Origin of the sequence: Bradyrhizobium sp. CB82 (genome assembly GCF_029714405.1) — a bacterium.
Lineage (GTDB): Bacteria > Pseudomonadota > Alphaproteobacteria > Rhizobiales > Xanthobacteraceae > Bradyrhizobium.
Genome location: NZ_CP121650.1, coordinates 4,899,310 through 4,955,312, shown reverse-complemented (window position 1 = coordinate 4,955,312; position 56,003 = coordinate 4,899,310). Strand labels below are relative to the sequence as shown.

The window sequence follows — 56,003 nt, the reverse complement described above, 5'->3', positions numbered from 1 at the left end:
TATTGGTGGCGGTTTTTCCGCGAACGTCCAAGAAACTTTCGATAGGCTCTATAGTCAATTCGTGGCTCGCTACGATCAAAGATCCACACACCGCCGATCGGACGAAGAAATTTGGCGACCAGTTGTTGCGAAGTTAGAGGAACTAAATTTAGCAGACATTCTACAAGAGAAAGTCATTAGCGGCGCTCTTGACGACGTGACCTTCAAGCACGCGTGGAAGAATGGGCAGTGGCATGTCTATGAGCCCGTATCTTTCGATCTTGCCGAAGCAGATAGCATCAAGGGGAAAGCAAGAGAGTGGTTGGGGCATTTGGCGGCGGTCGTCGCAGATGGTCGGAGCGAACCCTTCAAACCGCACTTCTTTGTTGGGGCGCCGACTGATGACCGCCTGAAGGATGCCTATGAAGTGGCAAAGAAGATCCTTCGCCAAGCGCCAAACGAACCGGAAGTATTTGAAGAAGATCAGCTTGACGATTTCGTGCACCGAATCGAAGACGAGGTGAGGGCGCACGGGCACCTCCCAGGGCGCAATACGGTCCAAGTGACTGTTGAATTGAAAAAGCCCGACTAAGGTTGGCGTGCTTGGCAGAGGCCCGCCAGCATGAACCGGCGGGCCTCAGTCGTTCCGATCTGGCGGCCTAGTATGAGGTAAACGGCATCTCCGCGAGCGGCGTATAGGGATTGGCGACGAAGAAGGCTGCGTGGTCGCGGATCAAGCCGGTGGACAAGCTCGGAAGCAACGCCTCGAGTGCTGTGGTGGCCACTGCCATGATGGAGCAATAGCCGTCGCCCCATGCGAACGCGTCTCGGCTACACTCGGAGTCGACCTGGGCCAGCAGCTGCGCCGCAAATTTAGCCGGCGACGGATCGAGACTTTCCAGCGTCTGCTCTATGTCAAAGATGCAATCGCACTCAGCAGTGATTTGCCCATCGAGCGAGTGCAGACCCGACTCGTCGTAGAGCCGATCGCGCTCCCGCAGTCGGGCAACAATCTTTCGGATACGCTTGCGCATCGTGGCGCGCGCCTTGGCGCGAAGAGATTCATAGCCGGCGAACTCGGGCCGGGTGGTTCTGACGAAGCTCTCGAATTGCTCCTTCACCTCGTAAATCGAGGGTCGCACAAGGCGCCACACTCCGGGGTGATCGGGCGGCAAGACTTCCGGATCAAGCGGCCAAGCTGATTCCTCCCCGCATAACCCCTCATGGTCGATCAGGCGCGGGCCGGCCTTGGCCCAATCCGGCAATTTTTTGTCCGCCTCCCGGTAAGCGGCGACGAACCGACGCTGCTTCTCGACGTGGAGCTGACGCTCGTGCCAGAGAGATGACGCCTCACTATCTGACGCCAGCCAGGGCGGGCGCTGACGCGATTGCTGCAAGCCGGGGCGACTGCGGCAAGCCCTGTCAGAACGCGCGCCTGTGAAGGCCTGTGACGGTTGGCGTGCTGGTCTTCTTGTCGAGATCGCGCTGGCGCCGGCTAATCTCGAGGCGCCATGATTTCACGGCACCGTAACGCCCCTCGATCGCATAAATTCCGGCATCGTCGCCGGCTGCGTTCGTCCAGTCGCAGGTATCCGGGACGCGCCGGAAGCCTGCCGCTCGAGCGCCTCCTCGGCCTCGGCCAAGGAAGCGAAACTAGTTTCGGAAACTGCGGACGAGCTTGTGGGTGGCGTGATAAACACGCGATCAGCCTTGGTCATTTGGGGACGTGCACAAACCCAGGGTATCCCCGTCCTAAGTCTAGCAACAACATTTGCGGCAGCCCAGGCTCAATTAGTGGGCATGAGCACCAAAAAGCGCACGCGCCAACTCGCCCGTGCTATGTTTGTTCTGCAAGGTTGTCGAAAGTTCGATTTATTGAAGGTGATGATATGAGAAAGATCAAGCCAGTCGATGTTGCATACCTGAAAGCCCGCGCTGCCCGCGGCAAGCCGCACGTCGCGAAATTCGTGCCGGTCATCCCGGTCATGATCGACGCGATCAAGGCCACGGTGGGCAAGGACAATGTCGACCACCGCAGCAAAAACCAGATCAAGGTCGCCGGCCGCTGGGTGGGCCGGTTCAAGCACGGCAATCGGACGAAGAAAATGATCACATGCCTTGCGATCATGGATGCCGACAAGCCGGTAGTGATGGTTCGGACTATGCGCGAGGCCGAGGTTTTCGCCGCCAGCGTCAAATGGGCGAGGGCCGCGATTGCAGAAACATTGAGTAAGCCATAAGAATTTCCAATCTTCGCGCGGGCTGCTGCAGGGAAACAGCGGCAAAGCGATCGCCCTTTCGAGCTGGGCGATTGCGTACTTCATTCTGCGTCAACTTAGTATGGGCGACCTCACTAGGTTTGTCTGTTCTGGCGCCTTTCCCATCAACCTGTTTGAGCAATTCGAAGGAGCACAGCGACCGCGATTTCGGCTCTGGTAGCTCGGGGCGTCGTGCGGCGGCTTGGGAGGTCATCCCAGTAAAAATATTTGGATGGCCGCCCGTCCGGGAAGCGCACCTCGAACCTTCCGCAGTCGGGGACGGCCTCGTGCTTGATGATGCGGATGCGGTTCACGCGAAGGCTTCCTTGACGCGCACTATGGCGGGATGGCTACGGTTCTTCACCTTGAGCCAATTCTTGGACCGGCCGCCTCGGTAGGGTCGGTCACTACGCTTCGAAACCAATTCCTCGAGCCCCATGCTGCAGGCGGCGCGGAAGAGATCGGGACCAATGGCGCCGGTCTCGAACGGGTTGATGAAGATCCCATCCGGCCTGCCGCGGAGCAACCGTTCCAGGTTGGCCTTGCGCATTGAGAGTGGTAGCGCGCGGAGATCATCGCCGCCAGTCGCGAGCACGTCGAAGGCGCACAACTGCACCTCGGTATTGTGTTTGCCGGAGTGCAGCGCGTCGAAGTCCGAGATCCCATCCACACCTAGAATGACGGCCTCGCCATCGATAACGAAGTGCTGCTCGCGGTTCTTCAGCGCGGCTTCCACGATCCATGGGAAGCGTCGCGTCCAGTCATACCCGCCCTTGGTGATCAGCCGCACGCGGTCGCCATCGCGCTCAACACGAAGGCGATATCCGTCGTATTTTACTTCATGAAACCACTCGGCGCCGGCTGGAACAGCCTTGCCAAGCATCGGTAGGCAAAACTCGAAGCGCATGGGGCAGAAGATAGGCTTCGCCCTTCGGGAATGCGAATCTCGCTTGGCGGCCCAATGAAGAGGCCCCAGCTCAGGGGGGAAAGCTGGGGCCATGTCACGCAGAGATGGTACCTGACGGTTCAAGATCAAGCACCGAACTGGCAACCTGCTTCCGAAGCCTTCGTTCCTAAATGCCGCAAGGGCCGCTTGGAACACCCTGTCCCGATCGTTGTTTCGTCCGTGCTTCGGATGGGCGCTCGCGTACTCGTTCGGAGCTAAGGTAGTGAACTTCACCTGGCTTCGGGCTTCTTCCCCTGCCTGAGGCCGGGTCTTTTTCGATCGCCGATCAGAAAGTCACTATCCAATTTGGATTAGTGAGGCGCGCCTGGGCTGTGGTGGCTGATCAGAAACAAAAAATCCACCGCGCGCCGCTCACCAATCTGACCACCACCCGTGAGACCCTTCGCGCGCGCGGACACCTCGCGTGCTTGCTTGGCGGGTGGTCACCACGGGCGGTGACCGGGCGGGCGATCCATAGCCCCGACCGTCCGCTGGCGGACTTCGTTTCGCTAGGCGTCAAGGCACGGAATGGCGAAGTTTTCGCAGATTGAGGCAAACGTTTGTTTCGCTTCCGCGGTCTCAAAGCAAAACCGCGTCCCACTGTCACCGCGTTCAACCCACCAGTCGATTTGATTTCCTCGTGAAATACGAGATGCCTCTTCGCGCAACCTATCTAGTTGGCTTCCAGCGGCTCGCACAACCAGACAATGGGCCATGGAAAACTCCTTGAAAATCTCGGTGACCGTCAGCGGCCTAATTCTTCAACCGGTTGACTTCAAACACGAGGGCAAGTTGAAAGACCGGACCGGCTTCCGTGCGGACCTCGATGGCGGTGTCATGGCGATCGCCCAAATCAGTCGCATCTCTCGCCATGGCGGCCAAGGTATGCGCGGCCTCGATTTCGGCGGCCCGTTCATTCGGCAGTTCTAGACCTTCTTCGTCCGGGTAAAGCTCGGCACCGTCCCTGATGTCGAAAAAGTAGCGGATCACAGCAACGTCTCCACGCGCCGCGAGCCAACCCAGCACCCCTTCACCTGTTCCTAGTGCCCCCCGAGAGCCGCTTCTAGCCGGCAAGGTCAGGGCGGCTGCCGGAACCAGCCGGCGTAACATGGGTTAATATCCCGTGCTGTAAGCCGGGGGAGTGGCCCAAGTCGTCAGAGGACCGGGAATGGTTGCAGCGCTACGTTGCCGCGCATTTAGAGCGCGCCAGCGCTGCCAACGAACATCATGTGCAGGAAAGGCTACGCCGCTCGTACGAGCAGATTGCCAGATCGGAAGCGCTGCTCAGGATCGAGGTCCCCAAGGTTTGGCGTCCCGAACCACCGGAAGAAAAGGGCCTTTGAACTAATGCGATTTGTGGTAGTTTACTCGTATCACCGGCCAAGGCTGTGTCCGTAGGCGTCGGTGGCTGAGAGGCCGATTGCGCTCCCGCCTACATGGGAAAGGGACATGGACGAACCTTCAATCGACACTTGGTTTGAGAAACTTGCCAAGCAAGCACGCGAGGTGTGCGCGCGCTCTTCCGAACTTCTTAGGACAACTAGGGCTGACATATTCTTGGGTCGAAAGACTCAGGAGCCCTTCCCTAATGAGGTCCAACCAACTGGGGAAATCGCCAGCGATTATCCTAGTTAAGTTCTCGTCCATAGAGCGTCGGCTAAAAAGGGCCTCACTTGAGGGAGGCATCGATGCCACACCGAAAGTACCGCGCATTGGAGCGCGAGTGTCATTTGCAGGCTGCAATTACAGGGCACAAAGAGACCAGAGAAGAACTCGAAAAAATGGAGCGCGAGTACAAGGCCATTGCTGATTGGCTGGAAGCGCGTCAGCAAGCGGACAGACAGCGAGAGTAGGGCCGCCCAACTGAGGCCTCTTTCATTTTCGTTCGCGCTGGCGGGGTCGTTTTTTTTGTGCACGCCGGTTCAGTGCCACTCGCTCTCGGGTAGCATCGCTTGTGGCGATCGGAGCTGGGCTAGCCCTTCCTCGATTATTCGCAGGTCCTTCTGAACCTGCTCCAAGGCCTGACGCGAATCGAAGCCGGACGCGGCCTGCAGATCTTTGAGCAGCCGATGCCGAAGTTCACGCATATCATCCAGCGCTCGCCGGTTCTTCAAACGTACATAAGCAGAAACGATCAATTCAATGGTCGTCGATGGCATGGGGTGGGCTCCGCAGATAAGCTTTTCTGACCCGGCACCGCTCTTTTCTAACTGAGCACTGAAATCTCAGTCGATTTTGATCGTGCAATGCCTATGCCACAGGTTTGTGACAGCCCGCCCCCAGGTAGTGCAGGTAAAGCGTGGCTCGACTTGTCGCCTTGGGGTTTGTTTTGGTAGGTTCCTCCCGGGCTGGGAGGGAAAATGTTTCAAATTGTCCGTAATGCCGTCATGGTGGTCGTCATGCTGACCGGAGCCGCCATCAACATTTACTTTGACTTGCTAAACTCGCCTGCGGATTGGCGCTCGTGGCAGCCTATGTTTCCGGCATGGTTGTCGAACGCCTGTTCATCCGTCGGGCCTACGGCGTGATGACACGTCTCTACGGGGGCGACTGGGCCAAATGACAGGAAGTCGCTACGCTTGCGCGCGGCGGCTTTCCGGTTGGCGAAGGGACGTTCGGCGGTGAACTTCATCGATATCCCATAGCCGGGACGATAGGCTTATTCCAATTGAAGTCGGGCCGGACATCCGCTCCACGCCGGCCGCAGGCGCGGCAGACGAACCTCGGCTCGACGTCGGATAGCCGCACGTCGTCGGACCAGCGATCGGCGCTGAGGGCAACAAGGTGACTGCAACGATAGTCGGCGCAGTAGACAAGGACGCCGCGGACGCCCATATCGCGCATGTCGCCGAAGGTGATCTTGATCGGGCGGTGACCGGCCGGTGTCCGGTTCTCGTGGTTAGGCTTGCGCATGCCACCATCAAAGCAGTCGCCGCGACACCTCGCAAATTTTCGATTCGTGGTGGCCCGAGACGGCGCCGAGCTACCGCCGGTTGTGGTTTGGAAAAGAGGCGGCCAACTGAGGAGGCCTCTTATCTATCCTTCCAGAGGCGAACCTCATTGGGGCGCAGCTTTAATTCGGCAAGCTGTTCTCGCGTCAGAAAACGCTTGGATAACTTTGCTGTCGCACCGGCCGGCAACCGCTTACGCACAGCTTCGACGGCTTCCCACCTATGAGTAGCGGCCGCCCAATACTCCAGCTTTCCATTGTGGTTTACGGCAACGATGTGAACGCCGTACGCAAACCTTTTGGCCATCCCGGCAGTATGGACACGGGCTGGAATGCGATGGTGGCAAACGTGCCACATTCGCAAGGAAACGAACTAGGGCACCGTGGGACGGTACCAGAAGACCAGGCCACCGTGGACGGGAAATATGCGGTACGACAACACCGAGCGACGCCCCGCCGGAGTCTGTGATAGACGGCCGAACCACATGCCTGGGTGGTAACGCTCGATTGGAAACAGCGATGATGCGCTCCGTTTTGGCCCTGGGCCTATTGATTGCTCTGAGTGCTGCGGGGAACGCCGCCACGGTGCATCGCTCAACACCACCATTGCGCACGCGCCAGCATGTATTCGTTCCCCCCACTCAACTCATTGCTCCCGGTCATGGCGTGGCGACCCCCGGCTTTGCCGTCCCGGGCTGGACCGACGAGGTCACCCGGCGATGGATGGACAACAACACCGCCTGTTTCAAGCATCCACTGCGGCGGATAGCCCGCCACGTTGCCGACTCTTGACGGCCGACTCCGTCCGGAGTTCTGATCCGCGGCCATGGGGCGGGATCAGCACATCATCGACGAGCCTCAGGCACTTCGAGCGGCTTTGCCTGGAGTTTCTAGACGCGCTCGAAACTCCTGCGCCTTAGGCCGCCCAAAGCCCTTTGGTGCATCCGCAACCAGGCGTTCTGTGCTCGTGCAATTCCAGCAATAGTTCATCAACAATTGACGGGCATGCTTAAGGGGTCGCGGGTGGATTCCTCGCCTCCCTTCTGACCCGTGACCGGACATGAAAGCCCGTCGGCGCCATGCCGGCGGGTTTTCGTTGTTAGCTGCGCCGGCTCCTATATCCGGAATCGAACAGTCAGAAGTCTATGGTTTTTGAGCGCGGTCACCGCATTGTCACCACGAGTGGTGACCGGGTGGACAAGCGATCTGCGCGTTTGGAATTGTTCGATTTGCGCGCCGGTTTATTTAGAGCGGCCGCTCGCTTCAGCGCTGCGTCGATGGCCTTGAACTTTTTCCTGCGAGAAAATTTGACCCGCGTCTTGTTGGGCATCCTTAGTCTGGTAACGAGCCTTAGATTGCTACTGCAGCCGGCGCACTCATAAACTTTCAGAACGTAGCCCCTGGCTACGGGAATGAGTGCTTTGAGCACCCGAGCTTGACTGCATAGCGTGCATCCGGCTTCGCCGTTCACGACAAGAATTCCTAAAAAAATGCGAATAAAAACTAACTGAGTCTGCACCAGGAGACAATAGCCGAGGCCAGCTCTATAGCTCGCGCTCTCCATTGCCGGGTGACTGCGGTTCTTCACCTTGATCCAAAACTTCTGCCGGCCGCCCGGTAAGGCCGATCTCGATGCTTTGAGAAACCCCTCCAGGCCCATGCGGCACGCGGCGCGGAATTGATCGGGCCCGATCTCGCCGCGCTCGAAAGGCGCCGCGGGGATGCCGTCCGGCCGGCGCGCTAGCAGCTGCTCCAGATTGGCCTTGCGCATGTGCAGGGGGAGGGATCGCAGATCATCGCCGCCCACCACGAGAATGTCGAGCTGGACTTCGTGATCGTGCCTGCGGGAGTGAAGCGCGTTAAAATCGGGGATGCCATCCACGGCCATAAAATCGACCGCGTGAAGGTCTCACGGGTTGGCGGTCAGATCGTCGCCGTGTCCCGGCTGGTCACCGGGCGCGCGGGACTTCGGTCCCGCGCTCACGCCGGCTAACTCCAACTATGAAGCGAATATCATTTTGTCTCCGCCCCGGCTGACGGATCGCACATCGAACCGGACAGGCTTTTTCCAGATCGCAATCCTTTTAGCTTCCTCGATCGCATCATCCTCATTAAGGGCCTTAATCGGCAGGGAATCGCATGCGAGCCCGCCAGGCTTCGTCACGTCGGGGAAATAACAATCCATCATGAAATGAGACATGGAAGCTCGCTAACCGTGCTCGCGGATCACTTGCATGATCGCACGATTTGACGGCCTATAGCGCGACAATCTGGGTGGGAAGCACTGTCACCCTGATTGCCGCGCGGCAACGGCCCGCCTTAAGACGGGAAAGCTACGGATCAACAGCCTTGACGTGCGAATCTGCCCGGAGTTCTGATCCGCGGTCATGGGGCGGGATCAGCACATCATCGACGAGTCTCCGGTTTGTAACTTGGCCCGGCTCGGCCTGTCCTTGCCAGGCTGTTTTTCGCGGCGGCGTCAGGCCTCACGCTCCATCGCGGGATGGCGGCGGTCCCGGTACTTTCTGCTGAGGCTGGGTCGCCGAGGCGCGGTTCTTGAAGTATGCGGAGGATCTGCGGGAGATCATCAGGAAGCTCCGCCGGAAGCTGAACTAGCCCTCCCGCTAGATGCCCATTCTGGCTGCCGCGGGGCTTCGGTCCGGCGCTTTCTTTGATAGGCTCCGCTCAAGGAGTCGCACCCATATGGTCAAGCATGAGCCGGAGATCGCGCGGGCAAAGGCCAAGCTCTACGTGGAGGCATGTAACAGGGCCGTACATGATGCTCCTTGGATCACGGGGAGAACCAACACGATCGATAGCGGCGGAATCTATCGTGCAATGGAGCTCGCCGAACAGGCATATGAAGTCCATGGGCTCCCCTACGAGGGCGGGCTATCAAAAATGTCGAAGTACCCTCCTGGACGCTTCAGATGGGTCTGCGATGACACCGGGAGCGCCTATGATTGTGTGAAGGTGCTCGACACCAAAACAGGCCGCTCGGTGCTCTGGCCCTACTTCTAGGGCTGCATGCGGCGGGCGATTTCGGCCCGGTAGTTGTTCGCCATGATCAGCAAGCCGGCGCGCTCCTCCGGCATCGTGCTGTCGTCGGCTAGCTCCAGGCACTCCATGGCTCGGAGACTCGGCCTCGACGACCTGATCACGCGCGCGAGTCCATGCCCGTATATTGGACAATTGTTGGACACATTGGAGGAGACAACCGGTAAGTGATTGATTTTGTTGATTTTGTTGGCGCTCCCTAGCGGAATCGAACCGCTCTCTCCACCGTGAAAGAGTGTTTTTTGGTTCGCCGAAGTTGGCGTCGGCCAAGCTCTTGAATATCGCGCCCCATGGCCTCGTGCAGGAGATTGAGCAGATCGTGGCTCGAGCGCCGCTGGTGCTTTTTCCGCTTCTCCGCGGTTTTCCAAGGGCGAGTCCGAAGAAGGCGATTTGTGGCTCCGTCCCGTCTCCGTCCCATCTGGCACTCCGTGGGACGGAGGTGACCCTTGGGTGGCGCGCCAACTTCTTGATATACTGTAATTTCTTGGTGAGCGCGCTGGGGCTCGAACCCAGGACCCCGTGATTAAAAGTCACGTGCTCTACCGGCTGAGCTACGCGCTCCCATGGCCGCTTGATGGCTTCGCGTATCGGTCGCCATCGCGTTCGGACATTCGAGAAGCATGTCTTGCCGCAACGTAACGCGCGTTGCGGGGAAAACCGGTGAGTAGTTTCCGGATCATGCTTTCGGCCCGCGCTGTGTAGGGGGAGCGGCCGCGGAGGTCAATAGCGCGCGCAGTTGCCGAAGATCGCGGCAGGGACTGGGATTCGTGCGACGTTTCCGGATTTAGGGCGAAAATTTCATCCAGCCGGCTGTCCATCGTCCACGCCGAACAACGAGCCGGTTCGCAACGAGCCGGTTCGCGACGGGCCCTCGACCCGCGCTTCCCGCCGGGCCGGCGTGGTCAGTTGGCCTCGCGACGGACCTCGCTTGCGACCGGCTGCGAGGAACCGGCGGGGCTTGGCAGCGCGACCGGGCGCAGCCCGATCAGCTCGGCGGCGCGCACGGCGCTGTCGCGCCAGAACTGGAACGAGTTGATGCGGCTGAGCTCGAGGATCGCGATCGCCACCGCTGCCAGGAACGGTAGGCTTTGCAGGACCAGGACGCCGGCGAAGATGTAGATCTCGGTGATCTGGCGGAAGCTGTTGGAGGCAACCAGCACGCCGGCGCCGATCAGCAGCAGCGCGCCGATCACCGCTTCCCAGAACGCCTGGAACTCGATCGACATCCGCGACAGGCCACCCTTGGAGGTGCGGGCAAAGGCGAGGTGCTCGGTGATCAGGCCTTGGGCGACCGCGCGCGACACCGTCCACTGCACGCTCATTGCCGCGATCATGGCGCCGAGCATCTGGCCGGGCTTCACAGCGACGCGCAGGCGGTACATCGACAGGAAGTGCGCGAGCGAGACGACGAAGGCGGCGATGATCGGCAGCGTCAAAATCCTGTCGGGGATTGCGATGTCGGCGAAGGCGACGATCGGCACCCAGACGAGGTTGAGGAGGGCCACGACGACGCCGAGGCTTTCCGCACCCAGCCAGTTCAGCCAGCCGAGGCCATATTCGCGCTTCTGGTCCTGCGTCAGCCGGCTCGCGCCGGGCAGGAAGCGCCGCCAGTGCTTCTTCACGATCTGGAAGCCGCCATAGGCCCAGCGGTGACGCTGCTTCTTGAAGGCCTCGTAGGTGTCGGGCAACAGGCCCTGGCCGTAGCGGTAGCGGGTGTAGTGCGTGGTCCAGCCGAGCTCCTGGATCGCAAGGCCGAGATCGCTGTCCTCGCAGATCGTGTCGCTCGACCAGCCGCCCGCCATGTCCATCGCGGCGCGGCGGATCAGGCACATCGTGCCGTGCACGATGACGGCGTTGAACTCGTTGCGCTGGACCATGCCGATGTCGAAGAACCCTGCATATTCGCCGTTCATGATGTAGTGCATGATCGACAGGTCTTCGTCGCGGTGATCCTGCGGCGCCTGCACGAGGCCGACGCGCGGATCGGCGAAGGCCGGCACCAGATCCTTCAACCAGTCGGGATCGACGACATAGTCGGCATCGAGGATGCCGATGATCTCCGCATCCGCGGCGGTGCGGTCCATGGCGATGCGCAGCGCGCCGGCCTTGAAGCCCTGCACCTTCTCGGCGTTGATGAACTTGAAACGCTCGCCGAGCGCACGGCAATGATCCTGGATCGGCTGCCAGAAGGCGGGATCGGGCGTGTTGTTGATGATGACCACGCACTCGTAGTTCGGGTAGTTCAGCCGCGCCAGCGCATCAAGCGTCTGCTTGAGCATGTCGACCGGCTCGTAATAGGCGGGGATGTGGATCGAGACCTTCGGGAAATAGTTCTCTGGCACGCCTTCGACCGGCTTGTTCTTGGCGAGCAGCCGGCGCGGCGGCCGGCCGAAGGCGACCGCGGCGATCTCCTCGATACGCGCCATCGCGATGAGGACGAGCGGGACGAGGAGGATCATGCCGAGCGTCAGTGCGAAGGCCGAGCCGAACAGGAAATAGTGCCCGTTCCAATAGGCGAACACCGTCGCGACCCAGGCGCCGACGCCGTTCGCCGTCGCCGACAGCAGGAACGCTTGCTTGGCGGTGGGCCGTTCGAGCCGCAGGATCGGCAGGGACAACAGGATGCCGACGAGCAGCGCGATCGTCATCAGCTTCCAGTAGTCGGGGTTCTCGACCGGGCCGGTCCATGAAAACTTCGGCTCGCGGTTGGCGTTGAGGATGCCCCAATAAGGACCGACGCCGCCTTCGAAGAATTTCCAGGGCTGATCGATCGCCTCGACGATGTTGTATTCCATGCCGAGGGCTTCGGCGCGGCTGACGAAGTTGCGCAGCGTCAGCGCCTGCTGGAACGGACCGGGGTCGGCGTTGCGTAAATTGTAGCCCGCGCCCGGCCAGCCGAATTCGGCGATCACGATGCGCTTGCCGGGAAACAGGTTGCGCAGCAGGTTGTAGCGGTCGACGGCCTGATCCACCGCCTGGTCCGAGCGGAAATTTTCCCAATAGGGCAGCACGTGGGCGGCGATGAAGTCGACGTTGGAGGCAAGGTCCGGATTGTCGCGCCAGATGTTCCAGATCTCGCCAGTCGTGACGGGCACGCGGACCGCGCTTCTGACCTTCTTGATCATGTCGATCAAGTCTTCGACCTTCTGCTCGCCGCGATAGATCACCTCGTTGCCGACGACGACGCCGATCACGTTGCTGTTCTTGCGGGCGAGGTTGATGGCGGCCTCGATCTCGCGCTGGTTGCGCTCGTCGTTCTTGTCGATCCAGGCGCCGACCATGACCTTAAGGCCGAACTCGGCTGCGATCGGCGGCACCAGCTCCACGCCGCCGGTCGACGAATAGAGGCGGATGGCGCGCGTCATCGTCGACAGCGTCTTCAGATCGGCGCGGATTTTCTCGATGGTCGGAATGTTGTCGATGTCGGGGTGCGCCGACCCCTCGAACGGCGCATAGGACACGCTCGGCAAAAGGCCCTTGAAATCCGGCGCGGGCTCCTTGTCGCGCAGGACTCCCCACAACCCGGCGTGAAGCGCGGACACGAGCAACAGAACGGCGACGATGGCACGCATCGCGGCTAAACCAATTGGGGCTGAGATGGCAGGGAAGCGGATCCGACCCCGAGATCCGACCGAGTCCGCGGCAAACGGAACATACCTCTGCCACGCCTTTTCACAACTGTCATGACGCCGTCTCGTTTAGCGGCATGGCCTTTTGAGGGCACCGACGATCTGAAAAGCACGAGCAGTGCCAATAGTCGTTATCGCCCATCGTTCCTGAACGGCGGGTGAAGTGATCGCGGCTATTTTGGGGGGGCGGCGGGCGAGGGGCTTGCGGCGGGCGCAGGGCTTGCAGCCGGCTGCGGCGAGGTGCCGGTCGTCGGCGCCGGCGGCTGGGACGCCGCGGCGGCGGCCTGCTGGGGCTGCGCCGCCGGATTGATCCAGCAGGCGTGCACGCGGCTGTCCAGGGTCTCTGCGACCTTGGGATCGATCTGACCGCCAAAGCGGGTCAGGCAGCGAAACGCCGCCTGGATATGGCCGCCGGGGCAGCCGAAGCGGTCGTAGAGATCGAGATGGCGAAAGGCGGTATCGAGGTCATCTCGCCACATCAGCCGCACCACACGGCGGCCGAGCCAGACGCATTCGGGATTTCCGGCCGGGCCGTTAATGGCTTGCGCCGCCTCAGCGAACTCGTCGGTCCGACGCTGGTTCTGGCTGGCGTCCTTGGCGGCGTCGGCAGCCGCGTTTGCGGACGGCTTGCCCTGGTCCTGGGCGGCGGGACCGCCACTCTGGGCGAGTGCGCTTGACAGGCCGAGCAGAACGACAAGGGAAGGGACGGCAACATGCCGCAGGACCGCATTCGTTAACTCAAGCACCCGTCGCCGCATAAATTCCCCGATCTCTCTGGCCGCCCGCGCGAGAACTCCACGGACGCGCGGTGTGATGCCGTCCAAATGGGTCTCCAATGCGGCGGAAAAGTCCCGTTGAATCCCATGACTGGTATTTCGAATTTTGTCCAGCAAAGTCACCATGCTGTGCGCCGGTCGAAGAGCCGCAGGCGAAAAGGGCCGGGATGGCGGGTGCAATTGCCGCCTGGCCGTATTGGCCCCCCTTGGCAGACGGCCCGCAAGCAGGTAATCGACGGACCCTTCGCGGAGGACGGAACCGATTACTCTTCGTACGCCACTGGCGCTATTGCTCATATCGTTGGGTGCGATTGCTGCCGTGTGGTGGTGGCTGGCCACGCCGATCACGCTCGCGCGCGCGCCCATCGATCCCAGCTCCAAGCTGCAATGTGTCTCCTATGCGCCGTTCCAAGGAGACCAGACGCCGCTGCTCGAGAGCACCCAGATCGAGGCCGAGCAGATCGAGCGCGATCTCAGGCAACTGAAAGAGATCACCGACTGCGTCCGAACCTATTCGGTCGAGAACGGTCTCGTCCTCGTGCCCGGGATCGCCAACAAGGTTGGCTTGAAGGTGATCCAGGGCATCTGGCTCGGCAGCAACCGATCCAAGAACTTCTCCCAGGTCTTGACCGCGGTCCGCCTGAGCAAGGAATTCCCCGACACCATCACCTCGCTCGTGGTCGGCAACGAGGTGCTGCTGCGCGGCGAGATGACCACGGCCGATCTCGTGGCCATCATCCGTTCGGTGAAGGCCCAGGTCGCCGTTCCCGTCACTTACGCCGATGTCTGGGAATACTGGCTGAAGAATCGCGAGGTCTACGACGCCGTCGACTTCGTCACGATCCACATCCTTCCCTATTGGGAGGATTTCCCGATCCGCGCCAAGTTCGCAGCCGCCCATGTCGAGCAGATCCGCCAGCGCATGGCCGTCGCCTTTCCTGGCAAGGAGATCCTGATCGGCGAAACCGGCTGGCCGAGCGAGGGGCGGATGCGCGAAGGCGCGCTGCCCTCGCGCACCAACCAGGCGCGCGTGGTGTCGGACATCCTGACCCTCGCCAAGGCGCAGGGCTTTCGCGTCAACCTGATCGAAGCCTATGACCAGCCCTGGAAGCGCCAGCTCGAAGGCACCGTCGGCGGCTATTGGGGCTTCATCGATTCCGTCCGCCGTCAGCTCAAATATCCGCCGGGCGTAGCGATCAGCAATTTCCCGTACTGGAAATGGTACATGGGCGCCGGCATGGCCGTCAGCGTGCTGGTGTTCGCGGTCGCGGGCCTGACGCTGCGCCGGCGTCCTTGGACGCCGCGCTTCTCGGCATGGCTCGGCGTCGGCATTTCGGCGACGACGGCGGGCATCCTGTTCGGGATCGCGGCCGACAAGATGTACTACGAGAGCTACGGCTGGGGCGGCTGGCTGCAATGGGGTGCGCTGCTTGCCGCCGGCATCCTGTCGCCGATCTTCTGTGCGCAGGCGCTGGTATCGGGACGGGGACTGCCCACCTTCCTCGATATCCTGGGTCCGCGGGAGGAGCGCAAATGGTCGAAGCTCACCGCAGCGCTGGGGCTGACGCTTGCGGTGACCGCCGTGATCGCGGCCGAGACCGCGCTCGGTTTCGTGTTCGATCCGCGCTACCGCGATTTTCCGTTCGCCTCGCTGACCATGGCGGTGGTGCCGTTTGCGCTTCTGATGCTGAACCGCCCGCAGACCGGCACGCGCCCGATCGCGGAGTCGGTCTTTGCCGGCCTGTTGGCGCTGTCGGCGGCCTACGTGCTGATCAACGAGGGGCGCGACAATTGGCAGTCGCTGTGGACCTGCGCGATGTACCTGCTGTTCGCGCTTACGCTGTGGCGGGCGCGGGCCGCGCAAAGCCCAGAATAAGCAGCCCGATCGCGATCCCGGCCAGCACGATGTTGTAGAGCACGATGCCGAGGCCTGCGGCGATCACGCCCAGCGTCAACAGCACGATCGAGGGCCGCATCAGGTTGAGCGTCGCGATCACAAGCGCGACGATGCCGAACACCGAGTTCTTGAACAGCACGGTCGCGGTTGCGCGCGCCTTGCACATCACGGTCTGCAGGCCGGCGTCGCAAGCGAGCGAGACTTGCGAGAACTCGATGGCGAAATAGCGCAGGTAGAGGGCATAACCGACAGTAACGAAGCCGACCACGAGCAGGAACTGCACCTGGTAGGGTGTGAGGCGGAACGGTTTCTTCTTCATGGGGCCAATATGGTCGGGAAGGCGGATGGGGGCAACAGGCAAGGCGCGGGCCTTGTGAATTAGCCTCAGAGTCTCGCGGTAATTGGCTGATCTGACTTCAGTTCTTGTTTCGGTTGAAGAACGAGGAGATGGTCGAGGTGGCCGTCGTTTCCTGCTTGGGTGGCGCGGTCGGCGCCGGCGGGGGCGGAGGCGGTTCCTCGCGTTTGGTGCGCTTGGAAGAGTAGCTCCGCCGGTGCTGCGGCTTCTCCGGCTTGGCTGTGGACGGCGGCGTCTCGGCTTGCTGGGGCGCCTCCTGGCCGTGCATCGACAACCGCTGTCCATCGAACACGGTGGTCTCGCAGGCCCGATCGTTCTCGATAAGGCCGGCGCAGATCTTGGCAGCGGCGGCCGCATTCACCAGCGGTCCGGCGCCGAGGCGAAGTTGCATGCCGGCACCGGCCTTGCTCTCCCTGATCATGATGATGGGGCGGAGGTTGGCGACCTCAGGATTGGACTTGATCAGGCCCTGCCACAATGCGCGCAGGCCGCCGATCGAGCTGGCGCTGCCGAGGTCCACGGCAAACCGGGTCTGTTGAACGGGAATAGCCGGGGCCGGCGCTTCGCTCTCGGCGGCTTCGGGTTCCTTGGGTGTCGCTGCCGCTACCTCGGTGGCCGGGGCGGCATCCGCAATCGGCGTCTCAGCCGTGTCCGTCTTCTCGGCTTTCTCCGTCTTCTCCGGCTGGACCAGTTTCGATGCGGCTGGATCGGGCGGCGCCATGATCGACTTGGATGCGACCAGCGCGACCTTCGGCAGCCCCGTCGGCGCTGCTGACGACTGCGGAACGAGCGACGCCGCCGCAGCGGTCTGCGGCGGCGGAGCGGCTTGCTCCTTTGCCTGTTCCTTTGTTTGCTCTTTGGCGGCGTCCGTGCGCGGCTTATCGCTTGATGCAGGCGTCGAGGCGACCGGCGCGACGCTGGGCGCTACGGGCGAAGGCAAGGCCGTGGGCTGCGCCGTGGCCGCCTGCGTCTCCTGCGCTTTCACGGCGGGCGTCTGCGGCGGCGTGGCATTCTGCTTTGCGATTGCGCCGGTGACGGAATCGAGCCCTTGCTCCAAAAGCGTGACGCGCGAATAGAGCCGGTCACGATCGGTGTTGAGCGTCTCGATCGCGGACGCCAGCCTCCGAGCCTCGCTCTGGCTCTCCCGGGTCAGCATCTGGAGCCGGTCGGCCTGGCGCGCCAGGTCGGCGGCTGCGACCTGGTCGCGCCGCCACCCGAGCTGCGCCTGACTGGCCATCACGGCGATCGCCACGGCCCCGACGGCCCCGACGCCCCATGAGCCGAGCCGCCACATCATGCGGCGATCGAACTCGTTCTCCTCGGCCAGGAGTCCGGCGAGAAGGCCGCCGGATTCCTTGGTCTCGAAGACGCCGGCCAGCGGGTCGGAATCCTTTGCCATGATTGTTAAGCGCCCAGCCCGTCGAGCTTCCCCGAATCAATCAGGGAACATTAACAGGAAAAGCGGGATGCACTTGAATTCCGGACGTTTGCGGGGATAGCAAAACGCCTCTATGACGACGTGTAAGGGAGCTCGCGCCGATCGGAAGCGATTCGGCCGACACTGGCTTACCAGGGATATCGATGACCGCCCGCTCCAGCCTTACGATCGTGCTCGCCGCCGGCGAAGGCACGCGCATGCGATCGAGCCTGCCAAAAGTGCTGCATCCGGTGGCAGGGCAGTCGCTGCTCGCCCATGTGCTCGCCGCCGCGCCCAAGGGGAAGGGAACCGATACATCGCTTGCGGTGGTGATCGGGCCCGACCATGGAGCCGTGACGGATGAAGCGCGGCGCATCCGGCCTGACACGCTCATCTTCGTGCAGGCCGAGCGGCTCGGCACCGCGCATGCGGTGCTGGCGGCGCGCGAGGCGATCGCCCGCGGTGCAGACGATCTCCTGATCGCGTTCGGCGACACGCCGCTGATTTCGGCTGCGACCTTTGACCGGCTGCGCGCGCCGCTCGCGCGCGGCGCGGCGCTTGCCGCGCTCGGCTTTCGTGCTGCCGATCCGACGGGCTACGGCCGGTTCATTGTCGAAGGCGATCGTCTGGTTGCGATCCGCGAGCAGGCGGATGCGAGCCCTGAAGAGCGCAGGATCACGCTGTGCAATGCCGGCGTGATGGCGCTGGACGGGCGCCGCGCACTGGCGATCCTCGACAAGATCGGCAATGCGAACTCCAAGGGCGAATATTATCTGACGGACGCGGTCGGGATCGTCCGCGAACAGGGATGGGAGGCCGTGGTGATCGAGACCAGCGAAGACGAGGTGCGCGGCATCAACACCAAGGCGCAGCTTGCGGAAGCAGAGAGCGTGATGCAGGCGCGGCTGCGAAAAGCGGCGATGGACGCCGGCGTGACGCTGATCGCGCCGGAAACCGTCTATCTCGCCGCGGACACGACGTTCGGCAAGGACGTGACGATCGAGCCCTTCGTGGTGATCGGTCCAGGCGTGTCGATCGCCGACGGGGCGGTGATCCACTCCTTCTCGCATATCGTCGAGACTTCGCTCGGCAGGAACGTCTCCATCGGCCCCTATGCGCGCCTGCGGCCCGGCACCTCGCTCGGCGACGGCGCCCGCATCGGCAATTTCGTGGAAACCAAGGCCGCAACGCTGGAAGCCGGTGTCAAGGTCAACCATCTCTCCTACATCGGGGATGCGACCGTCGGCGCCAATTCCAACATCGGCGCCGGCACCATCACCTGCAACTACGACGGCTTCAAGAAGCACAAGACGCTGATCGGGAAGGGCGCCTTCGTCGGCACCAACTCCTCGCTGGTCGCCCCCGTCAAGATCGGCAACGGCGCTTACATCGGCTCAGGCTCGGTGATCACGCGCGACGTGCCTGATGACGCCATGGCGCTTGAGCGCAATCAGCAGACCATTCGGGAAGGCGGTGCTGCGCGCTATCGCGAGATGAAGACGGGCGGCAAGAAGCCGGAGAAGTGAGCGGCCGAGTACCAGGTTCTCCCGAGTGTCATTAGGCTCGCGCGCTCATGGTCGACTTCCTTGCTGGTTTGATCAATGCGCCCCGTTGAGCTTCTCGTCGTGGCGACGGGAGGGTGCTGAAGCTGTTCGGTGTGGGCGACCCGCAACTTCGGCGTTCCCTTTTTACGGAACTGGTGTTTGGGGGCTCGTTGTCATGCTCGCTTTTGCCCTTCAAAGGTGAAGCGGCAACGATTGCGGACCTTACTCATCGTCGGCAAATTCGGAGAAGATCGCGCGCGTCAGTCTCCAGCCGCGCGGCTTGGCGCGCTTCACGGGCTCGCCAGCCCGGTGCTTGACGAATACGGGCTTGCTCTCCTTGCCGCGTTGGGGCGGCGGCCAATGCGCCAGGTGCGTGCCAGTGGTCTCGCTGGCATGCACATACGTCGAGGAAAGACCTTTGCGGTCGGATGAGCCTCTCATGGCCGGATCTCCTGGGCGGGAATCGTTGGTCAAACTTGTTGACAGTGAGTTAATGCGCAAGGTTAAAGGCCGGCCAAATCGACGCGCGTTAGGGCTACCGCCATTTGGTGCTGTCGCAATCCGCAATAATTATTGAGTATCTCGTTCCTTGCGAGTTTCGATAAAAACCGACCGCGTCGTTTTGATGATTTTTCGACGAATTGGGGGATATTGATCCGCATGTGCGGGATTGTCGGCATTCTCGGGCGCGAACCGGTTGCAGAGCAATTGGTGGATTCGCTCAAGCGGCTTGAATATCGCGGCTACGATTCCGCGGGCGTCGCCACGCTCGAAGGCGATCACCTGGAGCGCCGCCGCGCCGAAGGCAAGCTGAAGAACCTCGAGGCGCGGTTGCGTGACAAGCCGCTGAAGGGGACGACCGGCATCGGTCACACACGCTGGGCCACCCACGGCAAGCCGACCGAGCACAATGCCCATCCGCACGCCACCGAGCGCGTCGCGGTGGTCCATAACGGCATCATCGAGAATTTCCGCGAGCTACGCGAGGAGCTCGAAGCGAAGGGCACGGTGTTCCGCACCGAGACCGACACCGAGATCGTGCTGCATCTGGTCGACGATCTGCTCACGCGGGGCAACAAGCCGGTCGAGGCGGTGAAGCTCGCCTTGAGCCGGCTGCGCGGCGCGTTCGCGCTCGGCTTCATCTTCGCGGGGGAAGGCGACCTGATGATCGGCGCCCGCAACGGTCCGCCGCTCGCGGTCGGCTACGGCGATGGCGAGATGTTCCTCGGCTCGGACGCGATCGCGCTCGGCCCGTTCACCGATACGATCAGCTATCTCGAGGATGGCGACTGGGTCGTGCTGACCCGGAGCAGCGTTGCCATCTTCGACAAGGACGGCCACGCCGTCCAGCGTGACAAGATCAAGCATGCGGCCTCGACCTCGCTGGTCGACAAGGGCAACTACCGCCACTTCATGGCGAAGGAGATCCACGAGCAGCCCGAGGTCGTCGGTCACACGCTGGCGCGTTACATTGACATGGGCTCCGAGCGCGTGTTGCTGCCGGTGAAGCTGCCGTTCGACTTCAAGGATATCCAGCGCATTACCATCACGGCCTGCGGCACGGCGAGCTACGCGGGCTATGTCGCAAAATACTGGTTCGAGCGCATGGCGCGCCTGCCGGTCGAGGTCGACGTCGCCTCCGAGTTCCGCTACCGCGAATCTCCCTTGCGCAAGGGCGATCTGGCGATCTTCATTTCGCAATCGGGCGAGACCGCCGATACGCTCGCCGCGCTCCGCTACGCCAAGGCTGAAGGTGTGCACACGCTCGCCGTCGTCAACGTGCCGACCTCGACGATCGCGCGCGAGAGCGAGACGGTGCTCCAGACGCTTGCCGGTCCCGAGATCGGCGTCGCGTCCACAAAAGCCTTCACCTGCCAGCTGATGGTGCTCGCCTCGCTCGCGATCGCGGCCGGCAAGGCGCGCGGCGAGTTGTCCGAGGAGGACGAGACCAAGCTCGTGCATGGCCTGGTCGAGATCCCGCGCCTGATGGCGGACGCGCTCAGCACCGAGCTGCAGATCGAGAAGCTCGCGCACAGGATCGCCAAGTCGAGCGATGTGCTTTATCTCGGCCGTGGCACCAGCTTCCCGCTCGCGCTCGAAGGCGCGCTCAAGCTGAAGGAAATCTCCTACATCCACGCCGAGGGCTATGCCGCCGGCGAGCTCAAGCACGGGCCGATCGCGCTGATCGACGAGACCATGCCGGTTGTCGTCATTGCTCCGTACGATCGCGTGTTCGAGAAGACGGTCTCCAACATGCAGGAAGTCGCCGCCCGCGGCGGCAACATCATCCTGATGACGGACGCCAAGGGCGCGGCGGAGGCGACGGTGGATTCGCTCGTCACCATCGTCATGCCCGACATGGCGGCTGCCTTCACGCCGATGGTGTATGCCGTCCCGGTGCAACTTTTGGCCTACCACACAGCGGTGGTGATGGGCACCGATGTCGACCAGCCGCGTAACCTCGCGAAATCAGTGACCGTCGAATAGGCAGGGAGGGCGCAGAAGGAGAGCAGGCGCGGTCGCCTTGCACCTTCAAAAATCTGCTAGAAGAGCCTAGCTAGAGTGCTGCGACCGACTTGGAACCCGAATGACCGCCCGTGATGACGCGTCCCCGCCCGTGCCCGCCGAAGACCTGCCGCCGGAGCCGCATACCGGCCTGATGGGCCGATTCCGTAACTATTTCCTCACCGGCCTCGTCGTTACGGGACCAATCGCGATCACTCTCTATCTGGTCTGGTGGTTCGTCACATGGGTCGACGGGGTGGTGCGGCCGTTCGTGCCGCTGGCCTATCGGCCGGAAACCTATTTGCCGTACGGCGTTCCGGGCTGGGGACTGATTGTCGCATTTTTCACGCTGACGCTGGTCGGCTTCCTCGCTGCGAACCTGATCGGCCGGACGCTGGTCGACGTCGGCGAGACCTTCCTCGGCCGGATCCCGGCGGTGCGCGCGATCTACCGCGGCCTGAAGCAGGTGTTCGAGACGCTGTTCTCGGGCAAGGGCTCGAGCTTCCGGAAGGTCGGCCTGGTCGAGTTTCCCTCGCCGGGCATGTGGTCGATCGTGCTGATCTCGCAATCGCCGAGTGAGGACATCGCGCGCAGCCTGCCGGGACAGGAGGAGCATGTCTCGGTGTTTCTGCCGTGCTCGCCCAACCCGACCACGGGCTTCTTCTTCTACGTCCCTAAGAGCAAGATCATCGAGGTCGAGATGAGCGCGGAAGATGCGGCGACGCTGATCATGTCGGCAGGCGTGGTGCAGCCGGGATCGAGCCCCGATCCGAAGAAGGTCGCAGCTCTTGCGGGCGTGGCGAACGCAGCCCGCATTGCCAATGCCGCCGCCGTGCACCCCGAGCCCGCCAAGGTGGAGTGAGCGTCCGTCATTCCTTCGCGGGATGGCCGGCATTCGCCTTGCGCTCCCTCACTCTGCTATCGTTCCAGATGGCGAAGCGCAGGTCGCGCTCGCGTTCGAACTGGAGTGAGCCATGTCCCCAACCATCGCGATACTCGCACCTGGCGCCATGGGTAGCGCGGTCGCTCGCCGCCTGAATGAGAACGGGGCGCCCGTGCTGACCTCGCTGAAGGGCCGCAGCGAGCAAACCGCAAAGCGCGCCGCGGAAGCGGGCATGATCGCCGCCGAGGATGCCGATATCGCAGGTTGCGACATCATCCTGTCGATCGTGCCGCCGGGCGAGGCCGTCGCGCTCGCCGAACGGCTGGCTGCATTGATCGCGAGGCGGGAGAAGAAGCCGCTCGTCGTCGACTGCAACGCCGTCAACGTCGATACCGTGCTGCGAATCGGGGAGATCATCGGCTCAGCGCAGGCGCCGTTCGTCGATGCAGGCATCATCGGCTTTCCGCCGCAGCCTGGCAGCAAGGGGCCGGCGTTCTACGTGGCCGGCGAGCACGCGAAAGATCTGGCCGTGCTGAAAGAGCTTGGGCTCGATTTGCGGATCGTCGAAGGCCCGGTCGGCGCAGCGTCCGCGCTGAAGATGTCCTATGCCGGCATCGTCAAGGGTCTCGCCGGCATCGGCTCGGCCATGGTGCTCGCGGCGACCAACGCCGGCGCAGCCGATGCGCTCCGCGACGAGCTCGCGCTGAGCCAGCCCGCGATTTTGGCGCGGCTGTCCATCGCGCTGCCGGACATGATCACGAAGGCCCATCGTTGGGTCGCGGAGATGCACGAGATCGCGGGTTTTCTGGGGCCCGATCATCCCGCGAGCCAGATCTACGAGGGTTTTGCGCGCTGGTTCGAGCATCTTGCCGAAGATGCGAAAGGCGAGGGCGCGGATGCGGCGCGATTGAAGGCGTTCGCAGCGAGTGTCGCCAAAACCGTGTAGTGCGTGCGTGCCCGCCAATCCTATGCATCCGGCACGTAAACGGATCACGCGGGTCCGTGGACGAGACTAGCGTGCGTCGTGCCATTTGCGCCAGTGGGTCGGCTGTATGTCGGCGTGCATTTTGCCCCAACCGTCGACCCAATTGGATCCATCCGTGTGACAAGGAAAAGGAACCGCATGGACTATCCCATCGAAGTCCAGCGCGCAGATTTCCAGATCTCGATCTGATGGAGCTGTCGAAGTGGGCTGCCATTCGGTGGAGATGAACTGCATGATCTACCTCCAGCAGTGATGCAGGGATAGTTCCGATGTACGCCGGTCGGCGATCAGTAGAATTTCGTCTCTCCGAAGCAGTTCCCGCTGTGCCTCGCTGATCTCCGCCATCCAACTATAGCACGAGTGATCCATCCCTGAATGTGAACCAGCTCGCATCAACGTAACGAAATTGAATTCATAGCCGAGCCCGGCGGAAATTGCTCGGCAAGACATCAGCGAATGAGCGGGTCAACTAAGTCATACCCCCTGACATACAGCAGCGGATCGATACGTTCGGATAGAAGTCGTCGTGAACCGACGGGACGATGGCGCGGGCAACAGCGTTCGGTGCTGTGATGATGGCGTCGTCTTCAGCCCGCACCGATCAGCGGAATGGCTTCGTCCCGCTCGTACAGATACAGCAGGCAGCGCAGCGCTTCGCCGCGCTCGCCCTTCAGCTTCGGGTCGTCCTTCATGATGCGCAGCGCCTCGTCGCGGGCCTGCGTGACGAGTTGGCTGTGCACCTCGGAGCGCGCAATGCGGTAGCCGGGCAGGCCGCTCTGGCGCACGCCCAACACGTCGCCTTCGCCGCGCAATTTCAGATCCTCCTCGGCGATCGTAAAGCCGTCCGTGGTCTCGCGGATCACCTTCAGCCGTGCTTTCGACATCTCGCCGAGCGGCTCTGAGTAGAGCAGGAGGCAGGTGGAGGCTTCCGAGCCGCGTCCGATGCGGCCGCGCAACTGGTGGAGCTGGGCCAGGCCAAAGCGCTCGGCGTTCTCGATCACCATGATGGTGGCCGCCGGGACATCGACGCCGACCTCGACGACGGTGGTGGCGACCAGAAGTCCGATCTCGTGGGCGGCGAACTGCGCCATCACGCGGTCCTTCTCGGTGCCCTTCATCTGGCCGTGGACCAGGCCGACACGATCGCCAAAACGCTTTTGCAGGCTCTCGAAGCGTTCGGTCGCATTGGTCAGGTGCTCGGTACCCTCCGCCTCGGATTCCTCGACCAACGGGCAGATCCAATAGACCAGCTTGCCGGATTGCAGCGCACGGGCGACGCCATCCATGACCTCGGAAAGCCGGCTCATCGGCACGGCGCGGGTGTCGATCGGCTGCCGGCCGGCCGGCTTCTCGCGCAGCTCCGAGACGTCCATGTCGCCGAAATAGGTCAGCACCAGCGTGCGCGGGATGGGCGTGGCGCTCAGCACCAGCACGTCGACGGCCTCGCCCTTCGAGGTCAGCGCCAGGCGCTCGCGCACGCCAAAGCGATGCTGCTCGTCGACGACCGCAAGGGCGAGCGCACTGAAGATCACGTCGTCCTGGATCAGCGCGTGGGTTCCGACCAGAAGATCGATCTCGCCCTTGGCAAGCCGCGCGAGGATGTCGCGCCGCTCCTTGCCCTTTTCGCGCCCGGTGAGGATCGCAACCCGCAAGCCGGCGCGCTCGGCGAGCGGCGCAATGGTCTTGATGTGCTGGCGCGCCAGAATTTCGGTCGGCGCCATCAGCGCGGCCTGCTTGCCGACTTCCGCGACGGCGGCGGCAGCTAACAGCGCCACCACGGTCTTGCCGGAGCCGACGTCGCCCTGAAGCAGGCGCAGCATGCGCACGGGTAGTTTCAGATCGTCGGCGATCGCGGCCGCGGCGTTGCGCTGGGAGGGAGTCAGCGCATAGGGCAGGGCGTCGATGATCTTGTTGCGTAGATGGCCATCGCCTGCATTGCGCACGCCCGCAGGCCTGCGCAATTGCGCGCGGATCAGCGCCAGCGCGAGCTGGCCGGCGAGCAATTCGTCGAAAGCAAGCCGTGACCAGAACGGTCGGTCTGGCAGCACGTCCGTGAGCTCGATCGGCTGATGCACACGCGTGAGCGCTTCCACGATGGGTGGGAAATGGCAGCGGCGGATGATCTGCGGGCTGATCCATTCCGGCAAGGCCGGCAGCTTTTGCAGCGCCTGCGCGATCGCGCGGCGAAGCGAGCCGAGCGCCAGACCCTCGGTGAGCGGATAAACGGGATCAATTCCCGAAAGTTTTGCGATGGCCTCCTCGTCCAGCACCCGGTCGGGATGTACGATCTGCGGAATGCCGTCGTACATCTGGAGCGTGCCGGAGACGTAGCGCTTCTCGCCTATCGGCAGCAGTTTTTCGACATAGCCGGGCTTGGCGCGGAAGAAGGTCAGCACGACGTCGCCGGTGTCGTCGCTGGCGAAGACCAGATACGGCGCGCGCGCATTGCGCGGCGGAGGCGGACGGTGGCGATCGATCGTCACCTCCAGCGTCACCACGGAGCCGGGGATGGCGTCGCGGATCTTTGGCCGTGCCCGTCGGTCGACGACCTGACTCGGCAGATGCAGCAGGAGGTCGACCAGTCGCGGCGTCTCATCGCGGCCGAGCAGATAGCGCAACAGCTTGTCCTGCTTCGGCCCGACGCCGGGCAGGCTGGTCACGGCAGCAAACAGCGGATTGAGCAGGCTCGGGCGCATGAGGCGAATCTAGGATCGTTCCAGCCCGTCATGCCCGGCTTTATGCCAGGCATCCACGGCTTTTTTCGTCGGGCGGAGGCGGACCTCGGATCGGTACAACAAAGGGCTGACATCGTTGGTCCGAGCCGCTATATCACCCCCGCCCGGCACGTCCGGGCTTTCGGCGTTGGACTGGATCTTACGAAAATGACGGGAACGATACGATCGAGCGGTGGCCTGGACGAGCGCCGCAAGCGGCTTCTGTTCCGCTGCTGGCACCGCGGCACGCGCGAAATGGACCTCATCCTTGGCCGCTTTGCCGACGCCGAGATCGGCAACCTCTCCGAGGGTGAGTTGACCGAGCTCGAGCGATTGCTCGAGGTCAACGATCCCGATCTCTATGCCGCCATCACCGGCGACAAGGTGCTGCCGGCCGATGTCGCCGGCGCACTGTTTGCCCGCGTCAAGGCATTTCCCGTTGCGGATGGCAACGCATGAAACAGGCGTTGAAATCGCCGGCCGAGTTCCTCGTGCCCGGCCGCTCGCTGACGCTTGCCAATGTCGCCGAGGGCGCCGAGGGCCTCGTCGTCTCCGATCTCGCACGCGCGATCGCAGCGCGGCCGAAGAAATCCGCCGTCAGCCTCGCAGTGATCTGCCGCGACGGGCCGCGCATGCAGCAGCTCGAGCGCGCGCTGCAATTCTTTGCGCCCGACTTGCCGGTGCTCCAGTTTCCGGCCTGGGACTGCCAGCCCTATGACCGTGTCTCGCCGCATGGCGGGATCCTGGCCCAGCGCCTGACCACGCTCGCGCGGCTTGCCTCGCTCACCGGCAGCGACAAGCCGCTGATTGTGCTGACCACCGTGAACGCCATCGCGCAGCGCGTGCCGTCGCGCGATCTGGTCGCGGCGCAGGCGCTCTCGCTCGCGCCGGGCAATGTCGTGCCGATGGACACCATCGTCGCCTGGCTCGAGCACAATGGCTACGGCCGCTCCTCGACAGTGCGCGAGCCCGGCGAATATGCCGTACGCGGTGGCATCCTCGACCTGTTCCCGGCCGGCCTCGACCAGCCCGTCCGATTCGACTTCTTCGGCGACAGCCTGGAATCGATCCGCTCCTTCGATGCCGAGACCCAGCGCACGCTCTTGGACATGCGCTCGCTCGACCTGGTGCCGATCTCGGAATTTCAGCTCGTCACCGAGACCATCCGCCGCTTTCGCATGGGCTATGTCGCCGAGTTCGGTGCGCCCGAGCGCGACGATGCGCTCTACGAGGCCGTCAGCGAAGGCCGCCGCCATCCCGGCATGGAGCATTGGCTGCCGCTGTTCCAGGAGCGGATGGACACGCTGTTCGACTATCTGCAAGGCGCGGCCGTCGCGATCGAGCCACAGGCCGAGGACGCGATCCGCGAACGCTTCAAGCAGATCCTGGATTACTATCAGGCGCGCCGCGATGCGCTGGAGCATCCGACCGGTGGTGCCGTCTACAAGCCGCTGCCGCCTGATCGGCTGTATCTGACCGAAGAGGAGTGGACGAAGCGGGAAGCCGCGATCCCGCTGGTGCGGCTGACGCAGTTCTCGGTGCCCGCCGACGGCACCAGCGTCGTCGATGCCGGCGCGCGGAAGGGCCGAGACTTTGCCCCCGAGCGCAATGACAGTGCCGTCAACGTCTTCGAGGCCGTGGTGGCGCATGTGATGGCCTTGCAGGCCCAGCGCAAAAAAGTCGTCGTCGCACTCTGGACCGAAGGCTCTCGCGACCGCATGACCTCGATGCTGCGCGACCACAAGCTGACGCATACGACCAGCGTCAATAACTGGCGCACCGTGCAGGCGACCCCGCGCAACGAGACCATGCTCGCCGTGCTGGGCCTGGAGAGCGGGTTCGAGACTGACGAGATCGCGCTCATCAGCGAGCAGGACATCCTCGGCGACCGCCTGGTGCGCCCGCGCAAAGCGAGCCGCAAGCTCGACAATTTCATCTCGGAGGTGACGAGCCTTGCGGCCGGCGACATCGTCGTCCACGTCGATCATGGCATCGGCCGCTTCGTCGGCTTGCAGACGCTGGAGGTCGGCGGCGCGCCGCATGACTGTCTCGAGCTGCATTATGCCGCCGAGACAAAGCTGTTCCTGCCGGTCGAGAACATCGAACTGCTCTCGCGCTACGGCTCCGACCAGACCACGGTCGAGCTCGACAGGCTCGGGGGTTCCGGCTGGCAGACGCGCAAGGCCAAGCTGAAGAATCGCATCCGCGAAATCGCGGGCGAACTGATCAAGATTGCTGCGGAACGCCAATTGCACGAGGCGCCAAAGCTGCCGGTGCAGCCCGGCCTCTATGACGAATTCTGCGCGCGCTTTCCCTATGACGAGACTGAGGACCAGCTCGGGGCGATCGAGTCCACGCTTAGGGATCTCGATCGCGGCCGTCCCATGGACCGGCTGATCTGCGGCGACGTCGGCTTTGGCAAGACGGAGGTCGCGTTGCGCGCGGCCTTTGCGGTCGCGCTCGATGGCAAGCAGGTAGCCGTGGTGGTGCCGACCACGCTGCTGGCGCGTCAGCACCACAAGACCTTCACCGAGCGATTCCGCGGTTTCCCCGTGCAGGTCGCGCAGGCTTCGCGCCTAGTTGCGACCAAGCAGCTCAACCAGGTCAAGAAGGGCATCACCGACGGCTCGGTCGACATCGTTGTCGGCACCCACGCGCTGCTCGGCAGGGCGATCAAGTTCCGCGACCTCGGTCTTCTGATCGTCGACGAGGAGCAGCACTTTGGCGTCAGCCACAAGGAGCGGCTGAAACAGCTGCGCGCCGAGGTGCACGTGCTGACGCTGTCGGCGACGCCAATCCCGCGCACGCTGCAATTGGCACTCACCGGCGTGCGTGAGCTCTCGATCATCGCCTCGCCCCCGGTCGACCGACTCGCGGTCCGCACCTTCGTCGCCCCGCATGATCCCCTCATGATCCGCGAGGCGCTGCTGCGCGAACGCTATCGCGGCGGGCAGGCGTTCTACGTGGTGCCGCGGATCGACGACTTGGCGGAGATCAAGGACTTCCTCGACAAGAACGTGCCGGAGATGAAGGTCGCGGTCGCGCACGGGCAGATGCCGCCCGCCGTGATCGAGGACATCATGACGGCGTTCTATGACGGCAAGTTCGACATCCTGCTCTCGACCACGATCGTCGAGTCCGGCCTCGACATCCCCAATGCCAACACGCTGATCGTGCACCGCGCCGATATGTTCGGCCTTGCCCAGCTCTACCAGCTCCGCGGGCGCGTCGGCCGCTCGAAGCTGCGCGCCTATGCGCTGTTCACGCTGCCGGCGCAGCTGAAGATCACCGCGCAGGCCGAGCGTCGGCTCACCGTGCTGCAATCGCTGGAGACGCTCGGCGCCGGCTTCCAGCTCGCCTCGCACGACCTCGACATCCGCGGCGCCGGCAATCTGCTCGGCGAGGAGCAGTCGGGCCATATCAAGGAGGTCGGATTCGAGCTCTACCAATCGATGCTTGAAGAGGCGATCGTCAATCTCAAGGCCGGTGTCTCCGAGCCCGCCGCCGACCGCTGGTCGCCGTCGATCACGATCGGCATGCCCGTGCTCATCCCGGAAGATTACGTCGGCGACCTCTCGGTGCGGCTGTCGCTCTACCGGCGGCTGGCCGATCTCGACACCGAGGAGGAGATCGAGAACTTTGCCGCCGAAATGCGCGACCGTTTCGGCGTGCTGCCCGACGAGGTGCGCTATCTCTTCAAGATCGCGGCGATCAAGGCCTATTGCCGGCGCGCCAATGTCGAGAAGGTCGATGCCGGCCCGAAGGGCGCGGTCATCGTCTTCCGCGACAACTCCTTTGCCCATCCAGACCGCCTGGTGTCGTTCATCCGCAGCCACGGCGACGCTGCGAAGGTGCGGCCCGACATGAAGGTGGTGTTCTTCCAGGATTGGGAGACGCCGGAAGAACGCCTCGCGGGCACGACCGAGATCCTGCGCCAGCTCGCGCAACTCGCCGCGAGCAAGAAGGCGGCTTAGTTTCGATTACGGTGCATAGTCACAGGGCCGATTGGTTATGCAGCCGTGGCAGTTCGCCTTTAGATGAAGGTTGTTGGCGATGCACGAGGTCGCGGCCTGCGTATCGGTGCCGCATAAGGCATGTTGCCGCGCGGTCAAAACCCGCGCGACGATAGGTAGCATTGTTTTTCTGGCCGCAAAGGCACGTCCTTCAGACGGTGGATTTATCGGTCGTGGGTGGGGCTCTCGATAGGGGGCAACGCATGCTTGAGCTTTGGAACAAGTGGTACGAGACCTTGGCCTCGGTCGAGGCGCTTGCCACTGTCGTCGTAATTGCCGTGGTGGCTGCTGGCGTTATCACGCTCGTGGACGGTCGGCGGCATCCGACAAGACATTGATCTGGAAAGGCGGCGGCAAGTCGGTGGTCCAGACCAGAAGTGGTTCGTTCAATTAGCCGCTCCGGCTCGGTTAAGACTCCCTGCGCAAGAGGACAAGGTGATTGCCCCTCGTGCAAGCTGGACAAACAGGAATGCTCCCTGGCGGGACACATTCGGCATGCTCGCGCTGTTGAGCATGCTGATCGCAACTTCCGCATTGTTGACGATCTGCGTGCTGGAGCCCTCACTCGTCCTGCCTGCGCTCAGCATTCTGCTTTTCTCAGGCGCAATGATCGCCGCCCTTTTTGCCCGAGCGGAGTCGGAAAATGTAACGCTCGAAAAAGTAACGCTATGGGATATCGCCGGTGCATTCACCATGATGGGTTGCGCCGCGGCGATTTTCAGCGAGCCGGATCAAGTGGCACTGTTTTTCGAGCCGCCGACCCGTGATTGAATTTCTCATCACAGATGTCCTGAACGTACTCTTGCAGGTCATTCTGATCGACCTCGTGCTCGCGGGAGACAACGCCATCGTCATCGGTCTTGCCGCCGCGGGACTTCCTCAGGCGCAACGAGTCAAGGCGATTTTGATCGGCATCGTCGTCGCGACAATGCTGCGCATGCTGTTCGCTGGGTTAGCAACGCAAATCCTTCAGATCGTCGGCCTCCTGCTCGCTGGCGGAATCCTGTTGCTGTGGGTATGTTGGAAAATGTGGCGAGAGCTGCGCGCCTCCTCCATGGGACCGGCACGTGCGAAGGAGGCTGGAACAAGCGCGGGAAGCAAGCCCCGCAAAACACTGTTTCAAGCGAGTTGGCAGATTATCGTGGCCGACGTTTCCATGTCGCTAGACAATGTCCTAGCCGTCGCAGGCGCGGCACGCGAGCATCCAGTGGTCATGATTTTCGGCCTGGGGCTTTCCATTGCGATGATGGGCGTGGCCGCCTCGTTCATTGCGCGCCTACTGCAAAATCATCGATGGATTGCTTATGTCGGCCTAGCCGTGATTCTGTACGTGGCAGTCGAGATGCTCTTTCGCGGAGCGCTGGATATCATGAAGGTTGCGTAGATATGAAATGACGGTCGCGTCGTTTCTTGCTCCTCCGTCGTTAGCGAACCATGGCGGCGAGTTGGTTCATTCGGGATAGCCAGCGAGCCGCAAATCGGCACGGAACCTCTCCGCAAACCCGGGGATCCGCGATGGCGGCCTGATGTTCGCGAGGCGACTATCCGGGACGATCTTCAAGAGCCGGGCGGTGGCCTCCGAAGCTTCTTCCCTCCGGCCGAGACGCACCAGTGCCACGATCAAAACACGATGGCTGGGGCCATGCTTCGGCATTTCCTCCACCGCACGACGCCCGGCTTCAAGGGCTTCAAGGTTCCTGTCGCACATCAGATAGGTCGTCCCAAGACCATGCAGCATGTAGCCCATTTCCTGATCTCGTGGACTGATCCTCGTGGCGCGAAGAAAGCAGTCGATGGCCCGCTCGGTCTCACCTGACCACATGTGAACAAAACCGAGGGTGTGGAGCGTCTGAGCCGAGTCGGGATTCAATCGCAGTGCACGGTTGAGAGCGGCGGACGCGGTTGCGAAATCACCTCCCGGCGCGTCGACTTTTTCTGCGTAATAGGCGAGAGCGTACCCTGCGGCCCGAAGCGTGGTCGGATCGTCGCCGGCTGCATCAATGGCTTCGCGCGCTAATGCGATCGCCGTTTCGCGGTCCCCGGATTCCGCCCAGCCGGGGGTATCGCGGATGGCATAGGCGATTGCCAAAAAGGCCTTTGCGAGCTTGTACTGCGGATCAATTGCCACTGCGCGGCGCAAGAACCCGATCGCCGCGTTGAGCGACTCGTGCGTCGCGATATAAATCTGATGGACACCGCGAAGGTACAGATCATAGGCATCCAAGCTGTCGGTCGGCTTCGTCCAGGCACGCACGGTTTCCGCGCGTCGCAGGCTCGGTTCGAGGGCGCCGACAACACTCTTTGTAATGCGGTCCTGCAACTCGAAAATGTCGTCGAACGCGCCGTCAAATCGATCAGCCCAGACATGCCCGCCGGTGACCGTCTCGATTAACTGCCCGGTGATGCGTACCCGCCCGCCAGCACGCCGGATACTCCCCTCCAGGACGTAGCGCACGCCGAGCTCGCGTCCTAACTGTTTGATGTCGACGGCGCGCCCCTTGTAGGCGAAGGAAGAATTGCGCGCGATCACGAACAACCATCCCGTCCGCGACAAAGCGGTGGTGATGTCCTCCACGATGCCGTCGGCGAAATACTCCTGCTCGGGATCGCCCGACATGTTCTGGAAGGGCAGAACCGCAATAGACGGCTTATCGGGCAGCGCCAGGCTCGGCTGCGGCGGGGGAGATGTGGCAACGGACCGCACACGAAAGATGCGCACGGGCCGCGCGATGTTTTTGAGTTGGTGTTCGCCGACGTCCTCAAAGCCGATATCGAGCTTGTCCCGGACCTGGCGATAGACGTCATCGGAAACGCAGATTCCGCCTGGCTCGGCTGTGGCCTCAAGCCGTGCTGCTACGTTGACACCGTCGCCGTAGATGTCGCCACCGTCCACAATCACGTCGCCGAGATTGATCCCGACGCGCAGCATTATTTTCCGCTTCTCGGGAGCGCCCTCGTTGGCGGCGCTCATGCTTTCCTGTAGCCCTACGGCGCATTCGACGGCATTAACGGCGCTCCCGAACTCCGCCAAAACCCCGTCGCCCATCAACTTGACGACACGGCCGTTGTGCTTCGTCATCAGTGGTTGAACGATATTCTTGTGCCAGGCCTTGAGCGCCCTCAACGTGCCGGCCTCATTCACTCCCATCATGCGGCTGTAGCCGACCACGTCGGCGGCAAGGATGGCGGCAAGACGGCGTTGGGCGCGTTCTTCGGTCATGCGCGGGTACTGCTTTCAGTGACCGCAGCAGTCGCTATTTTATGTCTGCCCGATCGGGGAGTCCATCAACCGGATTGTCGCCTTTGGGGCAAACGCAGAAGCCTCAGTCCGCCAATGGCACGACTGGTCTGCTTCCGACAGCGGACACCGAGCGTTTACGAAAACCTACGACGCCGCGCGCGGCGCTTCGGCCGACAGGCGGGCTAGCAGCGATCTCGCCGTATCCGACGGCGACAGCGAGTCCACGCTGACGACCGGCTCGCTGCGGGGTTCGCGCTTGCCGTTCGAGGTATGGCGCATCACGGCTGAGAGGCGGCGGGCGATCATGTGCGCGGTGCGGAAATCGGTCTCCGCGAACACCACGATGACGGAACCGTCCTTCTGTGCGACGCCGAAGTCCATCTGCCGCATCAGCCGGCTCAGGATCCGCGCGGCGTCGAGCTGCGCGCGTGGATTGCGTGCATCGAAAGCGAAACGCGCCACCGACAGGCTGCCGCCGCGGGCGAGCGTCTGCTCGACAGCCTTGGAAAAATCGCGGGCAAAGGCTTCCGGCGTGAGCAGGCCGCTGCGCGGATCGAGCCAGCCGCCGGCGTCGATCGAGCGCAGCGTGCGGCCGAACTGCGTCTCCATCGCGTGCTGACGGATCAGCGGTAGCGCGTTGGCGGCGATCTGGGCCGGCTCGCCGGAGATGATCTCGAGGTTCGGCAGGTCGTAAGTCTGGGTGAGCTGATGCGCGCAGACGATCACGGGCATGCTGCGGAAGCGGGTGTCTTCCGCGAGCACCGTGAGGAAGGCGTCGGCAACGCGCGCGGTAAAGCCTTCGGCAAGCACCACGCCGTCGATGTCGCGGGTGTTGAGATGTTTTGCGGCGGCTTCGATGGAGAGCGCTCCGATCACGCCCATGCGCTCGCCGAGCGCGACAGAGAGAGCCGGATAGGCGGAGCCGCGGCCGATCAGCAGGACGGTCGCATCGCGCGCAGGGTCGATGTCGGGCAGCGAGCTCTTTGTCTCCGGCAGGCGGCGCAGCACGGTCGCGTGCAGCGTGCGGACGCGCATCGCGGCGCGCAGCCGCGCGATGAGCCGCTCGGAATCGTTGCCGCGCAGCGTGAACGGCAGCGCGTTGTGGGGCAGGGAGGTCTGGGGATCGACGACGATCAGCGGCAGGTAGAGCGCCTGCGCCGCGATCGCACTTGCGACCGCAACAAGATGCAGCTCATGTCCACTGCCAAGCGCCGCGACGACGGTGGCCGGCTGGACCTCTTCGACGGCGCGTCCGGCGCTCGCCCAATCGCTGTCGATGACAGGAAAAAGCCGGGCCTCGTCGAGCGCCGAAATGAAGGCCGGCCGCTGGGCATCGGATACAAACAGGATCGGGCCCGCCTGGGACATCTCAAGCTCTGATTACGCGCGAATGCCGCGCAATCTAGTCCGGCCGCCTTAATGCCCGGTCAACGGACGCGGTGAAAATGCCTTCAACCGGTCCCGGTGCGATCGCGAAAAGCCTCGACCATCAGGGGGTTAAGCCCGAGTTCGCCAAGCGCCTCGCGCGCCCTTGCATTGTCCTGGGCGCGACCGGCCAGGCGGTGTCCAGAGAGTCGGTCGGGCAGCGCCGTGAGCAGGGCGCCCTGGCCGAGCCGGCGTGCCCATTCCTGCAAGTCGTTGGACAGGAAGCGGTAGCCGCCGACGGCCATGATTCCGGAGGGGGGCGCCGTGATGCAGATCGCGCCGCTCTGGCGATCGAGCCGCGCGGCATAGCCGGTGTCGACATAGTCGCGCGGCGGCTGCGCCGTCAGCGTGTCGCCGACCGGGTGCGGCGGGGCATAGGCTGCGATCGGCACCATCGGTCCACGCAGGCCGAGAGTGCCTTTCGGTGTCAACAGGATCTCGCCGGCAACCGAGGAGCCGGACTGCTCCCGCGGGGCGCCGTGCGGACCTGGCATCACCGGCACGGGCATGCCGTCCTCGCCGCGCCGCGCCCCGAACAGGCCGGCCTCCCCGAACAAATAGACGTCCGTCAGCGGCGCATGCGGCGCGATCCAGGCATCGCTCGCAGCCACCTGCTCCGGTGCGCGCCACAGGCCGACGACGTTGCGCAAACCCGGCATCCGCGCCGCGAGATCGGCTTCGCCGAGCCGCAAGGCGAGCGGGGCAGGCGCGATCAGCACCTCGCAGCCCTGTTCATTGACTTGCTGCTCCAGCACCTCGCTGTCGAAGGGATGATGCAGCGCCAGCGTTCCGCCGGAGAGCAGCCAGATCGCAAGCGAGGAGGCGAGGCCGGCGAACGACATCGGTGTGAACGCCGACATGATGGTCGCGCCCTGCGGAATGTCGGCCTCAAGCGACATCGCAAGCCCGCCCGCGATGATGCTGAAATGCGGCCGCGGCACCGGACGAAAGCCTTCCGCAGTGACGTCGAAGGAGATCATCGCCGCCTTGCGGCCGTCTTGGATGACGCTGCGGGTCGTGCCGGGCGCGCGCGAAAGAACATCGTCGAGCGACGCCATGCCTTCCGGCAGGTCGGTGCCGAAGCCGCAGACGTGACGGATTGAGAAGGCTTCCGCCGCGGCATGCATGGCGAGATCGGCGTGGATGACTCCGTCGACCTTGCTCATGGTGACGATCGCACGCGCCGCGGTGCGGTTGAGCGCCGCGGTCAGTTCGGCGTGACGCCACAAGAGCGGCAGCACGGCAACGACGAGGCCGGCGCGGTGGGCGCCGAGCACCGTGAGCACGAACTCGACGGTATCAGGCAATTGCACGGCAATGACGGAGTTGGCAGGCAGGCCCGACTCGACGAAATGGGCCGACAGCGCCTCGATCGCCCGATCGGCTTCGGCATAGGTCAAGCGCCTGGGCAGATGCCCGGTGATGCGAACCTTGTTGAGGGGATCATACAGTGCCGGCGCATGTGGCTGGCGGGCCAGCGTCCGCTGGAACAGCGTGTCGAGCGTTGGCGATACGGCTGGCTGGTTCACGGCGTCACGTCGCTTGCTAGTGGCCTGTTACTTGCTCGGGTCATCCGCCTTCTGCCACCAGGTCTCCGGCAGATAACCGGACGACGCGGTAGCCGATGGCCGTTCTATCCGATTCCAGCGCGCGATCCATTGCTCCGATACGTTAAACAGAGGGATCGTGTAGAAGCCTGCGATCAGGGCGCGGTCGAGGGCACGGACGGCGGAGACGAAATCCGTGTGGTCACGGGCCTCCAGCAGGGCTGCGATCATCGCGTCGACCGCCGGGTCCTTTGCGCCCATGTAGTTGCGGGTGCCGGGATTGTCGGCGGCGGCGCTGCCCCAGTAGAACGACTGCTCGTTGCCCGGCGAAAGCGACTGGTCCCAGCGGTTCTGGATCATGTCGAACTCGTAGCCGAGCCGGCGCTGATCGAACTGCACCGGATCGACCGAACGCACGGTCGGCTCGATGCCGGCGCGCTTGAGGTCACGCGCGAAGGCGAGCGCAATGCGCTCCTGGTCGCGTGTCGTCACCAGGATCTCGAAGGTGAAGGGCGCTTTCGTCGCGCGGTTGCGCAGCACGGTGCCGTCGAGATCGTAGCCCGCCTCCGACAGCAGCTTCAGCGCCGCGCGCAGCGTGGTGCGGTCGCGGCCCGAGCCGTCCGTCACCGGCAGGCGATAGCTGCCGTCCATGATGTCCGGCCGGATCTGCGCCACGTACGGCTTCAGGAGTTGCTGCTCGCGGGCGTCGGCGGGGCGGCCATAGGCGGAGAGCTCCGAGCCCGCGAAGTAGCCGGCCACGCGCGAATAGAGGTTGAAGAAGTAGCTGCGGTTGACCAGCTCGAAGTCGAACAGCAGCGTCAGCGCCTGGCGCACGCGGATGTCGGCGAACATCGGGCGGCGGGTATTGAACACCAGAAACTCCGAGGGCTGCGGCACGCCCGGCTTGATGGTGTCGCGGATCACTTCGCCGGTCTTGACAGCGGGAAAGTCGTAGGCGTCATGCCAGCGCAGCGGCTCGGTCTCGACGCGGAAGTCATAGAGGCCGCGCTTGAAGGCTTCGAACTGGCCGTTGGCTTCGCGATAATAATCGAGCCTGATCTCGTCGAAATTGTAGAGGCCGCGGTTGACCGGCAGGTCGCGGCCCCAATAGTCGGGATTGCGGGTCAGCGTCACGCTGGTGCCGGGTTTGACGTTGGTGATGCGATAGGGTCCCGAGCCGATCGGGGCGGTCATCGTCGTCTCCTCGAAGGTCGCGACATCGACGGAATGCCTGGGCAGGATCGGCATCAGCCCCAGGATCAGCGGTAGTTCCCGGTCATTGGCCCCGGCGAGATCGAAGCGGACGGTGAGGGGATCGGGTGCCTCTGCCCTGGCGACCTTGGCGTAATATTGCCGGTGGTTGGGGCGGCCATGGTCGCGCAGGAGCTGCCAGGAGAACAGCACGTCATCGGCCAGCACCGGTGCTCCGTCGGAGAACCGCGCGCGCGGATCGAGGTGGAATGTCACGTAGGTCCGGTCCTTGTCGGTATCGACCGTCTTCGCGAGCAGGCCATACAGCGTGAAGGCCTCGTCATTGCCGCGTGCCAGCAGGCTTTCGATGACATAGCTGCGGACCTGTTGGACCGCGATGCCCCTGACGATGAACGGATTGAGGCTGTCGAAGGTGCCGAGCACCGACCAAATCAGCCGCCCGCCCTTGGGCGCATCGGGGTTGGCATAGGGCATGTGGGTGAAATCGGGCGGCAGGGCCGGCGCGCCATGCATGGCAATGGCGTAGCTCTCGGCCGCCTTGGCCGAAACGGACATGGGCCCGGCCACTGCAAGAGCAAGCGCCACGCAGGCCGCAACGGCTAAGCGCAGGCACCTAGACATGAACAACGGCGCGCGGATTGATTCGGGGACCGGTCACGCCCAAACCCTAGCATAGGCCTTCGTCTTAAGCCTCTCTGCCCACTTCAAACATGCTTGTCGGCATTGATCTTTTCGTCCGCCACGTTAAGAAGGCGGGCAATCGCGCAGGAGCGTCGAACTTGTCACGTTTCCGCCTCTATTGATGGGGAGACAGCCGCGCCAAGGCGGCTCGGTTTCGGTGCTTATCAGCGGTTCGGGCACTTCCCGTTCAGAAAGGGTTTTCCGCAATGAATTTCCGTATTTTGGCCGCGTCGGTCCGGCCGCGCGGGCGCCTTCTCGCCCTGCTGACGGCCTCGGCACTGGCTGTTCCGTTCGCCGCCCAGGCTCAGACCGCAACGCCTGCTCCGGCGGCGCCAAAGGCTGCTCCGAAAGCCGCGCCGAAGGCGGCTCCCAAGGCGCCTGCGCCCGCCGCACCGGCGCCCCAGGCCCAGGGCCAGGCGCCCGCCGCCGGCGCTCCGCCGGCCGGCGCACCGCCTGCCGACCAGCAACAGCAGCAGATCCAGCTGATCTACGCGCCCTGGACCAAGTTCTGCCTGAAGGGCCAGGACGCCAACGCCAAGCAGGTCTGCTTCACCGGCAAGGACGGCCGCATCGAGTCCGGCCAGCCGGTGATCGCCGCCGTAATCATCGAGCCGGAAGGCGAGCCGAAGAAGATTCTTCGGGTCACGCTGCCGCTCGGCATGCAGCTCGTGCACGGCACCCGCATCATCGTCGACAACAATCCGCCGCTGCAGAGCCCCTACGTGATCTGCTTCGCCAACGGCTGCATGTCGGACTATGAGGCGACCGCCGACCTCATCAACAACCTGAAGAAGGGCCAGAACCTGGTGGTTCAGGCGATCAACGCCAATGGCGCGCCGCTGACGCTGCCGTTGCCGCTGGCCGGCGAATTCGCCAAGGCCTATGACGGTCCGCCAACCGATCCGAAGGTGTTCGAAGAGAACCAGAAGAAGCTTCAGGAAGAACTTCAGAAGAAGGCCGACGAGCAGCGCAAGAAGCTCGAGCAAAGCGGTCAGGCGGCGCCTTCGGCCCAGAAGTAATCGTGCCGACGCAGAACACGAAAAGGCGCTCGAATGAGCGCCTTTTTTTATTGGCTTGATTGGCCGGATTCGAAAGGGATCAGTTGAGCGACGGATTGCGCGGGCGATAGCCGCCCGACTTGTCCTTCACGAAGATCTCGGCGACCTGCGAATGCCGGATCGGCTCGCCGGAATCGTCGGGCAACAGGTTCTGCTCGGAGACGTAGGCGACGTATTCGGACTCCGCGTTTTCCGCCAGCAGATGGTAGAACGGCTGATCCTTGTGGGGCCGGACGTCCTCGGGGATCGACAGCCACCATTCCTCGGTGTTGTTGAATTCCGGATCGATGTCGAAGATCACGCCCCGGAACGAGAAGATCCGGTGGCGCACGACCTGTCCGATCTGGAATTTGGCGGTCCGCGCTTTAATCATGCTTCGTCGATAGACCAGGATTGTGGCCGATGCTAGTGCCCAGCTTGGAATTAACCTGCGGCGGGCGGGTGGATAGCCCCGAATACCTCAGAAATCACTTCACAAATGGTCGATATCCTCAATCTGGCCCTACCTTATTTTGGGCTGATCTTCGTCGGTTTCGTCTGCGGCAAGGCCAAATCCCTGCCTGAATCGGGCCTCGCCTGGATGAACTTCGGACGGCTGGCGTTTCCGTGAGACGCGGCTGGGCATTTCACCTCTCCCCAGCGGGGAGAGGTGAAAGAGGTCCACGGCTCGCATCAAACGAAATCTATTACGGTTACCGTCGCCACGTCGGCGCCAGTCCTTCACGCATCGCAAAGCGCCGCAGCGGGCCGATGGCGCCGAGCAGGTGCATGCCGATGGCGCGGACCGGCTGCAGCGGCAGAAAATCGTTCAGCAGCGAACGGTTCGCCATATCGATCATGAACGTGCGGCTCAGAATGTCTGGACGACGGGCCCGGTCGTAGCGCTTGAGCACCTCATCCGCGCCGGGATCGCGGCCGGCCGCGATCCCCTCTCCAGCGAGCTTGGCGATATCGGCGGCATCCCGCAGGCCCAGATTGAGGCCCTGCGCGCCGATCGGGGGAACCACATGGGCCGCTTCGCCAACGAGTGCGATGCGTTCGCGGCCAAAGGATTTCGGCCGCTCGATAGCGAGCGGAAACAGGTTGCGGCCCGGTTCCACGCTCATGCGACCCAGGATGGAATGCGATTGCTTCTCGATCGCCGTCGAGAGTTCCTCATCGCTCAGGGCCCTGAGCCGCTCGGCGTCAGCAGGCGAGGCGACCCACACGACGCTGCAACGATCGCCCGGCAGCGGCACGAACACGCAAGGCCCGTGCGGCGTGTGGAACTCGGTCGAGACGTTGCGATGCGGCCGGGAATGGCTGACGTTGAAGGTCAACGCCGTCTGCTCCAGATCGAGCCGCGTGACGTCGATGCCGGCGGCCTCGCGGCACAGCGAATGCCGGCCGTCGGCGCCGACCACGAGGTGCGCCGTCAGGTACTGCCCTGCGGCGGTGTGGATCGCGACGTCCTCGGCCTCCGTGAGGACGCTGTCGGCCTCGTCATCGAAGCGAAGAAGATTGGCAAGTTCGGTGGCGCGCGCCTCGAGCGCGAGCATTAGCGAACGGTTGTCGATGTTGTAGCCGAACGCATCGAGCCCGATCTCATGGCAGGAGAACCGTACCTCCGGCGCGCGGATCAGGCGGCCGGTGTCGTCGACGAGCCGCATCGCCTCCAGCGGCGCGGCCTTGTCGCTGCAGCGCGACCAGACCCCGAGCCCGTCCAGGAATTCAACGGAGCCGCCGAGCAGCGCGGTGGTGCGGTTGTCGGAATAGGGCGCGCGCCGCGCCACCAGCGCCGTGCGTGCGCCGGTCTCCGCCAGCGCGATGGCCGCGGCGAGGCCCGCCGGTCCACCGCCGATCACGGCCACGTCAAAAGGTGCTGCTAGGTCTGTCATGACCCCGGACATTTGACATGGCCGGCGGCAAATTCAAGCCGCTTGTTTCGCGCGAATTTGTCGCGAATTGCGCGGCCGGAGGTTGCCCCCGCTTATGTGCAAATCGTTCTCATTCTGATAGCACTGCGCCAGCCATGGATACCCAGCAGGATTCTCTCAACCCCACGCCGGTCGCCCGCGCCGCGGCTTTCTCCGTGCATATCTTCACGGCGTTCGGCGGTGCGGTGGCGCTGCTGGCGATGCTGGAGGCCGTGCGCGAGCATTGGGCGGCGATGTTTCAATGGCTCGGCGTCGCTCTCATCATCGACGCGATCGACGGGCCGATCGCACGCAGGCTGAATGTCAAGCACGTGCAGCCGAACTGGTCGGGCGACGTGCTCGATCTCGTGGTCGATTTCGTCACCTATGTGTTCGTGCCGGCCTACGCGATCGTGGCGAGCGGCCTGTTGCTGCCGGTCGCAGCGCCGCTGCTGGGCGTCGCCATCATCGTCACCAGCGCGCTGTATTTCGCCGACCTGCGCATGAAGGCCGAGGACAATCACTTCCGCGGCTTTCCGGCACTGTGGAACGCTGCGGCGTTCTATCTGTTCCTGCTGCATTGGCCGCCGCTATGGTCGACGCTGCTGGTTGCGGCGCTGGTCATCCTGACCTTCGTTCCCTTCCATGTGCTGCATCCGGTCCGCGTGGTGCGCCTGCGCTGGCTCACGATGTCGCTGATCGTGATCTGGGCCGTGCTCGGCCTCTATGCGCTGGAGATGGATTTCCAGGTCGGCACGGCCGCGAAGGTCGCGCTGTGCGCGATCGCGCTCTGGATTGTCGGCAGCGACGCCGTGATCAGGATGGCAAGATTCTTCGCATGATGCATCTCATCACCAGCCCGGAAGCCTGGGCCGCGCTTCTCACCTTGACCTCGCTCGAGATCGTGCTCGGCATCGACAACGTCATCTTCCTGTCGGTGATCGTCTCGCGCATCCCCGACAGGCAGGCGCACCGCGCCCGCCAGATCGGGCTGGCGCTGGCCCTGGTGTTCCGCATCATCCTGCTCAGCGTCCTGGTCTGGCTGATCGGTCTGACCCAGCCGGTGTTCTCGTTCGGGGGCTATGATTTCTCCTGGCGCGACCTCATCCTGATCGGCGGCGGCCTGTTCCTGATCGCGAAAGCGACCCACGAGATCCATGCCGAGGTCGATGCGGATGACGAGGAGGGCGAGGACGATTCCGGCCGCCGCGCCTTCTTCTGGGTGATCGCCCAGATCGTCGTCATCGACATCGTGTTCTCGCTGGATTCCATCATCACCGCGATCGGCATGGCGCAGGACCTCGAGATCATGATCGCGGCTGTCGTGATCGCGTGCCTGGTGATGTACATTTCCTCGGGACCGGTGGCGCGATTCGTCGCCGAGCATCCCACCACCAAGATGCTGGCACTGGCATTTTTGGTGCTGATCGGCGTTGCGCTGGTCGCGGATGGATTCAAGTTTCACATTCCGCGCGGCTACATCTACTTCGCAATTGCGTTCTCGGCGGCGGTCGAATTCTTCAACGTGCTGGCCAAGCGTAACCGCAAGAAGACCGGCAAATAGCCCGGTTTGTCCGGTCCGCTCCTACCGGAAGTTGACAAGGCAGGCGCGATGGCTTTCGCTTGCACTCAACAAAAACGAGGAGGTCAGGTGATGACCAAAGCCGTCCGCGTGCACAAGGTCGGGGGTCCCGAAGCCCTGGTCTATGAGAGCGTCGAGGTGCCGGCGCCGGGACCGGGCGAGGTGCGCATCCGCCAGCACGCGGTTGGGTTGAACTTCATCGACGTCTATTTCCGCACCGGCCTCTACAAGGCCCCGGGACTTCCCTTCATCGCCGGCAACGAGGCGGCGGGCGAGGTCGTTTCCGTCGGGCCCGGCGTGACGAATTTCCACCCCGGCGACCGCGTCGCCTACTACCACAATCTCGGCGCCTACACCGGCGAGCGCAACATGCCCTGGGAGCGGCTGGTCAAGCTGCCCGATCACATCACCTACGAGCAGGGCGCCGTGCTGATGCTAAAGGGGCTCACCGTCTGGTATCTCCTGCACAAGACCTTCAAGGTCGAGCCGCATCATCGCGTGCTGATCCATGCCGCCGCCGGCGGCATCGGCCTGCTCGCCTGCCAATGGGCGAGGGCGCTCGGGGCGCACGTCATCGGCACCGTCGGCTCGCGCGCCAAGGCCGAGCTTGCCGAAGCCAATGGCTGCGACCACGTCATCCTTTACAACGAGGAGGATTTCGTCGCGCGTGTGAAGCAGATCAGCCGCAACGAGGGCTGCGACGTGGTCTATGACGGCGTCGGCAAGGCGACTTTCCCCGGCTCGCTCTCCTGCCTGAAGCCGCGCGGCATGTTTGTCTCCTTCGGCAATGCCTCGGGACCCGTGCCGCCGTTCGCTATCGCCGAGCTCAACAATCACGGCTCGCTGTTTGCGACCCGGCCGAAACTCAACGACTATATCGGCAGGCGTTCGGAATTGCTGGAAGGCGCCGACACGCTGTTCGCCGCGGTGATCAGCGGCAAGCTGCACGTGCCGATCAACCACGCCTATGCGCTGAAGGACGCAGCGAAAGCGCATATCGATCTGGAGAGCCGCGCCACCACGGGCGCGTCGATCTTGAAGCCGTAACGCGTCGCAGAGGACTTCGTTGAACTGTGCCCCGATGCGCGATCGCCCATCTTCGCGGCTGCTGATCGTCAATCGCGACAACAGGTTGCTGCTGTTCAAGTTCGACCACAAGCAGGGGCCGCTCGCAGGACAGTGCTTCTGGGGCACCCCGGGAGGTGGACTCGAACCTGGCGAAAGCTACGAGGACGCCGCCATCCGGGAGTTGCTTGAAGAGACCGGCATCGCAGTCCTCAGTCCGGGTCCACAAGTATTCCAGCAAACCGTGGTTCTCCAGTTGCCCGATGGCGAGACGGTGACGGGAGATGAGCGCTTCTTCCTTATCCGCATCGAAGAAGCCGCGATATCCAGAGATCGCTGGACCGAGCTGGAGCGCCAGATGATGACGGATTACCATTGGTGGTCGGAGTCCGAGTTGCGCGCGAGGACAGAGCAAGTCTGGCCGGACGACCTCGCCCGGATCCTTGCGCTGACCGGCATGACGCCGGCCAGCGTGTGACATCGGACTACGCGACCCTCCGTGCCGCGCCCGCTTTGGTCAGGATCGCATCGAGGCAATCGATCATCTCGGCGATCTCCTCGCGCGTGACGTTGAGCGCCGGCATGAAGCGCAGCGTGTCGACCTGTGGCGCATTGAGCAGGACACCTTCTTGGAATGCCTGCGCGACAATCGCCGGTGCGATCGGCAGTTTCAGGTCGAGCGCCAGGAGCAGGCCGCGGCCGCGCACCTCGCCGAGCCCGTGCCGTGCCGAGACCTTCTGCAACTCGCTCTCGAGCAACAGACCGGCGTCGGTGACGGCCTTCAGAAATTCCGGCTTGCCGACTTCCTCAAGCACCGCGAGCCCGGCCGCGCACATCACGGGATTGCCGTTGAACGTACCGCCCTGGTCGCCATGCTCGAAGCATGAGGCGTGCTCGGTCGCAAGCAAAGCGGCGAGCGGCACACCGCCGCCGATGCCCTTGCCGAGCGTCATGATGTCGGGCGCAACCCCGGCATGCTCGTAGTGGAAGAGCTTTCCCGTCCGGCCCATGCCGGTCTGGATCTCGTCAAAGACCAGCAAGAGGCCATGCGCCTTGGTGAGTGCGCGCAGCTCCTGCAAAAACTTGTCGGTCGCCGGCCATACGCCGGCCTCGCCCTGGATCGGTTCGAGCATCACGGCCACGGTGTTGGCGGTGACGAGCGCCTCGACGGAGGCGATGTCGTTCAGCGTCGCCCTCTTGAAGCCCGAGACTTTCGGCTCGAACAGCGGCTCAAAGGCCTTCTTGCCCGACGCCGACATGGTGGCGAGCGTGCGGCCGTGAAAGCCGCCTGCGAAGGTGATGATCTCGAACGCACCGCCTTTGTGCACGCTACCAAACTTGCGCGCCAACTTGATCGCGCCCTCGTTGGCCTCCGCGCCGGAATTGGCGAAGAACACCCGGTCGAAGCAACTGGTCTCGACCAGCGCCTGCGCGAGTTTCAGGCTCGGCTCGTTGTAGAAGGCCGGGCTCGGCGTCAAAAGCCGCCTGGACTGCGCGGACAGCGCATCGGCAACCGCCGGCGGCGAATGGCCGAGGCAGTTGACCGCCCATCCCTGCACGAAATCGAGATAGCGCTTGCGGCTGTCGTCCCAGAGGTAGGAGCCCGCGCCGCGGACGAACACGGCCTTCGGCCGAGCCGTGATGTCCATCAGCGCATCGTACGGATGGGTAGCGTTGGTCATGTCAGACTCCTCTTGGGGCAGGGAAAGTTCGGGGAAGATGCGCACGAAAAAGCGAGAAGGCCGCACTTTGCGGGTGCGGCCTTCTCGAAAACTCTGCTGATGTCAGTGCTTCAGCGGCGTCGTCGGACATGGCGCAACCCATCATCGTCGCGGGTGCGACGACGGAAAGCTGCGCGGCGGTGGGTCCGAGACGAGATCATGGGGCGCCGCCATACAGCCGAAGGGCAACGCTTGTCAAGCCGCTCCGCGACGGGAGTAAGGCGCGGTGATTACGCGACGCCCCAGATCGCCTTGCATCAATTGCGCCAGCGCCGAACTATTTTCACGCCCGCGTGTTTGTACCATTCAGGCGCCGTTTGGTTCGAACCGGGCCGGCGACCTGCGCGACCAAGTAGACAACTCCATCCCTGCAGGCGCGCCCCTTGTCCGATCCCATCTATTGCATCGACGTCGACAGCATCCGCCGAGCCTTTCCGCCCGGCACAGAGGCGCCGCCCCTGCTGCTCGATTTTGCAGGCTGGCTCGAGGGCCGACCCTGGGGCAGCGTCGGCTGCTTCGATCTGCGCGGGCAGTTCGCCGATACCGCGCCACTGTTCGACAGCAGCCCATTGCGCGACAAGTTTGCCCTGTTCATGCGCCTGCCGGATGGCTCCGCCGTCGGCGCCTGGTATGGCGAGGGTCTCGACAGCGCCGATCCGCCGATCGTCGGACTTGGATCGGAGGGCGAATACGACATCCTCGCGCCGTCGCTGCCCTGGCTTATCGCCAAGCTCGCGGCCCAGGAATTCGAGCACTCGTGGCACGATCTGGCGCCGCACGACGATGTCGAATGCCAGATGGTCGAACTTGCGTTGTGGCTGAAACAGCGGCTCGCCGATGTGGGGCTGACGCCGCTCGAGCAGGCATCGTCGCGCCTGCCGGATTTCCGTGGCTTCATGGCGAAGTGGAGCAGGGATCGCGAGGAGTATTGGTCAAATCATCCGATGATGGCCGAGCTCGGCTGGCGGCTTGCCGCGCACTTACCGAAGGGCAAGAACCCCTGGGATAAGACGTCATTCGAGGTCGCGATCGTCGGTGCGCAATATCAGGCGCGCCTCAACTGGCCAGGACCGCGACCGCTGAAGGAGGCCAAGGCGATCGAGCCGTTGCTGCGTGAATTGCGCGACGACATGCGCCGCGCGCAGCCGGAGCTCGGGCTTTGGTACTCGATGGTTTTTGGCCTCTACGCCGACGGCCGCGTCATGCCGCGCTTCGACTATGACGAGCGCCCGACGATCGAGGACGTGCCTGCGGAGCTATCCGAGGCGAAGGCGGATCTTGCCCGTGCGCCGCGGCCGGAGCGCTGGGTGCCGACCTGGCTCGCCTGAGTGGAGCGCTGACCTAGAATCCCGCGACGGAGCCGTGCAGATCGTAGGCATCGGCGCGTTCGATTTTGGCGGTGACGATCTCGCCGACGCGCAAGGGCCGGCGGCTCGACAGATAAACGGCGCCGTCGATCTCCGGCGCATCCGCCTTGGAGCGGCCTTTCGCAACGGTCGGGCCGATTTCGTCGATGATGACCTGCTGGCGGGTGCCGATCTTGCGCTTGAGCCTCCGCGCCGAAATCTTCTGCTGGCGCGCCATCAGCGCGTTGTAGCGCTCCTGCTTCACCTCATCCGGGACAGCGCCGGGCAGCGCGTTGGAGGTGGCGCCCGCCACCGCCTCGTATTTGAAGCAGCCGACGCGATCGATCTCGGCTTCATCAAGCCAGTCGAGCAGATAGGCGAAGTCCGCATCGGTCTCGCCGGGAAAGCCGACGATGAAGGTCGAGCGCAAGGTGAGATCGGGACATTCCTCGCGCCAGCGCTTGATCCGCGCCAGCGTCTTGTCCTGCGCCGCCGGCCGCTTCATCGCTTTGAGGACTTCGGGGCTCGCGTGCTGGAAGGGGATGTCGAGATAGGGCAGCACCTTGCCCGCGGTCATCAGCGCGATGACCTCGTCGACATGCGGGTAGGGGTAGACATATTGCAGCCGGACCCAGGCCCCCAACTCGCCGAGCTCGCGCGCAAGGTCGAGGAATCTGGCGCGGACTTGGCGGTCCTTCCACGGGCTCTCGGCATATTTGACGTCGACGCCATAGGCCGACGTGTCCTGCGAGATGACCAGCAGCTCCTTGACGCCGGCGCCGACCAGCCGCTCGGCCTCGCGCAACACATCGTTGGCGGGACGCGACACCAGGTCGCCGCGCAGCTTCGGGATGATGCAGAAAGTGCAGCGGTTGTTGCAGCCCTCGGAGATCTTCACATAGGCGTAGTGCCGCGGCGTCAGCTTGATGCCCTGCGGCGGCACCAGGTCGAGATGCGGACTGTGCGCCGGCGGCAGCGCCCGGTGCACGGCATCGAGCACGGACTCGTATTGCTGCGGCCCCGAAATCGAGAGAACGCCGGGATAGGCCTGCTCGATCTGCTCAGGCTCGGCGCCCATGCAGCCGGTCACGATCACCTTGCCGTTCTCGGCCATGGCCTCGCCGATCGCCGAGAGCGATTCCTGCTTGGCGCTGTCGAGGAAGCCACACGTGTTAACGATGACGATATCGGCCCCGTCATGCTTGCGGGCGAGCTCGTAGCCCTCGGCGCGCAGGCGCGTGATGATGCGCTCGGAATCCACCAATGCCTTGGGACACCCGAGCGAAACGAAGCTGACCTTGGGCGCAGCCGTCTGATCCATACCTAAATCTGCCTGATTGACCGCTTGCAGCTAGTCCTAATTGCCCACAATTACAACCCTTTGCATGCGGCTCCGGCATGCTATGGATGCGTCGCCCGGGGATGAGTTGAGCGATGAGCGCCGAACAGTCGCCTAAAATTGTGATTGTCGACGAAAGCCCGATCCGGGCCGCGATCCTCGAGGAGGGGTTGCGGGAGGCGGGCTTCACCGAGGTCGTGCATATCAGCGAAATGCAGAGCCTGCTCGCCCGCATCTATGCCGTCGACCCCGATATCATCCTGATCGATCTGGAGAACCCCAGCCGCGACGTCCTGGAACAGATGTTCCAGGTCAGCCGCGCCGTGCGCCGGCCGATCGCGATGTTCGTCGACCAGAGTGATTCGGCCTCGATCCAGGCCTCCGTGGAGGCGGGGGTATCCGCCTACATCGTCGACGGGCTGAAGAAAGAGCGCATCAAGCCGATCCTCGACCTCTGCGTGTCCCGCTTCAACGCCTTCGCGAAACTCCAGGAGGAGCTGGAGCGCACCAAATCGCAGCTCGAGGACCGCAAGATCATCGAGCGCGCCAAGGGCATATTGATGCGAGTGAAGGGTCTGACCGAAGACGAGGCCTATGTGCTGATGCGCTCCACCGCGATGCGCGAAAAGAAGAAGATCGGCGAGATCGCCCAGTCGATCATCACCGCGTCGGAGATGCTGAAATGACCGGACCGCTCCGCATAGGGTTCATCCCGCTGGTCGATGCCGCCGCGCTGATCGTCGCCGTCGACAAGGGCTTTACCGCGGCCGAAGGGCTCGAGGTCGAGCTGGTGCGCGAGGTCTCCTGGTCCAACGTCCGCGACAAGCTCAATATCGGCCTGTTCGATGCGGCGCATCTGCTCGCGCCCGTCGCGATCGCGTCCTCGCTCGGCCTCGGCCACGTCAAGGTTCCGATCGCAGCACCCTTCAACCTCGGCATCAACGGCAATGCCATCACGGTCTCGCCGCTGCTCCACGCTGCACTGATGGAGGAGATCGACGGCAACCGCTTCGATCCGATGGCGACCGCCAAAGCGCTCTCGCGCGTGGTGGCGAAGCGTCGCAACGCGGGGGCCGAGCCGCTGACCTTCGGCATGACCTTCCCGTTCTCGACCCACAACTACCAGCTCCGGTTCTGGATGGCGGCGGCCGGCGTCGATCCCGACGAGGACGTGCGCCTCGTGGTGCTGCCGCCACCCTACATGGTCGACAGCCTCGCCAACGGCCATGTCGACGCGTTCTGCGTCGGCGCGCCCTGGAATTCGGTCGCGGTCGACCTCGGCATCGGCCATATCCTGCATTTCGTCTCGGACATTTTGGTTCGCGCGGCGGAGAAGGTTTTGGCGGTGCGCCAAACGTGGGCCGACAAGAATCCCGAATTGGTCGCCGCGCTGGTGCGCGCCGCGGTGAAGGCTGCGGAGTTCATCGAGTATCCGGACAACCGTGACGAGACCGCGCGCATCCTGGCCCAGCCGGAGCGCATTGGCGTCGATGCCGAAGTGATCCGGCGCACCCTGGGTGGCCGCCTGAAGATCTCGCCCGACGGCACGCTGCGCGAGAGCGACCGCTATCTGCTGGTCGGACGCGAGGGGGCAGGGCGGCCGGAGCCCGTCCAGGCCGCTTGGCTCTATGCGCAGATGGTGCGCTGGGGGCAGACGGCACTCAGCGAGACCGCACTGAGGACCGCCATGGGCGTTTTCCGGCCCGACCTCTACGACGCCGCAGTGGGGCAAAGCGGGGGTGGCGCGGACGCCGCCGGCGGGCCGTTCGTGGCCTTCGCCGGGCCGGCTTTCGACCCCCAGGATCTGGCCGGCTATCTCGCCTCCTTCGAGGTCGGGCATCGCACTCGTTAGGTCTTGCTCAAAAAATAAGCGCATCGATTCGAAGGCTAAACTTTGGGCTATTGCTGCCCGATGCGGCATGAATTCTGATCCATTTCATGCACCGCACATTCTTCTAAGTCTCTGATTTAAAACAATTTCCGGATTTGTGCTGCGTTGGCACACTCCTTGAATAGGAGGTGACGAGCCGACCGGCGTGGAAGCTGGTGGCCCAAATCCATGATGGATTTCCGCAGCAACGAGGCTGATCGGATCGCCCCGGGTTCCGGCCAGGCCACGTGCGCCTGAAATCGTGCTCCCAGCGATCAACGTCGTTTCAACCCGTTGTGGCCGCCACGCGCGGCGCTGGAGCTTCGATATGGATTACGCAAAACCCTCCGACGTCTTAGCCTCGATGGTCGATGCCAGCCTGAAGAAGCTGGCGCTCGGTCCGCGCGACCTCCTGATCCGCGGCGCGATTTCCGGCGCGCTCCTGGGCGCGGCCACGACGCTCGCCTTCACTGGCGCAGTGACCACCGGCCAGCCCATTGTCGGGGCGCTGATCTTTCCCGTCAGCCTCGTGATGATCGTGCTGCTCGGCCTCGAGTTAGTGACCGGCAGCTTCGCCATCGTGCCGCTTGCGCGCCTCGAGGGCAAAGCCACCTGGAATGCCGTAATTGCCAACTGGTCCTGGGTCTTCGTTGCTAACCTGCTCGGCAGCCTCGCCTTTGGCGTGCTGATCGCGATCTCGCTCACCAATATGGGCAAGATCGAGATCGCCGGCGTCGCTGCACGTATCGTTGCTGTGGCCGAAGCGAAGACGATCGGCAACGCCGCGATCGGCACCGCCGGCATGGTCTCCGTCTTCGTCAAGGCGATCCTCTGCAACTGGCTGGTCTGCCTCGGCGTCGTCATGGCGATGACCTCGACATCCACGGTCGGCAAGATCACCGCGACGTGGTTGCCGATCTTCCTGTTCTTTGCGCTCGGCTTCGAGCACGCCGTCGTCAACATGTTCGTCATTCCGACTGGCATGCTGCTCGGCGCCAAGGTCAGCGTGTCCGACTGGTGGCTGTGGAATCAGATCCCTGTGACGCTCGGCAACCTCGTCGGCGGCTTCGTCTTCACCGGCCTTGCGCTCTACGTCACCTACAAGCCCGCCAAGCCGGCGGCCGAAGTGGCGCAGGTCGCGGTTCAGCCAGCAGAGTAGGTCCGGTTACCCCATGAAACTCGACACAGCACCCACGGCCGACTTCTCCGACGAGCAGAAGCGCTATCTCGAAGGCTTCATGTCCGGCCTCCAGGTCGGACGTGTGGGCCGCGCCTTTGCCGCCGGCGGCGCTCCCGCCGCGGCGGCCAGCGCGCCGTCGGAGCCGACCGGTCCCGATGCCGCGGCGCTCAAGGCGCAGGACAAGGTCACGGCGTCGGGCAAGAAGCTTGCCGACCAGGAGAAGTTCAAGCGCGAGCTGCATCCCTTCGACGGCTACGAGCGGCTGAAGGACCAGGCCCGCAACAACGCGAACCCGACGCCGGCAGACAATTTCCGCTGGCGCTATTACGGTATCTTCTGGGTCGCGCCGGCGCAGACCTCCTACATGGCGCGCCTGCGCATTCCGAACGGCATCCTGAAGCACTGGCAGATGTCGGGTCTTGCCGATCTGGCTGAGGCTTACGGCGGCGGCTACACCCATGTGACCACGCGCGCCAACTTCCAGATCCGCGAGATCGAGCCGAAGAACGCGGTCGCGTTGATTGAAGGCATCCAGGACATCGGCCTGTGCTCGCGCGGCTCCGGTGCGGACAACATCCGCAACGTCACGGGCACGCCGACCGCCGGCATCGATCCGCAGGAGCTGCTCGACACGCGCCCCTACGCGCGCGAGTGGCACTACCACATCCTCAACGACCGCTCGCTCTATGGCCTGCCGCGCAAGTTCAACGTCGCCTTCGACGGCGCGGGTCGCGTCGCCGTGCTGGAGGAGACCAACGACATCGCGTTCTCAGCGGTGGAAGTGAAGGACGGCTTCGGCGTCGACGCCGGCGTCTGGTTCAGGCTCGGCATCGGCGGCATCACCGGCCACAGAGATTTTGCAAAGTATTCGGACATCGTCGTTCGTCCCGAGGACGCCACTGCAGTTGCTGACGCGATCGTGCGCGTCTTCATCGAGCATGGTGACCGTACCAATCGCACCAAGGCGCGGCTGAAGTACGTGCTCGACAACATGGGGCACGACCAGTTTCTCAAGCTCGTCGAGGAGCGGCTCAAGAAGCCGTTCGCGCGCGTGCCGGCGGACGCGATTGCACCGCGCCCAAGCTTCGATCGCATGGCTCATATCGGCGCCCACAGGCAGAAGCAGGCCGGGCTCAACTGGGTCGGCGTCGCGCTGCCGGTCGGCAAGCTCACCTGTGAGCAGATGCGCGGCATCGGCAAGATCGCGCAGGATCTCGGCGACGGCGACATCCGCCTGACCGTCTGGCAGAACTTCTTGATCTCGGGCGTGCGCGACGACAACGTCGCGCTGGTCACCGCAGCTGTCGAAAAGCTCGGGCTTGCGACAGAGGTCTCGAACGTCCGCGCCGGCCTGATCGCCTGCACCGGCAATGCCGGCTGCAAGTTCGCGGCCTCAGACACCAAACGCCACGCCGCCGCGATCGGCGACTGGTGCGACGAGCGCGTCAAGCTCGATACGCCGCTCAACATCCATCTGACCGGCTGCCATCACTCCTGCGCGCAGCACTTCATCTCCGACATCGGCCTGATCGCGGCCAAGGTACCTGGCGCGACGGAGGAGGACACGGTCGAGGGCTATCACCTCTTCACCGGCGGCGGCTTCGGCCCCGATGCCGATATCGGTCAGGAAGTCTATCACGACGTGAAGGCTGAGGATGCACCCAGGCTCGTCGAGGGTCTCTTGAAGGCCTATCTCGCCAACCGCGCCTCGCCGGAAGAAACGTTCCTCACCTTCTCGCGTCGCCATGACGGCGAAGCCCTGCGCAAACTGGCCGGAGCGGAAGCAACAGCATGACCCAGATGCCTGTCCCACCGAAACTCGAGATCATCCCGCCGAATGCGCCCTTCAGCGAGGGGCAGCGGCTGTGGCTGAATGGATTTCTCGTGGGCATGTTCGGCCTCGACGGCTCGACGCCGCTGTCGCCCGCCGAAAACGGTGCGGTGCTCGCGCCGCAGGGCGACGGCGATGATGGCGAGGCGCCCTGGCACGATCCGGCGATGCCGATCGGCGATCGCATGAAGCTTGCGGAAGGGCGTCCGCTCCGCCGCCGCATGATGGCGGCGATGGCGCAGCAGGATTGCGGCCAGTGCGGTTACAATTGCGCCGACTATTCCGACGCCATCGCCAAGAAGAGCGAGGCCCGCCTCAACCTCTGTGCTCCCGGCGGCAAGGAGACCGCGCGGATGCTGAAGCAGCTCTATGAGGAGCTGGACAAGGCGCCGGCAGCGAAGCCTTCGGATGGCGCTGCGGCTCAGTCGGCCGCCGCACCCGAATTGAAGGCCGAGCTGGGTCGCGCCCGCGAAAATCCGGCTGAAGCGGTGTTCCTGTCGCGGCGCCTTCTCAACAAGCAAGGCTCCGAGAAGGAGACCTATCATATCGAGTTCGATCTCTCGGAGAGCAGGCTCGACTATGTGGTCGGCGATTCCTTTGGCGTGTTCGCGCGCAACGATCTCGGTCTCGTCGACCAGATCATCGCTCTGCTCGGCGCCTCCCATACCACGCAGGTCAACGGCAAGACGCTGCGCGAAGCGCTTGTCGAGGACGTCTCGCTGTCGCCGGCGCCGGACAAGCTGTTCGAGCTGCTGTCCTTCATCACTGGCGGCGCGCAGCGCGAGAAGGCGCGGGCACTGGCGCAGGGCGAGGATCCCGATGGTGATGCCGCAACGCTTGACGTCATGGCGGCGCTGCAAAAATTCTCTGGCTGCCGGCCGCATCCCGAAGCCTTCGTCGAAGCGCTCGAGCCATTGCAGCCGCGGCTCTACTCGATCTCGTCCTCACACAACGCAACGCCTGGAAAGCTCTCGCTGACCGTCGATTCCGTGCGCTACGTCATCGGCAAGCGCAAGCGCCTCGGCGTCGCCTCGACCTTCCTCGGCGAACGCATCACCGAGGGCGAGAAGTTGAAGGTCTATGTGCAGAAGGCGCACGGCTTTGCTTTGCCGCGGGACCCGAAGACGCCGATCATCATGGTGGGTCCCGGCACCGGGGTCGCGCCGTTCCGCGCCTTCCTGCTCGACCGCAAGGCGACCGGCGCGCCCGGCAAGAACTGGCTGTTCTTCGGCCATCAGCGCAGCGACTGCGATTTCTTCTATCGCGACGAGCTCAACGCGCTCAAGACCTCGGGCTTGCTCACCCGCCTCTCGTTGGCCTGGTCGCGCGACGGCGAGAAGAAGTTTTACGTGCAGGACCGCATGCGCGAGCTCGGCCGCGAGGTGTGGACGTGGCTTGCCGAAGGCGCGCACCTCTACATCTGCGGCGATGCCAAGCGCATGGCCAAGGATGTCGAGCGAGCGCTGGTCGACATCGTCGCGCAGTTCGGCGCACGTTCCACGGATGAGGCCGTGAGCTTCGTGGCCGATCTCAAGAAGAAGGGCAGGTTCCAGGCGGACGTCTATTAGTGTGCGGGAGCCGGATCCATTGTCTTAAAGATTGAACGAATAAGATTCTCGGAACCCGCGGGTGAAGAGAATTTCCCTCTGCGACGGCGGTTCTGAAGAGAACCGCCGTCGCTATTTCCGCCACCATCTTGTTCGCCGCCGCGATTGCTCCTTCATATCCACGCAAATGGGGCGTTGGAGATCGACCATGCGCGAACTATCGGCGGAAGCCAGGCTACACTTCTACGCGCGCTCGCTCTCGCGGCTGACCGGGGCTAGCGTGCACCATGTCGCGCTCTACAGCGCTTTTGCGGTCATCGCGGCCATCGTCTTCGGCACGCTGTCGGTGCACCCGTTTTGAATCTTCGTAGGGTGGGTTGCCTAACTGTGTCACTAACCCTCATGGTGAGGAGCGCGAAGCGCGTCTCGAACCATGAGGCCCCGCCCGTGGCCCACATCCTTCGAGACGCTTGCTTCGCAAGCTCCTCAGGATGAGGAGTGAGAGCGTTTATGACGCGGTAAGGTTAGCCGAACGCGTAACCCACCACTTCTCTCTTCTCTCTTCGTGGAATGCGCTTCGCTAACCCACCGTACAATTCGTGTCACGCCGCGCGCTTGAATGGCGCGACCGCAATCCCGGCATCCTTCAGCGCCTGACGCAGACTGCGCGCGATATCCACCGCGCCTTGCGTATCACCGTGGATGCACACCGTATCCGTCCGCATCTTGATGATCTTGCCGGTCACCGAGACGACGGCGCCGTCCTGCACCATGCGCACGACGCGCTCGGCGATCGCGTTCGCATCGTGCAAGACCGCGCCAGGCTTCTTGCGCGAGACCAAGTTGCCGTCGTCCTCATAGGCGCGGTCGGCGAACACCTCATGCACCATCGGCAGGTTGGCGTCCTCGCCGGCCTTCACCAGCTTCGAGTTGGCGAGCACCACAAAGATCAGCGAGGGGTCGACGGACTTGATGCCGGCTGCGATTGCCTTTGCGGTCATGTCGTCCTCGCAGGCGACATTGGAGAGCGCGCCATGCGCCTTCACATGCGTGACCTTATGGCCGGCCGCAGTCGCGATCGCCTGGAGCGCGCCGATCTGGTAGGCGACGAGATTCTCGATCTCCGACGCCTTCAGCCCGACGATCGGATGCCGGCCAAAGCCGTGCAGGTCGCGATACCCAGGATGCGCGCCGATCGAGACGCCGCGCGCCTTCGCAAGCTCGACCGTCCGCCGCATGATGTCGGGGTCGCCGGCATGGAAGCCGCAGGCGATGTTGACCGAGGTCGCAAGCTCCAACATCGCGGCGTCGTTGCCCATCTCCCAGGCGCCAAATCCCTCACCGAGGTCGCAGTTGAGATCGATCGTCGTCATGGTGCTCTCCGCCTCTGGTCTTCTTGTCGGTTAAGGCTCGGCCGAAACCTGCCATGTCCCGGCATCGACCGCGTTCACAGCTTGGCCAGCGACATTAGCATCGTGCAGCGCCTCGATGTTGAGCTCAACGGTGTCGGCGGCGCGCAAGCGGTCTGGGAGGCTGCGGAGGAGCTGCGCGAATT

General features: G+C 63.6%; 52 protein-coding genes, 1 tRNA gene and 2 pseudogenes (2 of these 55 only partly in view). 30 read left to right on the top strand and 25 right to left on the bottom strand.

The window, feature by feature from the left end:
- Positions 1-571, top strand: partial view of a DUF3037 domain-containing protein gene (locus tag QA640_RS24085; RefSeq protein ID WP_283035435.1) — the 3' portion only. 326 nt of this gene lie to the left of the window's left edge; only the last 571 of its 897 coding nucleotides appear in the window; the start codon falls outside the window, past its left edge; the stop codon is at positions 569-571.
- Between the two features lie 67 nt (positions 572-638).
- On the opposite strand, the gene QA640_RS24080 is transcribed toward QA640_RS24085, so the two are convergent.
- A complete protein-coding gene (locus QA640_RS24080; protein ID WP_283035434.1) occupies positions 639-1,376 on the bottom strand; it encodes a hypothetical protein in 738 nt (245 codons plus the stop codon).
- A gap of 492 nt (positions 1,377-1,868) precedes the next feature.
- Here QA640_RS24080 and QA640_RS24075 point away from each other — a divergent pair, with 492 nt between their 5' ends.
- A complete protein-coding gene (locus QA640_RS24075) occupies positions 1,869-2,219 on the top strand; it encodes a hypothetical protein (RefSeq protein WP_283035433.1) in 351 nt (116 codons plus the stop codon).
- Between the two features lie 328 nt (positions 2,220-2,547).
- Here QA640_RS24075 and QA640_RS24070 read toward each other — a convergent pair whose 3' ends face one another.
- Both QA640_RS24070 and QA640_RS24065 read right to left on the bottom strand, forming a co-directional pair.
- A complete protein-coding gene (locus tag QA640_RS24070) occupies positions 2,548-3,144 on the bottom strand; it encodes a DNA ligase (RefSeq protein WP_283035432.1) in 597 nt (198 codons plus the stop codon).
- A gap of 792 nt (positions 3,145-3,936) precedes the next feature.
- Positions 3,937-4,173 carry a hypothetical protein gene (locus QA640_RS24065; RefSeq protein WP_283035431.1) on the bottom strand — a complete coding sequence of 79 codons (237 nt, stop codon included), beginning with the start codon at positions 4,171-4,173 and terminating at the stop codon, positions 3,937-3,939.
- A gap of 182 nt (positions 4,174-4,355) precedes the next feature.
- Here QA640_RS24065 and QA640_RS24060 point away from each other — a divergent pair, with 182 nt between their 5' ends.
- Both QA640_RS24060 and QA640_RS24055 read left to right on the top strand, forming a co-directional pair.
- Positions 4,356-4,526 (top strand): hypothetical protein, encoded by a 171-nt coding sequence (locus tag QA640_RS24060; protein ID WP_283035430.1) that lies wholly within the window; start codon positions 4,356-4,358, stop codon positions 4,524-4,526.
- A gap of 345 nt (positions 4,527-4,871) precedes the next feature.
- Positions 4,872-5,036 (top strand): hypothetical protein, encoded by a 165-nt coding sequence (locus QA640_RS24055; RefSeq protein WP_283035429.1) that lies wholly within the window; start codon positions 4,872-4,874, stop codon positions 5,034-5,036.
- 69 nt (positions 5,037-5,105) lie between these two features.
- Here QA640_RS24055 and QA640_RS24050 read toward each other — a convergent pair whose 3' ends face one another.
- Entirely contained in the window at positions 5,106-5,342 is a 237-nt protein-coding gene (locus QA640_RS24050; RefSeq protein ID WP_283035428.1) for a hypothetical protein, read from the bottom strand.
- A gap of 201 nt (positions 5,343-5,543) precedes the next feature.
- Here QA640_RS24050 and QA640_RS24045 point away from each other — a divergent pair, with 201 nt between their 5' ends.
- Positions 5,544-5,711, top strand: a complete 168-nt coding sequence (locus QA640_RS24045; RefSeq protein WP_283035427.1) for a hypothetical protein — start codon at positions 5,544-5,546, stop codon at positions 5,709-5,711.
- Positions 5,712-5,811: 100 nt separating this feature from the next.
- Here QA640_RS24045 and QA640_RS24040 read toward each other — a convergent pair whose 3' ends face one another.
- A complete protein-coding gene (locus QA640_RS24040) occupies positions 5,812-6,096 on the bottom strand; it encodes a hypothetical protein (protein ID WP_283035426.1) in 285 nt (94 codons plus the stop codon).
- A gap of 556 nt (positions 6,097-6,652) precedes the next feature.
- Here QA640_RS24040 and QA640_RS24035 point away from each other — a divergent pair.
- A complete protein-coding gene (locus QA640_RS24035; RefSeq protein WP_283035425.1) occupies positions 6,653-6,925 on the top strand; it encodes a hypothetical protein in 273 nt (90 codons plus the stop codon).
- 370 nt (positions 6,926-7,295) lie between these two features.
- Here the strand turns inward: QA640_RS24035 and QA640_RS24030 are convergent, their stop codons facing one another.
- Together QA640_RS24030 and QA640_RS24025 are read right to left on the bottom strand one after the other, a co-directional pair.
- A complete protein-coding gene (locus QA640_RS24030; RefSeq protein ID WP_283035424.1) occupies positions 7,296-8,021 on the bottom strand; it encodes a hypothetical protein in 726 nt (241 codons plus the stop codon).
- Positions 8,022-8,132: 111 nt separating this feature from the next.
- A complete protein-coding gene (locus QA640_RS24025; RefSeq protein ID WP_283035423.1) occupies positions 8,133-8,333 on the bottom strand; it encodes a hypothetical protein in 201 nt (66 codons plus the stop codon).
- A gap of 503 nt (positions 8,334-8,836) precedes the next feature.
- Between QA640_RS24025 and QA640_RS24020 the strand changes: the two genes are divergently transcribed.
- Positions 8,837-9,154 carry a hypothetical protein gene (locus tag QA640_RS24020; RefSeq protein WP_283035422.1) on the top strand — a complete coding sequence of 106 codons (318 nt, stop codon included), beginning with the start codon at positions 8,837-8,839 and terminating at the stop codon, positions 9,152-9,154.
- 521 nt (positions 9,155-9,675) lie between these two features.
- Here the strand turns inward: QA640_RS24020 and QA640_RS24015 are convergent.
- The 3 genes from QA640_RS24015 to QA640_RS24005 all read right to left on the bottom strand — a co-directional run bounded on the left by QA640_RS24015 (position 9,676) and on the right by QA640_RS24005 (position 13,577).
- Positions 9,676-9,751: transfer RNA gene (locus tag QA640_RS24015), tRNA-Lys, on the bottom strand.
- 341 nt (positions 9,752-10,092) lie between these two features.
- Positions 10,093-12,762: a glycosyltransferase gene (locus tag QA640_RS24010; RefSeq protein WP_283035421.1), complete on the bottom strand. Its 2,670-nt coding sequence runs from the start codon at positions 12,760-12,762 to the stop codon at positions 10,093-10,095.
- 230 nt (positions 12,763-12,992) lie between these two features.
- A complete protein-coding gene (locus tag QA640_RS24005; RefSeq protein WP_283042870.1) occupies positions 12,993-13,577 on the bottom strand; it encodes a beta-1-3, beta-1-6-glucan biosynthesis protein in 585 nt (194 codons plus the stop codon).
- A 337-nt stretch (positions 13,578-13,914) separates the two neighbouring features.
- Between QA640_RS24005 and QA640_RS24000 the strand changes: the two genes are divergently transcribed.
- Positions 13,915-15,471, top strand: a complete 1,557-nt coding sequence (locus QA640_RS24000; RefSeq protein ID WP_283035420.1) for a beta-(1-6) glucans synthase — start codon at positions 13,915-13,917, stop codon at positions 15,469-15,471.
- Here the strand turns inward: QA640_RS24000 and QA640_RS23995 are convergent.
- Both QA640_RS23995 and QA640_RS23990 read right to left on the bottom strand, forming a co-directional pair.
- Positions 15,431-15,811: a hypothetical protein gene (locus QA640_RS23995; protein WP_283035419.1), complete on the bottom strand. Its 381-nt coding sequence runs from the start codon at positions 15,809-15,811 to the stop codon at positions 15,431-15,433. The two genes, QA640_RS24000 and QA640_RS23995, sit on opposite strands and share 41 nt — an antisense overlap.
- A gap of 97 nt (positions 15,812-15,908) precedes the next feature.
- Positions 15,909-17,246, bottom strand: coding sequence for a hypothetical protein (locus tag QA640_RS23990; protein ID WP_283035418.1), 1,338 nt, complete (start codon positions 17,244-17,246; stop codon positions 15,909-15,911).
- Between the two features lie 182 nt (positions 17,247-17,428).
- Between QA640_RS23990 and glmU the strand changes: the two genes are divergently transcribed.
- On the top strand, positions 17,429-18,790 hold the full coding sequence (gene glmU, locus QA640_RS23985) for a bifunctional UDP-N-acetylglucosamine diphosphorylase/glucosamine-1-phosphate N-acetyltransferase GlmU (RefSeq protein ID WP_283035417.1): 1,362 nt from the start codon (positions 17,429-17,431) through the stop codon (positions 18,788-18,790).
- 240 nt (positions 18,791-19,030) lie between these two features.
- Here glmU and QA640_RS23980 read toward each other — a convergent pair whose 3' ends face one another.
- Positions 19,031-19,249, bottom strand: a complete 219-nt coding sequence (locus tag QA640_RS23980) for a hypothetical protein (protein WP_283035416.1) — start codon at positions 19,247-19,249, stop codon at positions 19,031-19,033.
- A gap of 219 nt (positions 19,250-19,468) precedes the next feature.
- Here QA640_RS23980 and glmS point away from each other — a divergent pair, with 219 nt between their 5' ends.
- From glmS to QA640_RS23965, 3 genes are all read left to right on the top strand, one after another.
- On the top strand, positions 19,469-21,295 hold the full coding sequence (gene glmS, locus QA640_RS23975) for a glutamine--fructose-6-phosphate transaminase (isomerizing) (RefSeq protein ID WP_283035415.1): 1,827 nt from the start codon (positions 19,469-19,471) through the stop codon (positions 21,293-21,295).
- A gap of 100 nt (positions 21,296-21,395) precedes the next feature.
- Positions 21,396-22,175: a DUF502 domain-containing protein gene (locus tag QA640_RS23970; RefSeq protein ID WP_283035414.1), complete on the top strand. Its 780-nt coding sequence runs from the start codon at positions 21,396-21,398 to the stop codon at positions 22,173-22,175.
- A 112-nt stretch (positions 22,176-22,287) separates the two neighbouring features.
- Positions 22,288-23,142, top strand: coding sequence for an NAD(P)-dependent oxidoreductase (locus QA640_RS23965; RefSeq protein ID WP_283035413.1), 855 nt, complete (start codon positions 22,288-22,290; stop codon positions 23,140-23,142).
- A 66-nt stretch (positions 23,143-23,208) separates the two neighbouring features.
- On the opposite strand, the gene QA640_RS23960 is transcribed toward QA640_RS23965, so the two are convergent.
- Together QA640_RS23960 and recG are read right to left on the bottom strand one after the other, a co-directional pair.
- Positions 23,209-23,415, bottom strand: a complete 207-nt coding sequence (locus QA640_RS23960; RefSeq protein WP_283035412.1) for a hypothetical protein — start codon at positions 23,413-23,415, stop codon at positions 23,209-23,211.
- Between the two features lie 353 nt (positions 23,416-23,768).
- Positions 23,769-25,877, bottom strand: coding sequence for an ATP-dependent DNA helicase RecG (gene recG, locus QA640_RS23955; RefSeq protein ID WP_283035411.1), 2,109 nt, complete (start codon positions 25,875-25,877; stop codon positions 23,769-23,771).
- 186 nt (positions 25,878-26,063) lie between these two features.
- On the opposite strand from recG, the gene QA640_RS23950 reads away from it, so the two are divergent.
- The 5 genes from QA640_RS23950 (at position 26,064) to QA640_RS23930 (ending at position 31,292) form a co-directional block, all read left to right on the top strand.
- The gene (locus tag QA640_RS23950; protein ID WP_283035410.1) at positions 26,064-26,354 is read left to right on the top strand and encodes a succinate dehydrogenase assembly factor 2; all 291 of its coding nucleotides are present in this window, start codon (positions 26,064-26,066) and stop codon (positions 26,352-26,354) included.
- Positions 26,351-29,869: a transcription-repair coupling factor gene (mfd, locus tag QA640_RS23945; RefSeq protein WP_283035409.1), complete on the top strand. Its 3,519-nt coding sequence runs from the start codon at positions 26,351-26,353 to the stop codon at positions 29,867-29,869. Before QA640_RS23950 ends, mfd begins: the two co-directional genes overlap by 4 nt.
- Before the next feature lie 242 nt (positions 29,870-30,111).
- The gene (locus QA640_RS23940; RefSeq protein WP_283035408.1) at positions 30,112-30,246 is read left to right on the top strand and encodes a hypothetical protein; all 135 of its coding nucleotides are present in this window, start codon (positions 30,112-30,114) and stop codon (positions 30,244-30,246) included.
- Positions 30,247-30,403: 157 nt separating this feature from the next.
- A complete protein-coding gene (locus tag QA640_RS23935; RefSeq protein ID WP_283035407.1) occupies positions 30,404-30,679 on the top strand; it encodes a hypothetical protein in 276 nt (91 codons plus the stop codon).
- Positions 30,672-31,292, top strand: a complete 621-nt coding sequence (locus tag QA640_RS23930) for a TerC family protein (protein ID WP_283035406.1) — start codon at positions 30,672-30,674, stop codon at positions 31,290-31,292. The genes QA640_RS23935 and QA640_RS23930 overlap by 8 nt, the downstream gene beginning before the upstream one ends.
- 66 nt (positions 31,293-31,358) lie before the next feature.
- Here the strand turns inward: QA640_RS23930 and QA640_RS23925 are convergent, their stop codons facing one another.
- From QA640_RS23925 to QA640_RS23910, 4 genes are all read right to left on the bottom strand, one after another.
- A complete protein-coding gene (locus QA640_RS23925; RefSeq protein WP_283035405.1) occupies positions 31,359-33,128 on the bottom strand; it encodes an adenylate/guanylate cyclase domain-containing protein in 1,770 nt (589 codons plus the stop codon).
- A gap of 165 nt (positions 33,129-33,293) precedes the next feature.
- On the bottom strand, positions 33,294-34,517 hold the full coding sequence (locus QA640_RS23920; protein WP_283035404.1) for a GGDEF domain-containing protein: 1,224 nt from the start codon (positions 34,515-34,517) through the stop codon (positions 33,294-33,296).
- 83 nt (positions 34,518-34,600) lie between these two features.
- Complete coding sequence (locus QA640_RS23915) at positions 34,601-36,103, bottom strand: class I adenylate-forming enzyme family protein (protein ID WP_283035403.1); 1,503 nt, start codon at positions 36,101-36,103, stop codon at positions 34,601-34,603.
- A 27-nt stretch (positions 36,104-36,130) separates the two neighbouring features.
- Positions 36,131-37,888, bottom strand: coding sequence for an extracellular solute-binding protein (locus tag QA640_RS23910; RefSeq protein WP_283035402.1), 1,758 nt, complete (start codon positions 37,886-37,888; stop codon positions 36,131-36,133).
- Positions 37,889-38,220: 332 nt separating this feature from the next.
- On the opposite strand from QA640_RS23910, the gene QA640_RS23905 reads away from it, so the two are divergent.
- The gene (locus tag QA640_RS23905) at positions 38,221-39,033 is read left to right on the top strand and encodes an invasion associated locus B family protein (protein ID WP_283035401.1); all 813 of its coding nucleotides are present in this window, start codon (positions 38,221-38,223) and stop codon (positions 39,031-39,033) included.
- Positions 39,034-39,112: 79 nt separating this feature from the next.
- Here the strand turns inward: QA640_RS23905 and hspQ are convergent, their stop codons facing one another.
- Entirely contained in the window at positions 39,113-39,445 is a 333-nt protein-coding gene (hspQ, locus tag QA640_RS23900; protein WP_283035400.1) for a heat shock protein HspQ, read from the bottom strand.
- A gap of 105 nt (positions 39,446-39,550) precedes the next feature.
- Here hspQ and QA640_RS23895 point away from each other — a divergent pair.
- Positions 39,551-39,661: pseudogene (locus QA640_RS23895) on the top strand (AEC family transporter); the annotation flags it as partial.
- A gap of 103 nt (positions 39,662-39,764) precedes the next feature.
- On the opposite strand, the gene QA640_RS23890 reads toward QA640_RS23895, so the two are convergent.
- Positions 39,765-40,949: a UbiH/UbiF family hydroxylase gene (locus QA640_RS23890; RefSeq protein ID WP_283035399.1), complete on the bottom strand. Its 1,185-nt coding sequence runs from the start codon at positions 40,947-40,949 to the stop codon at positions 39,765-39,767.
- 117 nt (positions 40,950-41,066) lie between these two features.
- Here QA640_RS23890 and pcsA point away from each other — a divergent pair.
- From pcsA to QA640_RS23870, 4 genes and pseudogenes are all read left to right on the top strand, one after another.
- Positions 41,067-41,809 (top strand): annotated as a pseudogene (gene pcsA, locus QA640_RS23885) (phosphatidylcholine synthase).
- Positions 41,806-42,531 (top strand): TerC family protein, encoded by a 726-nt coding sequence (locus tag QA640_RS23880; RefSeq protein WP_283035398.1) that lies wholly within the window; start codon positions 41,806-41,808, stop codon positions 42,529-42,531. The pseudogene pcsA and the gene QA640_RS23880 overlap by 4 nt, the downstream one beginning before the upstream one ends.
- Before the next feature lie 90 nt (positions 42,532-42,621).
- Entirely contained in the window at positions 42,622-43,596 is a 975-nt protein-coding gene (locus QA640_RS23875; protein WP_283035397.1) for a quinone oxidoreductase, read from the top strand.
- 34 nt (positions 43,597-43,630) lie between these two features.
- A complete protein-coding gene (locus QA640_RS23870; protein WP_283035396.1) occupies positions 43,631-44,092 on the top strand; it encodes an NUDIX domain-containing protein in 462 nt (153 codons plus the stop codon).
- A gap of 7 nt (positions 44,093-44,099) precedes the next feature.
- On the opposite strand, the gene QA640_RS23865 is transcribed toward QA640_RS23870, so the two are convergent.
- Complete coding sequence (locus QA640_RS23865) at positions 44,100-45,296, bottom strand: acetylornithine transaminase (RefSeq protein ID WP_283035395.1); 1,197 nt, start codon at positions 45,294-45,296, stop codon at positions 44,100-44,102.
- Positions 45,297-45,718: 422 nt separating this feature from the next.
- Here QA640_RS23865 and QA640_RS23860 point away from each other — a divergent pair, with 422 nt between their 5' ends.
- Entirely contained in the window at positions 45,719-46,663 is a 945-nt protein-coding gene (locus tag QA640_RS23860) for a hypothetical protein (protein WP_283035394.1), read from the top strand.
- A 13-nt stretch (positions 46,664-46,676) separates the two neighbouring features.
- Here QA640_RS23860 and rimO read toward each other — a convergent pair whose 3' ends face one another.
- Entirely contained in the window at positions 46,677-48,002 is a 1,326-nt protein-coding gene (gene rimO / locus QA640_RS23855) for a 30S ribosomal protein S12 methylthiotransferase RimO (protein WP_283035393.1), read from the bottom strand.
- A gap of 113 nt (positions 48,003-48,115) precedes the next feature.
- Between rimO and QA640_RS23850 the strand changes: the two genes are divergently transcribed.
- From QA640_RS23850 to QA640_RS23825, 6 genes are all read left to right on the top strand, one after another.
- Entirely contained in the window at positions 48,116-48,706 is a 591-nt protein-coding gene (locus tag QA640_RS23850) for an ANTAR domain-containing protein (protein ID WP_283035392.1), read from the top strand.
- Positions 48,703-49,872: a CmpA/NrtA family ABC transporter substrate-binding protein gene (locus QA640_RS23845; protein WP_283035391.1), complete on the top strand. Its 1,170-nt coding sequence runs from the start codon at positions 48,703-48,705 to the stop codon at positions 49,870-49,872. The genes QA640_RS23850 and QA640_RS23845 overlap by 4 nt, the downstream gene beginning before the upstream one ends.
- A 346-nt stretch (positions 49,873-50,218) precedes the next feature.
- A complete protein-coding gene (locus QA640_RS23840) occupies positions 50,219-51,049 on the top strand; it encodes a formate/nitrite transporter family protein (RefSeq protein ID WP_283035390.1) in 831 nt (276 codons plus the stop codon).
- A 13-nt stretch (positions 51,050-51,062) separates the two neighbouring features.
- Positions 51,063-52,865, top strand: coding sequence for a NirA family protein (locus QA640_RS23835; protein WP_283035389.1), 1,803 nt, complete (start codon positions 51,063-51,065; stop codon positions 52,863-52,865).
- Complete coding sequence (locus QA640_RS23830; RefSeq protein WP_283035388.1) at positions 52,862-54,469, top strand: sulfite reductase subunit alpha; 1,608 nt, start codon at positions 52,862-52,864, stop codon at positions 54,467-54,469. The genes QA640_RS23835 and QA640_RS23830 overlap by 4 nt, the downstream gene beginning before the upstream one ends.
- Before the next feature lie 187 nt (positions 54,470-54,656).
- Complete coding sequence (locus QA640_RS23825; RefSeq protein WP_283035387.1) at positions 54,657-54,809, top strand: hypothetical protein; 153 nt, start codon at positions 54,657-54,659, stop codon at positions 54,807-54,809.
- Positions 54,810-55,050: 241 nt separating this feature from the next.
- Here the strand turns inward: QA640_RS23825 and QA640_RS23820 are convergent, their stop codons facing one another.
- Positions 55,051-55,821 carry a 5-oxoprolinase subunit PxpA gene (locus QA640_RS23820; protein ID WP_283035386.1) on the bottom strand — a complete coding sequence of 257 codons (771 nt, stop codon included), beginning with the start codon at positions 55,819-55,821 and terminating at the stop codon, positions 55,051-55,053.
- A 30-nt stretch (positions 55,822-55,851) separates the two neighbouring features.
- Positions 55,852-56,003 carry the end of a biotin-dependent carboxyltransferase family protein gene (locus QA640_RS23815; RefSeq protein WP_283035385.1) on the bottom strand. 886 nt of this gene lie beyond the right edge of the window, so the window shows 152 of its 1,038 coding nt (coding positions 887-1,038); its start codon lies beyond the right edge, outside the window — the gene reads right to left on this strand; its stop codon occupies positions 55,852-55,854.

Excerpts from the sequence above, each read along its gene's own strand:
- QA640_RS24075 (WP_283035433.1), top strand. The coding sequence starts at position 1,869 with ATGAGAAAGATCAAGCCAGTCGATGTTGCATACCTGAAAGCCCGCGCT.
- QA640_RS24070 (WP_283035432.1), bottom strand. The coding sequence starts at position 3,144 with ATGCGCTTCGAGTTTTGCCTACCGATGCTTGGCAAGGCTGTTCCAGCC.
- QA640_RS24055 (WP_283035429.1), top strand. The coding sequence starts at position 4,872 with ATGCCACACCGAAAGTACCGCGCATTGGAGCGCGAGTGTCATTTGCAG.
- QA640_RS24050 (WP_283035428.1), bottom strand. The coding sequence starts at position 5,342 with ATGCCATCGACGACCATTGAATTGATCGTTTCTGCTTATGTACGTTTG.
- QA640_RS24045 (WP_283035427.1), top strand. The coding sequence starts at position 5,544 with ATGTTTCAAATTGTCCGTAATGCCGTCATGGTGGTCGTCATGCTGACC.
- QA640_RS24040 (WP_283035426.1), bottom strand. The coding sequence starts at position 6,096 with ATGCGCAAGCCTAACCACGAGAACCGGACACCGGCCGGTCACCGCCCG.
- QA640_RS24035 (WP_283035425.1), top strand. The coding sequence starts at position 6,653 with ATGATGCGCTCCGTTTTGGCCCTGGGCCTATTGATTGCTCTGAGTGCT.
- QA640_RS24030 (WP_283035424.1), bottom strand. The coding sequence starts at position 8,021 with ATGGCCGTGGATGGCATCCCCGATTTTAACGCGCTTCACTCCCGCAGG.
- QA640_RS24025 (WP_283035423.1), bottom strand. The coding sequence starts at position 8,333 with ATGTCTCATTTCATGATGGATTGTTATTTCCCCGACGTGACGAAGCCT.
- QA640_RS24020 (WP_283035422.1), top strand. The coding sequence starts at position 8,837 with ATGGTCAAGCATGAGCCGGAGATCGCGCGGGCAAAGGCCAAGCTCTAC.
- QA640_RS24010 (WP_283035421.1), bottom strand. The coding sequence starts at position 12,762 with ATGCGTGCCATCGTCGCCGTTCTGTTGCTCGTGTCCGCGCTTCACGCC.
- QA640_RS24005 (WP_283042870.1), bottom strand. The coding sequence starts at position 13,577 with ATGCGGCGACGGGTGCTTGAGTTAACGAATGCGGTCCTGCGGCATGTT.
- QA640_RS23995 (WP_283035419.1), bottom strand. The coding sequence starts at position 15,811 with ATGAAGAAGAAACCGTTCCGCCTCACACCCTACCAGGTGCAGTTCCTG.
- QA640_RS23990 (WP_283035418.1), bottom strand. The coding sequence starts at position 17,246 with ATGGCAAAGGATTCCGACCCGCTGGCCGGCGTCTTCGAGACCAAGGAA.
- glmU (WP_283035417.1), top strand. The coding sequence starts at position 17,429 with ATGACCGCCCGCTCCAGCCTTACGATCGTGCTCGCCGCCGGCGAAGGC.
- QA640_RS23980 (WP_283035416.1), bottom strand. The coding sequence starts at position 19,249 with ATGAGAGGCTCATCCGACCGCAAAGGTCTTTCCTCGACGTATGTGCAT.
- glmS (WP_283035415.1), top strand. The coding sequence starts at position 19,469 with ATGTGCGGGATTGTCGGCATTCTCGGGCGCGAACCGGTTGCAGAGCAA.
- QA640_RS23970 (WP_283035414.1), top strand. The coding sequence starts at position 21,396 with ATGACCGCCCGTGATGACGCGTCCCCGCCCGTGCCCGCCGAAGACCTG.
- QA640_RS23965 (WP_283035413.1), top strand. The coding sequence starts at position 22,288 with ATGTCCCCAACCATCGCGATACTCGCACCTGGCGCCATGGGTAGCGCG.
- QA640_RS23960 (WP_283035412.1), bottom strand. The coding sequence starts at position 23,415 with ATGCAGTTCATCTCCACCGAATGGCAGCCCACTTCGACAGCTCCATCA.
- recG (WP_283035411.1), bottom strand. The coding sequence starts at position 25,877 with ATGCGCCCGAGCCTGCTCAATCCGCTGTTTGCTGCCGTGACCAGCCTG.
- QA640_RS23950 (WP_283035410.1), top strand. The coding sequence starts at position 26,064 with ATGACGGGAACGATACGATCGAGCGGTGGCCTGGACGAGCGCCGCAAG.
- mfd (WP_283035409.1), top strand. The coding sequence starts at position 26,351 with ATGAAACAGGCGTTGAAATCGCCGGCCGAGTTCCTCGTGCCCGGCCGC.
- QA640_RS23940 (WP_283035408.1), top strand. The coding sequence starts at position 30,112 with ATGCTTGAGCTTTGGAACAAGTGGTACGAGACCTTGGCCTCGGTCGAG.
- QA640_RS23935 (WP_283035407.1), top strand. The coding sequence starts at position 30,404 with ATGCTCGCGCTGTTGAGCATGCTGATCGCAACTTCCGCATTGTTGACG.
- QA640_RS23925 (WP_283035405.1), bottom strand. The coding sequence starts at position 33,128 with ATGACCGAAGAACGCGCCCAACGCCGTCTTGCCGCCATCCTTGCCGCC.
- QA640_RS23920 (WP_283035404.1), bottom strand. The coding sequence starts at position 34,517 with ATGTCCCAGGCGGGCCCGATCCTGTTTGTATCCGATGCCCAGCGGCCG.
- QA640_RS23910 (WP_283035402.1), bottom strand. The coding sequence starts at position 37,888 with ATGTCCGTTTCGGCCAAGGCGGCCGAGAGCTACGCCATTGCCATGCAT.
- QA640_RS23905 (WP_283035401.1), top strand. The coding sequence starts at position 38,221 with ATGAATTTCCGTATTTTGGCCGCGTCGGTCCGGCCGCGCGGGCGCCTT.
- hspQ (WP_283035400.1), bottom strand. The coding sequence starts at position 39,445 with ATGATTAAAGCGCGGACCGCCAAATTCCAGATCGGACAGGTCGTGCGC.
- QA640_RS23890 (WP_283035399.1), bottom strand. The coding sequence starts at position 40,949 with ATGACAGACCTAGCAGCACCTTTTGACGTGGCCGTGATCGGCGGTGGA.
- QA640_RS23880 (WP_283035398.1), top strand. The coding sequence starts at position 41,806 with ATGATGCATCTCATCACCAGCCCGGAAGCCTGGGCCGCGCTTCTCACC.
- QA640_RS23875 (WP_283035397.1), top strand. The coding sequence starts at position 42,622 with ATGACCAAAGCCGTCCGCGTGCACAAGGTCGGGGGTCCCGAAGCCCTG.
- QA640_RS23870 (WP_283035396.1), top strand. The coding sequence starts at position 43,631 with ATGCGCGATCGCCCATCTTCGCGGCTGCTGATCGTCAATCGCGACAAC.
- QA640_RS23865 (WP_283035395.1), bottom strand. The coding sequence starts at position 45,296 with ATGACCAACGCTACCCATCCGTACGATGCGCTGATGGACATCACGGCT.
- rimO (WP_283035393.1), bottom strand. The coding sequence starts at position 48,002 with ATGGATCAGACGGCTGCGCCCAAGGTCAGCTTCGTTTCGCTCGGGTGT.
- QA640_RS23850 (WP_283035392.1), top strand. The coding sequence starts at position 48,116 with ATGAGCGCCGAACAGTCGCCTAAAATTGTGATTGTCGACGAAAGCCCG.
- QA640_RS23845 (WP_283035391.1), top strand. The coding sequence starts at position 48,703 with ATGACCGGACCGCTCCGCATAGGGTTCATCCCGCTGGTCGATGCCGCC.
- QA640_RS23840 (WP_283035390.1), top strand. The coding sequence starts at position 50,219 with ATGGATTACGCAAAACCCTCCGACGTCTTAGCCTCGATGGTCGATGCC.
- QA640_RS23835 (WP_283035389.1), top strand. The coding sequence starts at position 51,063 with ATGAAACTCGACACAGCACCCACGGCCGACTTCTCCGACGAGCAGAAG.
- QA640_RS23830 (WP_283035388.1), top strand. The coding sequence starts at position 52,862 with ATGACCCAGATGCCTGTCCCACCGAAACTCGAGATCATCCCGCCGAAT.
- QA640_RS23825 (WP_283035387.1), top strand. The coding sequence starts at position 54,657 with ATGCGCGAACTATCGGCGGAAGCCAGGCTACACTTCTACGCGCGCTCG.
- QA640_RS23820 (WP_283035386.1), bottom strand. The coding sequence starts at position 55,821 with ATGACGACGATCGATCTCAACTGCGACCTCGGTGAGGGATTTGGCGCC.